This is a genomic window from Leptothrix cholodnii SP-6, from assembly GCF_000019785.1.
GTDB classification, from domain to species: Bacteria; Pseudomonadota; Gammaproteobacteria; order Burkholderiales; family Burkholderiaceae_C; genus Sphaerotilus; species Sphaerotilus cholodnii.
The window spans coordinates 779,582-836,981 of the sequence record NC_010524.1; the positions used below are offsets into that span (position 1 = coordinate 779,582).

A 57,400-nucleotide genomic window follows, 5' to 3' on the forward strand; every position below is an offset into this window, starting at 1 on the left:
CGCCATGCATGCGGTGGCCGAAGCCGGCATTGCCGCGCACTGGATGTACAAGACCCAGGCCAACGGCCCCGACGCGCCCGACGCGCAGCACCTGGGCAATATGTGGCTGCAGTCGCTGATCGACATCCAGAGCGAGACCCGCGATTCGGCCGAGTTTCTGGAGCACGTCAAGATCGACCTGTTCCCCGAGTCGGTCTACGTGTTCACGCCCAAGAGCCGGATCCTGGCGCTGCCGCGTGGCGCCACGGCGGTCGACTTCGCCTATGCGATCCACTCGCGGGTGGGCGATCACTGCGTGGCCGCGCGGGTCAACGGCGAGCCGGTGGCGCTGCGCACCGAACTGCGGTCGGGCGACGTGGTCGAGATCGTCACCGCGCCGTCGGCGCGGCCCAATCCGGCCTGGCTGAACTTCGTGCGCACCGGGCGGGCGCGTTCGAAGATCCGCCACTACCTCAAGAACATGGAAGCCGACGAGTCCTACGAACTCGGCTTCAAGCTGCTGGCCCAGGCGATGCGCGCCGAAGGCCTGCAGATGCCCGCCAGCGACGAGGACGCCACCGAAGCCGACAACGCGCTGTGGCAGGCCCTGGTGCGCTGGAGCGGCAACCGCCACCGGCGTGAACTGCTGGTCGACATCGGTCTGGGTCGCAAGATCGCCACCATCGTCGCCAAGCGGCTGGCCCGTCAGATGGCCGAGGACGGCCGGCGCCCCGATGCGCTCACGCTCAGCATGGGCCGCTACGCCACCGACAGCGACGCGCCGGCGCAAGGCACGGTGGTGATCGACGGCAGCGAGAACGCCACCGTGCAGCTGGCCACCTGCTGCCGGCCGATCCCGGGTGACGACATCGTCGGCTACCTGGGTCGCGGCGAAGGGCTGACCGTGCACACGGCCGATTGTTCGGTCGGCAAGCGCCTGTTCGAGCGCGACAGCGAACGCTGGCTGGCGGTCGAATGGTCGGAGCAGCCGCTGCGCCAGTTCCAGACCGCCGTGGCGGTGCTGGTGCTCAACGGCAAGGGCGTGCTCGGCGAGATCGCGCAGGCGGTCAGCCAGGCCGAGGCCGACATCGCCCACATCGAGATGGACCCGGTGCAGAGCGGCCAGACCTGCGAGCTGCGCCTGCTGCTGGCCGTGCGTGACCGCCAGCACCTCGCCGACGTGCTGCGCGTGGTGCGCCGGTCGCCGTCGGTCGAGCGGGTGGCGCGCATCAAGGGTTGAGCGGCGCCGGGTAGCTCACCTCGAGCACCTCGAGCCGCTCCAGGCCGCCGGGCGTCATCAGCTGCACCTCGTCGCCTTCGCGGGCCTTGATCAGCGCGCGCGCGATCGGCGACACCCAGCTCACTTCACCCTTCAGGCTGTCCGACTCGTCGATGCCCTTGATCGTGACCGTGCGCTCGTCGCCGCGCGAGTTGGCGTAGGTGACGGTGGCGCCGAAGAAGACCTGGTCGCTGCCATGGTGCAGCGACGGGTCGGCCACCTCGGCGATGTCGAGGCGCTTGGTCAGGAAACGGATGCGCCGATCGATCTCGCGCAGGCGCTTCTTGCCGTAGATGTAGTCGCCGTTCTCGGAGCGGTCGCCGTTCTTGGCGGCCCATGAAACCGCCTCGACCACCCGTGGGCGTTCCACATCCAGCAGGGTCATCAACTCCGCGCGCAGGCTCGACCAGCCCTGCGGCGTCATGTAGTTGCGTGCGCCAGCGGGCAGCGGGGGCAGGGCGCCGAGCGGGTCGTCGTCGTCTTCGTCGCCTGCGGATTCGCGGGTGAAAGCCTTGCTCATCGGGATACCGGTCAGCCCAACAGCGTTGTTGGCACGTTGAAGGAGGGGGGCAGGAGTTTCACTTCGGAACTGCAGATTTCGTGCTTCGGTTGTGGAACTTGTCACATTTTGTAAACTAGGGTCTTCAGTCCGGGGGGCTGGCTGCCGAAGACACAACAAGTCGCACAACTGAAACAAACACCGGAGGACTGCGATCTTGACTCAGCCGAGCTTGCCTGCCACCTCAACGAGGGCCCCCTATATGTCTCGACCCCATTTTGCTCCCGACCCCCTGGATCCCCTGCTCACGACCCGTGAAGCGGCGATGCGGCTGGGTGTCTCCCTGCGCACGGTCCAGCTCTGGGTAGAGGCCGGAACGCTGCCGGCCGGGCGCACGCCCGGCGGTCATCGCCGCATCCGGCTGTCCGCTGTCGAAGCCCTGGCGCAACGCAGCGGCCTGCGCGCCGCGGCCCAGTCCTCGCAGTCCCTGCAGCCGGTCATCACGCCGCTGGACGTCCTGCTGGTGGCCGCCAGCGTCGACCAGCTGCAGGTCTGGCAGGAGGCGCTGATGCCCTTGAACGGCGTGATCGCTGTCAGAGGTGCAAACAACGGTTACACCGGCTTACTTCAGTTGGGACGAAAAACGCCAGACCTGCTGATCACCGATCTCGCCATGCCTGATATCGACGGCTACGCGATGTTGTTGACCCTGGCCGGCCTGCACGACTACTCCGCCTTGCGTGTCCTGGCCATCACGGCACACACGCCGCAGCAGATTGCCGAACGGGGCGGCTTGCCCGAGCGCGTGCGGGTGCTGCATCAGCCGGTGCCGGCGATCGCGGTGCGCACCTGGGTCGAGGGCGAACTGGCTCGGCTCGGCCGCACCCCTCACCCCGCCCTGCTGGGCTGATGGCGCTCGCCCGGCGGGTTCGCCGAGCGGGCCGTGTCGCCGCCGATGTCCCTGTGGGACGGCTTTGCGCTGCAGCCGAGATACCCTTGCGGCAGACCTTTGCGCAGGAAAACCGAACATGACTCACCGCATCCTCATCGTCGAAGACCAGGTGGACATCCGGAAACTGATCCGGATGACCCTGGAGTTCGGCGATTTCGAAATCCATGAAGCGCCCGATGGCGAGAGCGGGCTGGCCCTGGCGCAAAGCGTGCGCCCGCACCTGATGCTGCTCGACGTGATGATGCCGGGCCTGCTCGACGGCTATCAGGTGTGCCGGCGCATCAAGCAGGATCCCGAGCTGCGCGGCATCCAGATCATCATGCTGACCGCACGTGGCCAGACCGCCGATGTCAGTGCCGGCGAGCAGTCCGGGGCGGACGCCTACCTGGTCAAGCCCTTCAGCCCGCTCGAACTGATCGACCGGGTCGAGGCGATGGTGTCGCAGCCGGCCGGTTCCTGAACGAGACACGCTTCTTTACGCCCGCTGCAACAATCGGCGAAGGCGCACGGGCATCATCGGCGGATCGAAACGGAGGGTGATCCGGGTGGCCGGACATGGCGATGACGACTCGTGTACTGCTGATCGACGACGATGCGCGCCTGACCCACATGGTGCGCGACTACCTGCAGGCGGCCGGCCACGTCGTCAGCGTCGCCGGGGATCTGGCGGGCGGCCGTGGGCTGCTGCAGCGCGAGAGCTTCGACGCGCTCATCCTCGACCTGATGCTGCCCGACGGCGACGGCCTCGACCTGACCCGCGAACTGCGCGCCGACAGCCGCTGGCGCAGCCTGCCGCTGCTGATGCTGACCGCGCGCGGCGAGCCGCTCGACCGCATCGTCGGTCTCGAACTCGGCGCCGACGACTACCTGCCCAAACCCTTCGAGCCGCGCGAGCTGCTGGCGCGTCTGAAGGCCCTGCTGCGCCGTGCCAGCGTGCAGGCGGACGACACCACGCTGCGCTTCGGCCGGCTCGAGGTCGATGCCAACGCGCGCCAGGTGCGCATCGACGGCGCCGTCTGCGAGCTGACGGGCTACCAGTTCGACATCCTGCTGGTGCTGGCCCAGAGCCCCGGCCGGGTGCTCACGCGCGACCAGATCATGGACGCGCTCAAGGGCCATCCGATGGATGCGTTCGACCGCAGCATCGACGTCCACATCTCGCGCATCCGCGCCGCCATCGAGGTCGATCCCAAGACGCCGCGGCGCATCCTGACGGTGCGTGGCGCGGGCTACGTGTTCGCCCGCAAGCAGGACGCCGAAGCGGCCTGATCGATCCCCTCGACCGGTCCACCGGTCGGCCGGCCATGCCCATCCGCAATCTCTATCTCAGCATCTACCTCACGGTGGTGGCCGTGCTGCTGGCGTTCGCGCTGGTGGCCGGGCTGCTGGTGCGCAGCCATGTGGGCGGCGAGCGCGAGCGCATCGAGTCGGGCATCAACCGGCGCACGCTGGCGCTGGGCGAGCTGCTGGCCAACAGCCTGCCCGAAGCCGGCACGCCGCTGGCCGAGCAGGCCGCCGCGGTGCAGGACTGGGAGCAGCGCATGCGGGTGCCGCTGGCGCTCGACGACAGCGCCGGCCGGCGCATCGCCGCCTCGCCCGTCTTCGAGCGTTTGCAGGATGACGGCGAAACGACGGTGCGGATTCCGCTCAGCGACGGCCGCACGCTGTGGCTGGCACGCCCGCCGCGGCGGTCGGACGGTTTCGGCCGTCCGCCGCGACCGATCCTCGACGAGGCCGCCTTGCTGCTGACATTGCTGGCGGCGCTGTTCGTCGCGGTGGCGGCGGGCTCCTACCCGGTGGTGCGGCGACTCACGCGGCGGCTCGAGGCGCTCAAGCAGGGCGTGCAGACCTTCGGCGGCGGCGATCTGGCGCATCGGCTGGCGGTCGACGGCAACGACGAGGTGGCGGCGGTGGCACGCAGCTTCAACCAGGCGGCCCAGCGCATCGACGACCTGGTGCGGGCCAACCGCTCGCTGCTGGCCAACGCCAGCCACGAGCTGCGCTCGCCGCTGGCGCGGCTGAAGATGGCGGTCGAGATGATCGAGGGCGCGGCACCGGATCGACGCGCCGACCTCAAGCGCGAGATCGATCGGGACATCCGCGAGCTCGACGCCCTGGTCGAGGAGGTGCTGCTCGCCAGTCGGCTCGACGCCCAGAGCGAGCTGCAGCGCGAGGCGGTCGACCTGCTCGGCCTGCTGGCCGAGGAGGGTGCACGCGTGGGGGCGCTGGTCGACGGCGCACCGCTGCGCGCCCTGGCCGATGAGCGCCTGCTGCACCGGGCGATGCGCAATCTGCTCGAGAACGCCCGGCGCTACGGCGGCGGCGAGATCGAGGCGGACGTGCAGCTCGACGCCACCGGCGCCGTGGCGATGCGGGTCCGTGACCGGGGCCCGGGTGTGCCCGAGGCGCATCGCGAGCGTGTCTTCGAGCCGTTTTTCCGCCTGCCCGGCCACGCCGAATATGCCGGTGGCGTCGGCTTGGGGCTGTCGCTGGTGCGCCAGATCGCCGCGCGCCACGGCGGCACGGTGCGCTGCGAAGCGCGCGAGGGCGGTGGCAGCTGCTTCGTGTTGACGCTGCCGGCCGACGTGGTCGTCAGGTGAGGCTGCCCGGATCCGGGTGGTCGATGCCTCGGCTCAGCTGGGCCCGTTCGGCGTAGCGATTGAAGCGCCAGGCCGTGCCCTCTTGCGTGATGCGGTGCCAGACGTGGCGCTTTTCGGCCGGGCTGAAGGTCGTCCAGTGCTGCACTTCATCGAAGCTGCGGCCGCACCCCTTGCAGACGGCGTCGCCCTGGGTGGTCGAGCAGATCGCGATGCAGGGCGCATCGGGCGTGCTGTCGTACCAAGCCAGCCAGGCCGTGCGGGCGGCCGGCGGGATGCTGCGCTCGTCGCACTCGTGGTCGCGGTGGTAGACGAGCAGGGCGTAGACCTCGGCCAGCGCGCGCAACTCGGCGCACAGGCTGACGCCGTCGGGCGAAGGCGATCGCTGGCGCCACCAGTTGATGGCCGCCTCGATGTCGGTGATGTGGATGCCGGCCATGTCGGGCGGGCCGCAGCGTCGGGTGCCCGCGGCCGTCCGTCGTTCAGCGGCCGAGCAGGCCGCCGAGGCCTTGTTGCAGCAGGCCCGACAGGTCGGTGCCTGCGCCGCTCGGCAACTGGCCGTCCGGTGTCAGTGCGTCCACCACCTTGGGCAGCAGCGACGCGATCTGGCCGGCCGCCTGTTGCGGGTCGACGCCGACCGACTGGGCAAAACGCCCGATGGTCTCGTGGTCGAACACCTGGCCGATCTGCTCGGCCGTGACCGGCAGGTTCGGCCCGGTCGAAACCCAGGAGGCCACCACCTCGCTCAAGCCGCTTTCCTGGAACTTCTGCACCAGCCCGGCCAGGCCAGCCGCGCCGCCTTCGCCACCACCGAGCAGGCCTGACAGGCCATCCATCAGGTTGCCGGACGATCCGCCCGACTGGCCCAGCACCTGGCCGAGTGCGCCGCCGGCAGCTTGCGTGGCTGCGCCCAGCATCGAATCAAACAGACCCATTGCGTGTTTCCTTCGTGTTGGTGACACCGCGGCGGGTGTCGTTTTCGGAGTGTAGGGCGCAGGGCCGTTCAGTACGCGAGTCCCATGGCCAGGCGCACGTCCTTCATGGTCTGGCGCGCCACCAGGCGGGCGCGTTCGGTGCCGGCCTCGACCAGCCAGTGGACCTTCTTCGGTTCGTCCAGGTAGGCGGCGGCGCGTTCGCGCCACGGCGCCTGCTCGGCGATCACGGCGTCGATCACCGGCTGCTTGCAGTCCAGGCAGCCGATGCCGGCGCTGGTGCAGCCCTGGACGACCCAGTCCTTGACCTCGGGCGTCGAATAGACCTGATGGAACTGCCAGACCGGGCAGCGCTCCGGGTCGCCCGGATCGGTGCGGCGGCCGCGCTGCGGGTCGGTCTTCATGCCGCGGATCTTGCGGGTGACTTCGGCCGGCTCCTCGCGCATGGCGATGGTGTTGCCGTAGCTCTTGCTCATCTTGGCGCCGTCCAGGCCGGGCAGCTTGGCGGTCTCGGTCAGCAGCACCTGCGGCTCGGGCAGCACGGTCTTGCCGCTGCCCTTGAGGTGGCCGAGCAGCAGCTCGGTCTCGTCCTCGGTCCAGTCGGCGACGTTGGCGGCGGCCTTGCGCACGATCGCCTCGCCTTTGGCGATCGCCTCGGCCGAGCCGGTCTCGCCGTAGGCCTTGCGCTGCTTCTCGTAGTAGCGCGCGTCGTCCTTGCCCAGGCGCACGATGGCCGCGGCGATCTTCTGCTCGAAGCCGGGGATGCGGCCGTACAGGTGGTTGAAGCGGCGCGCCACCTCGCGCGTGATCTCGACGTGCGGCGCCTGGTCTTCACCGACCGGCACGTAGGCGGCCTTGTAGATCAGGATGTCGGCCGCCTGCAGCAGCGGGTAGCCGAGGAAGCCGTAGGTCGCGAGGTCGCGGTCCTTCAACTTCTCCATCTGGTCCTTGTAGGTCGGCATGCGCTCCAGCCAGGCCAGCGGCGTGCCCATCGCCAGCAGCGTGAACAGCTCGGCGTGTTCGGGCAGGCGGCTCTGGATGAAGAGCGTGGCGCGCTCGGGGTCGACGCCGGCGGCGAGCCAGTCGATCACCATGTCGTAGACGTTGCGCTCGATGACCTCGCGGTCTTCATAGTGCGTGGTCAGCGCGTGCCAGTCGGCCACGAAGTAGAAGCAGTCGTAGTCGTCCTGCAGGCGCACCCAGTTCTTGAGGGCGCCGTGATAGTGACCGAGGTGCAGGGCGCCGGTGGGGCGCATGCCGGAGAGGACGCGTGATTTCATGGGGCGCTGGCCGGTTGCGAGCTGTCGAGGGGATGCTTTTGATTGTAGGCAGCCGGCCGGGCCGGCCTCGCTACACTCGCCCACCCATGAAACGCATCGTGATCCTGATCTCCGGCGGCGGCTCGAACATGAAGGCCATCCATCAGGCCTGCATGGCCGAGGGCTGGCCGGCGCGCGTGGTGGCGGTGCTGAGCAACCGGGCCGAGTCCGGCGGGATCGCGTGGGCGCGCGAGCAGGGCATCGAGACGGCCGTGCTCGACCACCGCGGCCATCCCGATCGCACCAGCTTCGACACCGCGCTGGCGGCCGAGATCGATCGCCATGCGCCCGATCTGGTGGTGCTCGCCGGCTTCATGCGCATCCTGACGCCGGCGTTCGTCTCGCATTACGCCGGGCGGCTGCTCAATGTGCATCCGTCGCTGCTGCCGGCGTTCACCGGCCTGCACACCCACCAGCGCGCCATCGACGCCGGCTGCAAGCTCGCCGGCGCCACGGTGCATTTCGTGACCGCCGAGCTCGACCACGGGCCGATCGTCGCCCAGGCGGCGGTTCCGGTGCTGGCCGGCGATGACGCGGCCTCGCTGGCGGCGCGCGTGCTGGTCCAGGAGCACCGCATCTACCCGCAGGCGGTGGCCTGGTTCGTGCGCGACGAACTGCGACTCGACAACGGTCGCGTGACCCACACCGCTGGAGCGCCGCAGTGGCGCATGAGCTGACCCATCGGCCGAGCGCAAGCCGCCAAGGAATCCTGAATGACCCCCAAAGCCCTGTTCGCGCTGTGTGACGAACTCCTGCACGAAGTGCTGCGCTTCACCCAGCCGGCCGATGCCGTGGTGTCGGCGTTCTTCCGCCGCCAGCGCGCGCTCGGTGTGCGCGAGCGCCACACGCTGGCCGAGACGGTCTATGCCGTGGTGCGTGAGCGGCTGCGCTATCAGTACCTGGCCAAGTCCGGCACCGGCTCGCTCGAGCGCCGGCTGATCCTGCTGGCCTGGCAGGGCAGCGACAGCTACATGCACGCGGTCGCCACGCCCGACGAGCTCAAGTGGGTCGCCACGGTCAAGCTGCTCAGCCTGGCCAAGCAGCCCGACAACCTGCGCCACAACCTGCCCGAATGGCTGGCCGAGGCACTCAAGCAGGAGCTGGGCGACCAGTTCTGGCCGCTGGCCGAGAGCCTGATGAAGCCGGCCGGCCTCGACCTGCGCGCCAACCTGCTGAAGTCGCGCCGCGACGAGGTTCGGGCGACGCTGGCCGAAGAAGGCATCGCGACCGAGCCGACGCCGTTTTCGCCCTGGGGCCTGCGCACCACCGGCAAGCCGACGCTCAACCGCACCGAGACCTTCACCCGCGGCGAGGTCGAGGTGCAGGACGAGGGCAGCCAGCTGCTCGCCCTGCTGACCGAAGCGCGGCGTGGCGAGATGGTGGTCGACTTCTGCGCCGGCGCCGGCGGCAAGACGCTGGCGCTGGGCGCGATGATGCGCAACACCGGCCGGCTGTACGCCTTCGACGTCTCGGCCCACCGGCTCGCGGCGCTCAAGCCGCGGCTGGCGCGCAGCGGGCTGTCGAACGTCTACCCGGCCGGCATCGCGCACGAACGCGACGACCGCATCAAGCGCCTGGGCGGCAAGATCGACCGGGTGCTGGTCGATGCGCCGTGTTCGGGCCTGGGCACGCTGCGCCGCAATCCCGATCTGAAGTGGCGTCAGAGCCCGCAGTCGGTGGCCGAACTGGTGGCCAAGCAGACGGCCATCCTGGCCAGCGCCAGCCGCCTGCTCAAGCCGGGCGGCCGGCTGGTCTACGCCACCTGCAGCCTGCTGAAGGCCGAGAACGAAGAGATCGCGGCGGCGTTCAGTGCGGCCCATCCGGATTTCGAGCCGCTCGACGCTGCCGAGGTGCTGGCGCGCCAGAACGTGCCCGACGCCGCCACGCTGACGAGCAACGGCTACCTGCGCCTGTGGCCGCACCAGCACGCCACGGACGGCTTCTTCGCAGCCGTCTGGCAGCGTCGCTGAACCCCGTCGCAGCGCCTTCGGGGCGTCGCGAGGCCCGGGCCGCTGCGGTCGGGAATGCCCCTGATCGAGCGGGGCTTCGGGTGTGGGTGCTCAGGAGGCCCCCACTACAATGCCGCGCCGGCTATCGATAAGCTGGTCGTCTGCCGCCGGTTTGCGGCAGCCTTGTAGCTACCGCGCCTTGCGCATTGAAGGTTGTCGATGACCGAACTTTCCTCGATCTGGTATTCGCTGATCAACTGGCTGTCCGACGGCCTGTTGGGTTTGGGCGGATGGCAGATCCTCGTGGTGACCCTGGTGTTCACGCACCTGACGATTGCGGCCGTCACCATCTACCTGCACCGCAGCCAGGCGCATCGCTCGCTCGACCTGCACGCGATTCCCTCGCATTTCTTCCGCTTCTGGCTCTGGATGACCACCGGCATGGTCACCAAGGAGTGGGTCGCCATCCACCGCAAGCACCACGCCAAGTGCGAGACCGTCGACGACCCGCACAGCCCGGTCGCACACGGCATCAAGACCGTGCTGCTGACCGGCAGCGAGCTCTATCGCGCCGAAGCGAAGAACCGGGAAACCCTCGCCAAGTACGGCCACGGCGCACCGAACGACTGGATCGAGCGCAACGTCTACACCCGCCACAGCGCGATGGGCGTGGCGCTGATGCTGATCATCAACGTGCTGCTGTTCGGCGCGATCGGTGTCACGGTCTGGGCGGTGCAGATGATCTGGATCCCGATCACGGCGGCCGGCATCATCAACGGCATCGGTCACTTCTGGGGCTATCGCAACTTCGAGGCGGTCGACGCGTCGACCAACGTGTCGCCCTGGGGCCTGATCATCGGCGGCGAAGAGCTGCACAACAACCACCACACCTACCCGACCTCGGCCAAGCTGTCGGTCAAGCCCTACGAGTTCGACATCGGCTGGGCCTACATCCGCGCGCTGGAGATGGTCGGCCTGGCCAAGGTGCGCAAGACGCCGCCGCAGCTCAAGCTGGGCGTGGTCAAGGCCGTGGCCGACAACCAGACGCTCGAGGCGCTGATCGCCAACCGCTACGAAGTGATGGCGAAGTACGCCGGCGGCCTCAAGCAGGCGTGTGCCGACGAGCTCGATCGCCTGCGCGCGCAGGGCAAGCAGAACACCGAAGGCTGGTCGAACATGCGCCTGGCCAAGCGCTGGCTGCACCGTGATGCAGAGAAGATTCCTGCGGCCGTCAAGGCGCAGGTCGCCAGTGCCTGCGGGCAGAGCGCCGACCTGTCCCAGCTGGTGACGATGCGCGAAGAGCTGCGTCAGCTGTGGACACGTACCAACGTTTCGGCTGAACAGCTGGTCGCCGATCTGCAGGCCTGGTGCCACCGCGCCGAGAACAGCGGCATTGCCGCCTTGCAGGATTTCGCCCGCACGCTGCGTGCCGCGCGCGCCTGACACGCTGCTTTCACGGCTGCCGCGAGCCGTGCATGTCCGTCACTCGGGTGGGCGACGTACAACAATCAACCCGGAATCGTGGATTGAACGCGGATTCTGATTGGGCTAGTCTGCCAACCGTTCTGCCGCAACGCGGCATCGAGTCGAGGTAGAAGCTGGCGCAGCTTGGACGCGACGGCCGGGCTGCTCACCAGCAACACCCAGCCGTTGTCGTCGGTCGGGCCGGGTCTGACTGACGCCAACAATCCAGAAGGGATCAACGGACGGATCACGTTCATGCGTGCATGGGCGTCGGCCAGTTTCTGCTGCAGATGCAGCAGCGGCTGACAGTGGTCCAGCGCTTGCCTGAGCGGCAATGCATCCGGAACAAGTGCACGGCGATCCGCTTTCATATCAGGAGTGTAGTGACGATGGATATTTTGATCACCCATGGCGGGCTCGCGCGTACGCGCTCTTTCCATGTCGGCCCCCTGCAGTTGGGCGTGATCGTGGCGACGTTCGTCCTGGCGATGATGATGATGTCGGGCACCATCTACCACTTCATCTTCCTCAAGGCCGCCCGCGAAGGCTGGCCGGTGGTCAGTCACCTGACGGGGCTGGTGGTGCGTGATGAAACCGAGCAGCGTGACCGGTTCCTGCGCGAGAACCTCGACGCGATGGCGCAGAAGGTCGGCGAAATGCAGGCCAAGGTCGTCAAGCTCGAGGCGATGGGCGAGCGTGTTGCCGGCCTGGCGGGCATCAAGCCCGAGGAGCTGCGGGTTGTGGAGACGCTCGGCGAGAAGCCCCTGGGGGGCGGCGAAGCCGCCACGGTCGAAGGTGGTCGTGGCGGGCCCTATGTGCCGGTGTCGTCGCCCTCGATGGTGCAGCTCAACTCGGTGGTCGACGCGCTCGAGCTTCAGGCCGCGCGCAGCGGCGACGTGTTCACCCTGACCGAATCGCGACTGCTCGAGCGCCGGCTCGAGATGATGATGGTGCCCAGCGCGCCGCCGGTCCGCGGCCCGATCGGTTCGGGCTTCGGCTTCCGCCTCGATCCGTTCACGCGGCATGCCGCGCTGCACACCGGTCTTGATTTTCCGGCCCCGCAGGGAACGCCGATCCACGCTGCGGCAGGTGGCGTCGTGCTCAATGCCGAATCCCAGGGCGCTTATGGCCAGGCCGTCGAGATCGACCACGGCAATGGCCTGGTCACCCGTTATGCCCACACATCGAAGTTCCATGTCCGCCCCGGTGAAGTGGTGCGGCGTGGCCAGTTGATCGCCAATGTCGGCAACACCGGGCGCTCGACCGGGGCGCACCTGCATTTCGAGGTGCTGCTCAACGGCGTGCAGCAGAATCCGGCGCGCTTCCTGGCGCGTGGCGAGGACCTGTCCCTGAAGGAACAGACCGCAGAAGCGTCGCCCGAGCGCCGCTCCGGCAAGCGCAAGACCCGGTGATAAACTGATTTGTCCTGTGGAAGTGCCTGGGTCGCCGTCTCGGATGGCCCGTTCACGCGAGCGTTTGACGCCAAACATTCGGGTGTGGTCCTGATCGGCCGCCGACGTGCGCCATCGGGGTCGCGCTTTCACCCCTGCTCATAACCGGCCCTGGCGGGACTGTCCCGTGCCAGGGCCTTGACGTGTGTCCCGTCCATGTTGCCCAAGCTCTTGACCTCGATTTTCGGCAGCCGCAATGAGCGTCTGCTCAAGCAATACCGGCGGGTGGTGGAGCGCATCAACGCGCTCGAAGTGCAGTTCGAGACCCTCGGCGACGACGAGTTGCGCGGCAAGACCGCCGAGTTCCGCCAGCGCATCGCCGCCGGCACCACGCTCGACGACCTGCTGCCCGAGGCCTACGCGGTGGTGCGCGAAGGTGGCAAGCGCGCCCTCAAGATGCGCCACTTCGACGTCCAGCTGATCGGCGGCATGACCCTGCACAACGGCAAGATCGCCGAGATGCGCACCGGCGAAGGCAAGACGCTGATGGCGACGCTGCCGGTTTATCTGAATGCGCTGACCGGCAAGGGCGTGCACGTGGTCACCGTCAACGACTACCTGGCCCGCCGCGACGCCGAGTGGATGGCCCGGCTCTACAACTTCCTCGGCATGACGGTGGGCATCAACCTGCCCAACATGAGCCGCGAGGAAAAGCAGGCCGCCTACGCCGCTGACATCACTTACGGCACCAACAACGAATACGGCTTCGATTACCTGCGCGACAACATGGTCTACGAGGTGGTCGACCGGGTGCAGCGCCCGCTCAACTACGCCATCGTCGACGAGGTCGACTCGATCCTGATCGACGAGGCCCGCACGCCGCTCATCATCAGCGGCCAGGCCGAGGACCAGACCGACCTCTACCTGCGCATCAACGCTGTCATTCCGCAACTCGCCAAGCAGATCGGCGAAGCCGATCCGCGTACCGGCGAGGGCGTGATCCAGGCCGGCGACTTCACCGCCGACGAGAAGACCCACCAGGTCTTCCTGACCGAGGACGGCCACGAGAAGGCCGAGTCGCTGCTGGCGCAGGCCGGCCTGCTGGCCGAAGGCGCGTCGCTCTACGATGCCGCCAACATCACGCTGGTGCACCACCTGTACGCCTCGCTGCGCGCGCACCACCTGTTCCACCGCGACCAGCATTACGTGGTGCAGAACGGCGAGGTCATCATCGTCGACGAGTTCACCGGCCGGCTGATGAGCGGGCGGCGCTGGAGCGACGGCCTGCACCAGGCGGTCGAGGCCAAGGAAGGCGTGAACATCCAGGCCGAGAACCAGACGCTGGCCTCGATCACCTTCCAGAACTACTTCCGCATGTACGCCAAGCTCGGCGGCATGACCGGCACGGCCGACACCGAGGCCTACGAGTTCCAGGAGATCTACGGCCTCGAGACCGTGGTGATCCCGCCCAACCGCCCGACCATCCGCCGCGACGAACTCGACCTGGTCTACAAGACCGACCGCGAGAAGTACGACGCCGTCACCGCCGACATCCGCGAGTGCTACGAGCGTGGCCAGCCGGTGCTGGTGGGCACGACCTCGATCGAGAACTCCGAGCGCGTTTCCGAGCTGCTGAACAAGGCCGGGCTGCCGCACCAGGTGCTCAACGCCAAGCAGCATGCCCGCGAGGCCGAGATCATCGCCCAGGCCGGACGGCCGAAGATGGTGACGATCGCCACCAACATGGCCGGCCGCGGCACCGACATCGTGCTGGGCGGCAACGTCGAGAAGCAGGTGCAGCTGCTGGAGGCCGACGCGTCGGTGCCCGAGGTCGACAAGGCCGCGCGCATCCAGACGCTCAAGGACGAGTGGCAGGGCCTGCACGAGCAGGTCGTGGCGCTGGGCGGCCTGCGCATCATCGCCACCGAACGCCACGAGAGCCGCCGCATCGACAACCAGCTGCGCGGCCGCGCCGGCCGCCAGGGCGACCCGGGCAGCTCGCGCTTCTACCTGTCGCTGGAGGATTCGCTGATGCGCATCTTCGCCGGCGACCGCGTCAAGGCGATCATGGAGCGCCTGAAGATGCCCGACGGCGAGGCGATCGAGGCCGGCATCGTCACGCGCAGCATCGAGAGCGCGCAGCGCAAGGTCGAGGCGCGCAACTTCGACGTGCGCAAGCAGCTGCTCGAATACGACGATGTCAGCAACGACCAGCGCAAGGTCATCTACTCGCAGCGCAACGAGATCCTCGAGCAGACCGACGTCGACGCCCAGATCGCCCACCTGCGCCGCGGCGCGATGACCGACGTCGTGCGCACCTACGTGCCGGCCGAGAGCGTCGAGGAACAGTGGGAACTCGCCACGCTCGAATCGACGCTGCGCGACGAATGGCAGCTCGACGTGCCGCTGCGGGCGGTGGTCGACAAGAGCGACGCGATGTCCGACGAGGACGTCGTCGAGCGCGTGGTCACCGCCGCCAACGATGCCTTCGACGCCAAGCTGGCGCAGGTCGGCCGCGAGCAGTTCGCCAGCTTCGAACGCATGATCCTGCTGCAGTCGATCGACACCCACTGGCGCGAGCACCTGGCCGCGCTCGACTACCTGCGCCAGGGCATCCACCTGCGCGGCTACGCGCAGAAGAACCCGAAGCAGGAATACAAGCGCGAGGCCTTCGAGCTCTTCAGCCAGCTGCTCGACCGCGTCAAGCTCGACGTCACGCGGGTGCTGATGACCGTGCGCATCCAGAGCCGCGAAGAGGCCGCCCAGGCCGCCGAGGCGATCGAGGTGCGTGCCGAGCAGATCAGCAACGTGACCTACACGCACCCGAACGAGGACGGCAGCGTCTCGCAGGATGCGGCGGCGGCATCGGCGGCCGAAGGCCTGCCGCTGCAGCAGGGCCTGCGTGTCGGCCGCAACGACCCGTGCCCTTGCGGCAGCGGCAAGAAATACAAGCAGTGCCACGGCAAGCTGGCTTGAGCCGGCCCGAGCCGCGCCTGACTTGCCCTCCCCACGTTCCACCATCTCCCGACGAGGTCTGCCATGCCCGTGAACCTGCGCGCTCCCCTGCCTGAAGAACTGCACCCGGTGGCCGGCGTCAAGCTCGGCATCACGATGGCCGGCGTGCGCAAGGCGAATCGCCGCGACCTGACCGTGGTCACGCTGGTGCCCGGCTCCAGCGTGGCGGGGGTGTTCACCACCAACCGCTTCTGCGCCGCGCCGGTGCAGATCTGCCGCGAGCACCTCGCCGCCGGCCCGGCCAAGCGCGCCATCGTCATCAACACCGGCAACGCCAACGCCGGCACCGGCGAAGACGGCCTGGTGCGCGCGCGCTCGGTCTGCGTCGCGCTGGCGCAGCAGCTCAACCTCGCGCCCGAGGAAGTGCTGCCGTTCTCGACCGGCGTGATCATGGAGACGCTGCCCGCCGACCGCATCCAGGCCGGCCTGCCCGCCGCGATCGCCGACGCCCGCGAGGACCACTGGGCGCAGGCCGCCGAAGCCATCATGACCACCGACACGCTGCCCAAGGCCGCGTCGCGCCAGGTGCAGATCGGCGGCAAGACCGTCACCGTGACCGGCATCAGCAAGGGCGCCGGCATGATCCGGCCCAACATGGCGACCATGCTCGGCTTCGTCGCCACCGACGCGGTGATCGAGCCGCGCCTGCTGCAGGAACTGGTGCGCGAAGCCGCCGACCGCAGCTTCAACCGCATCACGATCGACGGCGACACGTCGACCAACGACAGCTTCCTGCTGATCGCCACCCACCAGGCCGGCCACGCGCCGATCACGCAGCTCGAATCGCCCGAAGGCGCGGCATTGCGCTCCGCGGTGATCGCGGTGTCGCAGCAGCTCGCGCAGGCGATCGTGCGCGACGGCGAGGGTGCGACCAAGTTCATCACCATCCGCGTCGAGGGCGGCCGCCACAAGGAAGAGTGCCGCCAGGTGGCCTACGCGATCGCGCATTCGCCGCTGGTCAAGACCGCGTTCTTCGCCAGCGACCCGAACCTGGGCCGCATCCTGGCCGCGGTCGGTTACGCCGGCATCGACGACCTGGACCAGAACCTGATCGACCTGTTCCTCGACGACGTGCACGTGGCGCGCAACGGTGGCCGCCACCCCGACTACCGCGAGGAAGACGGCTCGCGCGTGATGAAGCAGGCCGAGATCACCGTGCGGGTGGACCTGCACCGCGGCAACCGCCGCGCCACGGTCTGGACCTGCGACCTGTCGCACGACTACGTCACCATCAACGCCGACTACCGCAGCTGAGCCACGGCGGTGCCGATCCCGTCCGCGCCCTGAACAACGCCCCGCCGAGCGGGGCGTTGTCGTTTGCGGGCCTCAGTCGGTGATCAGCTTGCCGCTTTGTAGCAGGTGCTGGATCACCTGCTGCTGATCGCCGCCGGCAGCGCCAATCAGGTCGACGCCGGTGAACTCGATCACCTGATCGACCGGCCCGGTCGCGCCCTGCGATCGCACCTCGAGGAGGGTCGACTGGCCGCTGCTGTCGAGCTTGAAGTCGAGGAAGTCCGCCAGGTTGCCGACGTCGTTGCCGAAGTGCTGCTCGCCGAGCAGCAGGTCGCGCAGGTCGAGCAGGTCGCCGCCGTTGGCGGGTGTGCCGACGTCGAAGTCCGCGATGCGGTCCCGTGCCGGGCTGGCGGCGCTGCCGGCGTCCGCCAGGTGCCACCGGAGCACATCGGCGCCCAGGCCGCCGGCCAGCACGTCGTCGCCGCTGCCGCCGCGCAGCAGGTCGGCGCCGGCGCCGCCGGCGAGGGTGTCGTCGCCATCGAGGCCGTAGAGCCGGTCGCTGCCCGTGCTGCCGTCCAGGGCATGGCCGCCGCTCGTGCTGTCGGTCGTGACCGTGGTCTGCGCCTCGGCGGCCAGCACGTCGACCGTCAGCAGGCTGCCGACATTCGCCTGCGCGGTGGCGCCGGCGCTGTCGGTGGCCGTCAGCGTGGTGGCCGACAGCAGCTTGGCGTTGACCGCATCGCCGAGCAGGCCGCCGCTGTTCTCGAGGTGCACGCTGGCCAGGAACTCGTTGATCAGCGGGTTGCTCAGCGTGCCGCCGTCGGCTGCGGTGATGGTCAGCGTCGACTCGTTGCTGCACAGCAGGCCGCCGAGCGTGCCGAGCAAGCCGCCGGTTTGCGCTGGCGTGGTGTTCTCGAGCACCTGCAGGCCCAGTTCGGCGGCCAGCCGCACGTCATAGGCGAAGTGGTGGGTGGTGGTGACGAGGCTCGTCAGCTTGCCGAGCAGGCCGCTGTCGTAATGCAGCTCGACCTGCTTCAGGTCGCCGTCGACATCGTGGGCGCCGAAGGCCTGCTGGCGGCCGAAGTCGAGGATGTCGAGCACGTTGGCATCGATCAGGCCCAGCAGGCCGCCCCCGCCGCTGGCGCGCACGGTCGGTGCGTCGTTGCTGCCGTGGATCGTGATCGTCACGGTCTGCGCGGTGCCGTCGGCGCTGTGCACGACGAAGCGGTCGGTCAGCGTCTGGCCCGGGGCGAGCGCGTCGACCTTCGGGTGGCCGTTGTCGAGCGTGTACGTCCAGCGGCCGCTGGCGTCGATGCCGTACTGGCCCAGGCCGAGGGTGCTGGCGCCGCTGCCGACCGGCTGGAACCGGGCCTGCGCGGGCCCGTCGCCGTCGTGCACGCTGAGCTGGCCGTGCGTGCTGCTGGCTGACGAACGGCTGCTGTCATGGTCGCGGTCGCAACCGTTGCTGGCGGTGAGGCTGCCCGCTTCGGTCACGTCGCCGTGGTCGACGCCGCCGATCACGGCCGCCTGGTCCGGCGGCCGCACCACGTCGAGCCCGAGCGTGCCGTCGGCGGTGTCGCCATCGCCGTCGATCAGCGTGAACCGCACGTCGGTGCGACCCGCCTCGGCGCCCGGGCTGAAGGTGTAGGCGCCGCTGTCGAGCTGCACCGCCAGGCTGCCGCCGTGCGCCAGCGCCACGCTCAGCACGCCGGTCTGCGCGTCATGGCTGCCGGCGTTCGTTCCGGTGCCCGCCTGCACGCCGACGCTGCCCGGTGGCCCGGGGTGGTAGGTGTAGGTCACGCCGTCGATCGTGATCGACGCGATGCGCGCCCCGTCGGCGCCGCCGCCGGCGATCAGCTGGCCGCTGACCGGCGCCTGCACCGGGGTGCTCAGCACTGCGTCGAGCTGGTTGAAGTCGCTCACCCGCAGCGCGTCGGTGTCGTGCCCGCTGCTGCCGTCGTAGGCGATGCCGTCCATGCTGGCCTGCGTCGTGCTGTCACCCAGGCCGATCGCGCGGCTGTCGATCGCCTGGCTGGTGACGAAGGACTCCCACTGCCGCTGCTCGGCGCTGTCGATCCCGTGGCCGCGGTTGGGCTCGCCGTCCGACAGGAAGTAGCTGACGTTCTGCGCGCCCGCCAGTCTGCCGGCGCTCAGGAAGGCGCTCTGCGCTGCCGCCAGCGCCGAGTCGTAGTGCGTGCCGCCGTCGGCCTGCAGACTGGCGAGCAGCTGCCGGGCCGTGGCCACGTCGGTCCAGACCTCGCCGATGGCCTGCGCGGTCGACGAGAACGTCACCAGCCGCACGGCCACATCGCCCATCGCCTCGTGGCGGTCGAGCAGCTGGCCGATCGCCTCGATCGCGCTGGCCAGCCGGGTCGCGCCGGCCACGCCGTCGGCGGTGTCCATGCTGCCCGACACGTCGAGGCTGATCAGCAGGTTGGTGCGCGCCGCCGTGGCACTGACGCTGTCGTTGCGGGCCAGCGGCGCGTCGTCGTCGATCTGCAGTTCGATCGTCGCGTCGCGGCCGTGCACGCCGTCGCTCAGGTGCACGCCCACGCCGAGCGAGAGTCGATCTTCGCCGGCCGCGCCGTGGTCGAGCGGGCGCGACAGCGTCACCTCGTAGGCGCCGCCGGCGTCGATGCTGACGCGCAGCGCCTCGGCGCCGTCGGCCGTGCCGACGTGGCCGACCAGCGTGGTGCTGCCGTCGCCGGTCCAGACGATCGCCTGCCCGCCCGAACTCAGCGCGTCCGGCGGGGCACTCAGCGTCACGCTCAGCTGTGCGCTGTCGGCGTCGCTGAAGCTCAGCTGGCCGCTGAAGCTGCGCGCGTCGGTGCTGTCGTCACCGGGGTGTGCGCCGACGTCATCGGCCTGGCCGCCGGCCAGGCCTTCTTCGGACACCTGCGCGCTCAGCTGGCCGCCGATCACGGGCAAGGCGCCGTCGATGATCTGCGTGCCGACCGAGCCTGCGCCCGACGCGATCACCACGTTCTCGAAGCCGCCGCCCGAGGTGCCGGCGATCGAGACGATCACCGACTCGGTGCCCTCGACCGCGTGGTCGTTCAGTGCCGACAGCGCCACGGTGGCCGAGGTCGAGCCGGCCTTGATCGTGATCTCCACGACCGCGCCCACGTAGTCGGCGCCGTCGGTGGCCGTGCCGGCGTAGCTCAGCCGCACGGTCATGTCGGTGGCGGCGGCCTTGTCGAGCGTGACCGTGTAGTCCGCCGTCACATGACCCTCGATCACCGTGCCCGGCCCCGAGATCGACAGCGTCGCGGTGTCCTCCGGGCCCGGCGCGGTGCCTGGGCCCGGACCTGGCGGGCCGGACGGCACGACGTCGTCCATCAGCATCGTCGTCACCGAGCCCGCGCTCGACGAGATCGCCACGTTCGCGAAGCCGCCGCCGTTCGAGCCGGCGATCGACACGACGAGGGTTTCCGTGCCTTCCGCGTAGGCGTCGTCGATCGTGCTCAGATCGAACGTCGCCGCACGAGCTCCCGCCTGGATGGTGACCGAAACGAACTGGTGCGCGTAGTCGACGCCACCGGTCGCCGACCCGGAAAACGCCAGCCAGACCGTCATGTCGGTGGCCGCCGGCGTGTCGAGCGTCACCGTGTAGCCCGACGCCAGCTCGCCCTCGACCACCGAGCCCGGCCCGGAAATCGACAGGATCGCCGCTTCCGCCGGAGCGGGCGAAGGCGGCGGCTCGGGCGCCGGGGACGGCGCAGGTGCCGGTTCTGGCGCCGTTGGGATGGGAGCTGGAGCTGGAGCTGGAGCGGGCTCTGCGGGAGGCTCTGGAGCGGGTGCCGGCACTGGAGCCGGTGCTGGCGCTGGAGCCGGTGCTGGCGCTGGAGCTGGAGTGGGCACTGGCGCGGGGGCCGGGGTGGGCGCAGGAGCGGGCTCTGCGGGAGGCTCTGGAGCTGGAGCTGGTGCCGGGCTGGGTTCAGGTGCCGGAGCCACGGTGCCGTCGACGATCTGCGTGGTGACGGCGTTGGCGGTGCCGTCGATGGTGATCGGGCCGGTGCCGCCGCTGACGGAGGCGAGGCTGACGGTGATGGTTTCGCTGCCTTCGACGGCCGCGTCAGCCATCACCGGCAGCTGGAAGCTCGCGCTGCTGGCGCCGGCGGGGATCGTGACGACGAGCACGGGCTGGAAGTCGGCGCCGCTGGTGGCGCTGCCGGCGTAGGCGAGCGTGACGGTGGTGTCGGCCTGCGCCGGCTGGCTCAGCGTGACGGTGTAGTCGGATGAGACCTGGCCTTCGATCACCGAGCCCGGGCCGCTGATACGGACCCGGGTTGCTGCCGCCTCGCCGGTGCCGCCGATGTGGGGCTGGGCGGTCGACGTGTCGGCCGCGGTCGGGTCGGGATCGGCTGCCGGCGCCTGGGCCGCCGGGGCGGTCGTCGCGAACGGGCCGGCATCGCCGTGCGCCATCGCCAGGTCGTAGAGGTACTGCTGCGGCGTGACCACCTCGACGATGCGCTCGACCCGCTCTGCCGCCTGCAGGCCGCCGCTGTCGCTGCCGCCCGCGAGGCCGGCGCCGGGCGCGTCGAACACCAGTTCGGCGCTGTTGTCCGCGTCCGAGGCGGGCGTGGCGGTGGGGGGCGGTGTCTCGTCGGGCGGTGGCAGTCGCACCGAGAGCTGGCGGCCGACGGTGATTTCGACGATGCCGTCCTGCGTCGTCAGGATGACGTCGCCGCTGCGCACGATGTCGCCGGGCTGCAGGGCGTGCAGCTCGCCGTCGGCGTTGCGGCGCACGGCCGCGCCCCAGACGTTGGACACCGTGCCCGCGGGCAGGCGTGCCGGGGCGTAGGCGGCCTGCAATCGGGCGCCGGCCAGCTGGTGGTCGGGGCTGGGGGGAGGGGTGACTGTTTGCTGGACAGCAGGAGCGTCGGACATGGATGCCTCTCGGCGCGGGGTGGCGCAGTGAAGGCATCGACAGGGGCAGACCGCCGTGCGCGATCTGTCGGCAGGAAAGGGCCCGGTGTCGATGCCGGTGCGCTTCCTATCGACAGCAGGCGGTCACTACTTGAATCGGCGCGGCGGCGTCAGCGCAGCGGCGTGAAACGCGGCGCGATGGCCGCGTGGATGCGGCCCTGGGCGTCTTGCCGGAAGGTGCCGCGGGCCTGGTTGTGCGGGTGGGTGACGGCTTCGTGCAGGTCGAGCACCGGCGCGTAGCAGGCGTCGCTGCCTTCGAGCCGCGCGTCCCAGTGCGCGCGCGGCTGGCTGGCGAACAGGGCGGTCAGCCGCGCCTTCAGCGCCGGCCAGGTGCGCAGGTCGTACTGGCTGTCCGGGGCGACGTCGTCGAGCCCCAGGCGCTTGAGGGCCTCGACGTAGAAGGCCGGCTCTAGCGGCGCCAGCGTCAGGTGGCGGCCGTCGGCGCAGCGGTAGACGTCGTAGAACGGCGAGTCGTGGAAGGGGCTGTCGGCCACCGGCCCGGCCAGCTGGCCGCCGCCGTGGATCCACAGCGCCAGCGTGCCGAGCATCGCCACCACGTCGACGATGGCCGCATCGACCACGCAGCCCTGGCCGCTCTGGCGCGCCGCCATCACCGCGCTGACGAGGCCCAGCGCCAGGCCGAGCGCGCCGCCGGCGTCGCCGACCAGGGTGGGGGGCACGATCGGCGGTTCATGCGGCGTGTTGCCGCCGCGCCGCGCCGCCAGCGACAGCATGCCGCTGAGCGCGACGTAGTTCAGATCGTGGCCGACCACCTGCGCCAGCGGCCCGGTCTGGCCCCAGCCGGTCATGCGGCCGTAGACCAGCCGCGGGTTGCGCTCGGCGCAGTCGGCCGGGCCCAGGCCCAGGCGCTCCATCACGCCGGGCCGGTTGCCTTCGATCAGCGCGTCGGCTTGGGCGACGAGGTCGAGCGCGGCGGCGCGGTCGGCCGCGCGCTTGAGGTCGAGCGTGACGATCTGCTTGCCGTCGAGCAGCCGATTGCCGCCGGCGCCGCCGAGCTGCTCGGCCATCGCATTGCCACCCGGGCGGCGGATCACCGTGACCTGCGCGCCCAGGCCGGCCAGCACCCAGCCGGCCAGCGGGCCGGGGCCGAGGCCCTCGAATTCGACGATGCGGACGGAATGAAGCGGGTGGTTCAGGGGCTGGGTTGGCGCTTGGGTCATGGGTGGGTGCTGTTGTGGAGGTGGTCGACCGCGTCGCTGATCAGGCCGTCGAGCCCCCAGGCGAACAGCTGGTGCGCGCGGCGGGCGTCGTTGACGGTGTAGACCAGCACGCGCAGGCCTTCGGCGTGGCGGCGGGCGATCAGGTCGGGGCCGTCGATCAGGCTGTGCTCGAGCACCACGGCGACGCAGCCCAGGCGTTGCGCGCGGGCCCAGCAATCGGTGTCGAGCGCTTCGAGCAGCAGCGCGCGTGGCAGCTCGGGCGCGGCGTCGCGCGCGGCTTCGATCGCGGCGGGCTCGAAGCTGCTGAGCAGCGGCCAGGCGCTGCGCCCGGCTCGCACCGCATCGCCCCACAGCCGCTGAGCGGCGCGGGCCACGGCGGCGCCCGTCTCGCGCGCGAGGTCGGGCGAGGGCTTGATCTCGATGTTGAGCGCGTGGCCGTTGGCCAGGCAGTGGCGCGCCACCGCCTCCAGGCGCGGCAGCGGCTCGCCGGCGTAGTCCGGGCTGTGCCAGCTGCCGGCATCGAGCCGCGACAGCGCCGCCCAGCTCTGGTCACCGCCCAGGCCGTGGCCGTCGGTGGTGCGATCGAGCGTGTCGTCGTGCAGCAGGAACAGCTCGCCGTCGGCGCTGAGCTTGACGTCGCATTCGTAGCCGGACCAGCCGAACTGGGCGCCCAGGCGCAAGGCGGCCAGCGTGTTTTCGGGCGCCAGCTTGCCGGCGCCGCGGTGGGCGATCCAGCGCGGGTAGGGCCAGGGGGTGTGGAGGTCTGTCATGACAGGGCTCGGGTTGAGGGTCGGATCTTGCCGCCTTGCGTGCGCCAAAGGCCTGATCCTCAGGGAAAACCTGCCCTGCGGTACCATTCTCGGCCCCGCCTGAGCCCTGCCGAAACGTGAAGCACGGCCTCGCGCCCTCTGCTTTTTCGCACGCCTCGCGCACGCGGCCCCCATGAACGCACCGCTCATCCTGTCGCCCCTGAACCTGCCTGAAGGCATCGTGCACGCCGAGGCTGCCGACACGCCGCGCCTGCGCGAGATCCCGTACAACTACACATCGTTCTCCGACCGCGAGATCGTGCTGCGCCTGCTCGGCGCACGCGCGTGGGAGCTGCTGCTGCAACTGCGCGCCGAGCGCCGCACCGGCCGCTCGGCACGCATGCTCTACGAGGTGCTGGGCGACATCTGGGTGGTGCAGCGCAACCCCTATCTCGAAGACGACCTGATCGACAACCCGAAGCGCCGGCAGATGCTGGTCGACGCGCTGCATCACCGCCTGAGCGAGATCGAGAAACGCCGCAAGCCGCAGGAAGACGGCGTGCGCGACGCGGCGGTCGGCGAGCTGCTGGTGGCGGCGAGCGCGGCGGTCGAGCGCTTCTCGGCGCGCTTCCGGGCGGTCTACGACCTGCGTGCGCGCACCCGCCGCGTGCTGGGCCGCCACACCGCCAAGGACAACCTCAAGTTCGACGGCCTCTCCCGCGTCTCGCACGTGACCGACGCCACCGACTGGCGCGTCGAGTACCCGTTCGTGGTGCTGACGCCCGACACCGAGGCCGAGATGGCCGCGCTGGTGGCCGGCTGCGTCGAGCTGGGGCTGACGATCATCCCGCGTGGCGGTGGCACCGGCTACACCGGCGGCGCCGTGCCGCTGACCTGGAAGAGCGCGGTCATCAACACCGAGAAGCTCGAAGCGATGACCGAGGTCGAGTGGGTCGACCTGCCCGGCCTCGACCGCAAGGTGGCAACGATCTGGACCGGCGCCGGCGTGGTCACGCAGCGGGTGGCGGACGCAGCCGAGCGCGGCGGCCACGTCTTCGCGGTCGACCCGACCTCGGCCGAAGCGAGCTGCATCGGCGGCAACATCGCGATGAACGCGGGTGGCAAGAAGGCCGTGCTGTGGGGCACCGCGCTGGACAACCTGGCGAGCTGGCGCATGGTCACGCCCGAGGCCAAGTGGCTGGAGGTGACGCGCCTGAACCACAACCTGGGCAAGATCCACGACGTCGAGACCGCCAGCTTCGAGCTGAAGTATTTCGACGCCAGCGGCAAGACGCTCGAGCGCACCGAGCGGCTCGACATCCCCGGGCGCATCTTCCGCAAGGAAGGGCTGGGCAAGGACGTCACCGACAAGTTCCTCGCCGGCCTGCCGGGCATCCAGAAGGAAGGCTGCGACGGCCTGATCACCAGCGCGCGCTGGGTGGTGCACAAGATGCCGGCGCATGTGCGCACGGTCTGCCTGGAGTTTTTCGGCAATCCGAAGGACTGCGTGCCGTCGATCGTCGACATCAAGGACTTCATGTTCGCCGAGATGAAGCGCCCCGGTGGCGCGATCCTGGCGGGCCTGGAGCATCTGGACGACCGCTACCTGAAGGCGGTCGGCTACGCGACCAAGAGCAAACGCGGCGGCCTGCCGAAGATGGTGCTGGTCGGCGACATCGTCGGCGACGACGAGAACGCGGTGGCGCGGGCCACCAGCGAGGTCATCCGCCTGGCCAACGGCCGCTCGGGTGAAGGCTTCGTGGCGGTGAGCGCCGACGCGCGCAAGAAGTTCTGGCTCGACCGCAAGCGCACCGCGGCCATCAGCAAGCACACCAACGCGTTCAAGGTGAACGAGGACGTGGTGATCCCGCTCGAACGCATGGGCGAGTACACGCTGGGCATCGAGCGCATCAACATCGAGCTGAGCCTGCGCAACAAGCTGGCGCTGGTCGACAAGCTCGAAGCCCTGTTCGCCACCGGCTCGCTGCCGCTGGGCAAGACCGACGACGCCAACGACATCCCCAGCGCCGAGCTGCTCGAAGACCGCGTGCAGCAGGCGATCGCGCTGCTGCGCGAGGTGCGTGCGCTGTGGCTGGGCTGGCTCGACGGGCTGGATCTGGCGCAGACCGACGAGGTGAGCGCCGGGCGCAGCTTCTTCGACCAGCTGCAGGATCACGGGCTGCGCGCATCGTGGAAGCTGCAGATCCTGAAACCCCTGCAGAACCTGTTCGCGGGCGACGCGTTCCTGCCGATCCTGGCCGAGTGCAAGCGCATCCACAAGGAGGTGCTGCGCGGGCGCGTCTGGGTGGCGCTGCACATGCATGCCGGCGACGGCAACGTGCACACCAACATCCCCGTCAACTCCGACAACTACGAGATGCTGCAGACCGCGCACGGCGCGGTGGCTCGCATCATGACGCTGGCGCGCAGCCTCGATGGCGTGATCTCGGGCGAACACGGCATCGGCATCACCAAGCTGGAGTTCCTGACCGACGCCGAGATGGCCAATTTCGCGGCCTACAAGGCGCGGGTCGACCCCGAAGGTCGCTTCAACAAGGGCAAGCTGCTGCGCGCGAAGGATCGCACCGCGGCGATCGGCGACGACACGCTGTCGGCCGACCTGTCCGACGCGTACACGCCGAGCTTCGGCCTGATGGGGCACGAGTCGTTGATCATGCAGCGCAGCGACATCGGCGAGATCGCCAACAGCGTCAAGGACTGCCTGCGCTGCGGCAAGTGCAAGCCGGTGTGCGCCACGCACGTGCCGCGCGCCAACCTGCTGTACAGCCCGCGCAACAAGATCCTCGCCACCTCGCTGCTGATCGAGGCTTTCCTGTACGAGGAGCAGACCCGCCGGGGCATCAGCATCCGGCACTGGGAAGAGTTCGAGGACGTGGCCGAGCACTGCACGGTCTGCCACAAGTGCCTGAGCCCGTGCCCGGTCAAGATCGACTTCGGCGACGTCTCGATGAACATGCGCAACCTGCTGCGCAAGATGGGGCAGAAGAGCTTCCGGCCTGGCAAGTCGGCGGCGATGCTGATGCTCAACGCCACCAGTCCCGAGACCATCAAGCTGATGCGCGCGGCGATGGTCGGCGTGGGCTTCAAGGCGCAACGCTTCGCGGTCGACCTGTTCAAGGTGATGGGGCGCAAGCAGACCAGCGCGCCGCCGGCCTCGGTGGGCACGGCCCCGATCAAGGAGCAGGTGATCCACTTCATCAACAAGAAGCTGCCCGGTGGCCTGCCGAAGAAGACCGCGCGAGCGCTGCTCGACATCGAGGACAAGAACTACGTCCCGATCATCCGCGACCCGAAATCGACCACGGCCGAGACCGAGGCGGTGTTCTATTTCCCGGGTTGCGGCTCGGAGCGGCTGTTCAGCCAGGTCGGCCTGGCGACACAGGCGATGCTGTGGCATGCCGGCGTGCAGACGGTGCTGCCGCCGGGCTATCTGTGCTGCGGTTATCCGCAGCGCGGCAGCGGCCAGTTCGACAAGGCCGAGAAGATGATCACCGACAACCGGGTGCTGTTCCACCGGGTGGCCAACACGCTGAACTACCTCGACATCAAGACGGTGGTGGTCAGCTGCGGCACCTGCTACGACCAGTTGCAGGGTTACGAGTTCGACAAGATCTTCCCGGGCTGCCGCATCATCGACATCCACGAGTACCTGCTGGAAAAGGGCATCAAGCTCGAAGGCCCGGGCAACTACCTGTTCCACGACCCCTGCCACAGCCCGATGAAGCTGCAGGAGCCGATGAAGACGGTCAAGGCGCTGGTGGGCGAAGGCGTCATCAAGAGCGAACGCTGCTGCGGCGAGAGCGGCACGCTGGGTGTGAGCCGGCCGGACATCTCGACCCAGATCCGCTTCCGCAAGGAAGAGGAGGTCCGCAAGGGCGAGGCCGCGCTGCGTGCCGCCGGTCACCAGGGCGACGTCAAGATGCTGACCTCGTGCCCGAGCTGCCTGCAGGGCTTGAGCCGCTACGAGGGCGACCTCGACAACGGCCTGCTCGAGGCCGACTACATCGTGGTCGAGATGGCGCGCAAGATCCTGGGCGAGAACTGGATGCCCGATTATGTGCAGCGCGCCAACGCGGGCGGCATCGAGCGCGTGCTGGTCTGACGGCACTCAGGCTGCGGCGCCCTGCGCCAGCCACGGCAAGGCGGGCAGGTCGTCCGGATCGGCGGCGGCGCTGTCCGCTGTCCGGTCTGTGCCGATCGATGCGTCCTGCAGGGTGCACATCGTGTGCAGCATCAGGGCGTCGCGGAACGCGGCCAGGTCCAGCACCTCGATGCGGGTCGGGCGTACCAGCAGTTTTTCCAGCTGCTCTGCGGCTGCTGAGGTGCCCCAGCTCAGCGTGATCGCCTGCCAGGTCCGTGCGTGCTCATCGAGGGCGCGCCCTTCCTCGGCCTGTTCGATCGACGGCACCTGCACGTTGTAGATCGCCTCGATCTCGGCGCTGACCCGCTCGTGGTTCCAGGGTTGGTGCAGCAGCCGGTAGAGGTCGAGCAGTCGCAGCAGGATGCCGGCACTCTTGCCGACTCGGCTTTGCAAGGCGTTTTCGAGCACGGCGACGCTGGCGCCGTGATAGCCGCCCGTCGTCATCGCATCGACCTTGGCGAGCAGTTCGGTGTGGCTGATCTCGTCGAGCGCGGGCTGGCCGAAGTCGGCCTGTGACCAGCGCGACGGCGGGTTGTCCGCAGGCTCGTCCCAGGCGATCGTCTCGGCTGGGTCGGCGGTGTCGGCCGGTGGTGGCTCGGCCGCAGGTGTCGACGTGGGCGTCGGAACGGGGGCCGGAAGGGCCTCGATCGGTGCCGCCGGATGGGCGCTGCTGGCGGGTGGCGCGACGGGCAGCGGCCGCGCTGCGGGCGTGTCCGGGTGAGCCGATGTCGGGGCCGGTCTCACGACTGCAACCGGCGCATCGATGCGCGTGAAGCGGCGCAGCCGGACTTCTCGGATCACGCGCCACAGCATGGCGGCCGTCGCCAGGCCCGCGGCCAGCGCAGCCAGGCCGCCCCAGAGTTGCCAGGTGTCTCGCTCCGCGCGTTCGAGCCGGGCGCTCATGCTGGCCAGTGCGGCGCGCGACTGGCGGAGGTCTTCGCGAACGGCCTGCATGTCCTGTTGCCAGAGTTGCACGAAGGCGTCCGTGAGCGGACTGGCGCTCTGTGGCGCCACCGTGGTGCGGGCGGCACGGTCGATCACCGCATGGGGTGATGCACCCGGTTCCTGCAACAAGGGCTTGATCGACCGCGAGGGCTCGGTCACGGCCATGACGGCCAGTTCATGGCCCGGATCCTGGTTCACCGCGGCGGCGGCTTTCGGGGACTGCGGGGCCGGTGGGATCGGCGCTTCCGAGTGTCTGGCGGGCCGTTTCGCCGACGCCGCTTTCTGCGCTTTCTGCGCTTTCTGTGTTTTCGGCGTCTTCGGTGCTGGCTGTGCAGGTGGCGGGGGCTCGGCCAGCAGCGTGAACTCGCGGATGAACGACGCGCCGCAGAGCAGGGCCACCTTGATGCGCAGGACCGGCTCTTCGATCGCCTGGGCGCTCGTCAGCGTCACCCAGGTGTGGCCTTCGCCGGCGCGCGCCGAACTGAACCAGCGCAGCGGCAGCGCGGGGGTTGCCGCATCGCCCTGCCGCAGGTCGGCCTGCAGGCAGTCGCGGCCCAGGGCGGCCGGTCCGGATTCGAAATCACGCACCCGCAAGGTCAGGCGAAGCGGCGAGCCCACGGTGGCGCGTGCCGCGCTGGTGTCGATGGTCTGGGCCGGTGCGGCAACGGGCATGCCGAGCACCGCGACGGCCCAACCTGCTGCGATGGCGAGGATCCTGATGGACGGCATGTCGCTCCCCGATGTGTGCGTGTCCAGACGCCATTGGGTCGCAGCGCGCGGCCCTTGTCCACGCCGGCGAGGTGTGTCACACCTTTGGGGGATACGAACGACACCCGGAAAAGACAAAACCCGCCGGGATCGGGTCCGGGCGGGTTTCGTGTCAGGAGCCGGGCTGGATCAGCGCAGCTTCACTTCCTTGTACAGCACATGCTTGCGCACCTTCGGGTCGAATTTCATGAATTCGAGCTTCTCGGGCGTGGTCTTCTTGTTCTTGTTGGTCGTGTAGAAATGACCGGTGCCCGCTGTGGACTCCAGCTTGATCTTCTCGCGTCCGCCTTTGCTTGCCATGATGTTCTACCTCAGGTTCAGAGTTCGCCGCGCGCACGCAGGTCGGCCACGACTTGCTCGATGCCGACCTTGTCGATCAGGCGCAGAGCGGCATTGCTGATGCGCAGACGCACCCAGCGGTTCTCGGTTTCGAGCCAGAAGCGACGGTAGTGCAGGTTCGGCAGAAAACGACGCTTGGTTTTGTTGTTGGCGTGGGAAACATTGTTCCCGACCATCGGGCCTTTACCCGTGACTTGACAGACGCGTGCCATGACGCTTCTCCAGACTGATGAATCGATACGGTGAACAGCGCAAGCCATGCCGCATGGCGCAAATCCGGACAACGAGTGCTGTGCGGATCTGCACTTATGAACAGTGAACCGGTTCAGGAACCGGGCCGCTGTCTGGCTTGATGGTCACCCCTCCGCCGTCGGTCGCTGCTGCTGTTGTGTCGGCAGCAGTTCATTTGAACGGCGGGTCTCATGACGGCAAAACGAAGATTATAGCCAGATCCGACCCGGCATCTTCGGGATCAGCCTGCCGCGCCACCTTGCTCGAGGAAGCGCTGGGCGTCGAGAGCGGCCATGCAGCCGGTGCCGGCGCTGGTGATCGCCTGGCGGTAGACGTGATCCTGCACGTCGCCGGCGGCGAACACGCCGGGCACGCTGGTCATCGTCGCGAAGCCGTTCAGGCCGGTGCGGGTGACGATGTAGCCGTCCTTCATCTCCAGCTGGCCCTTGAAGATGTCGGTGTTGGGCTGATGGCCGATGGCGATGAAGCAGCCCTTGACGGCCAGTTCGGTGGTGCTGTCGTCGGTGGTGCTCTTCAGGCGCACGCCGGTCACGCCGGTGCTGTCGCCGAGCACTTCGTCGAGGGTCTGGAACAGGTGCAGTTCCATCTTGCCGGCGGCGACCTTCTCGTTGAGCTTGTCGATCAGGATCGCCTCGGCGCGGAACTTGTCGCGGCGGTGGATCAGGTGCACCTTGCTGGCGATGTTCGACAGGTAGAGCGCTTCCTCGACCGCCGTGTTGCCGCCGCCGACCACGCAGACCACGTCACCGCGATAGAAAAAGCCGTCGCAGGTGGCGCAGCCGCTGACGCCGCGGCCCATGAAGGCTTCCTCGGACGGCAGGCCGAGGTACTTGGCGCTGGCGCCGGTGGCGATCACGAGCGCATCGCAGCTGTAGGTGCCCGAGTCGCCCTTGAGCCTGAACGGCCGCTGTACGAGATCGACCTCGTTGATGTGGTCGAACACCATTTTCGTGTTGAAACGTTCGGCGTGCTTCTGGAAGCGCTGCATCAGTTCCGGGCCCTGCACGCCGGCGACATCGGCGGGCCAGTTGTCGACCTCGGTGGTCGTCATCAGCTGGCCGCCCTGGGCCATGCCGGTGACCAGCATGGGCTGCAGATTGGCGCGTGCCGCGTAGATCGCCGCGGTGTATCCGGCCGGGCCGGAACCGAGAATCAGGACTTGGGCGTGTTGGTGTGTTGAGCTCATGGTGTCGGAGATGAGGGCAGGTTTGCGGGATTCAAACCGGTGCGCGGATCGGGGCACAAGCGGCTGCGCGGAGTTTCACTTCGGGTCGGGCGCGCTACTCAAATTCGTAACGCATCGGTTAGAGTGAGCGACGCATCACACTTGTCGTGAAAAAATCCGGTGCGTTTTCCGTGTTCAGCGAGCAGTTGGCTGCACACGGAAGCCCGGATGCTGTAGCCGGACCGAGGGATTGTATGGACGGTCAGGTTTGCAGTTGGAGTGTGATTACTCAATGACGACGATAGAACCAACTCAAGCAGGAGTGCCTTGATGGCAATGCTCTCGAACCTCGACTTGATCCGGCGCGTGCCGCTGTTTTCAATGCTCACCAATGAGCAGGCACAGACGATCGCGGACGGCGTGGTCAAACGCCGCTATCGCCGCGGCGAAATCATCGTTGAACAAGGCCGCAAGTCGGATGCCTTGTTCATCTTGCTCAGCGGCCGCGCACGGGTCATCACGTCGGACTCGCGTGGTCGCGAAGTGATCCTGGCGGTGCTGGAGGCCGGCGACTACCTCGGCGAGATGAGCCTGATCGACAACGAGCCGCATTCGGCCACCGTGCGCGCCGAGGTGCAGACCGATGTGCTGGTGCTGGCACGCAGCGAGTTCGGGGCCTGTCTGCCCGAGAACTCCAGCCTGTCGTACGCGATCCTGCGCGGCCTGGTCGGCCGCCTGCGCAACGCCGACCGCCAGATCGAGTCGCTCGCGCTGCTCGACGTCTACGGCCGGGTCGCGCGTGCGCTGCTCGACATGGCGCAGGACGAAGAAGGCCAGCGCATGATCCGCAGCAAGGTCTCGCGCCAGGATCTGGCCAAGGTGGTCGGCGCCTCGCGCGAGATGGTCAGCCGCGTCATGAAGGACCTCGAGGAGCGCGGCCTGATCGAGACCCAGGAAAACGGCTGGGTCGTCCTGACCGACCGCCTGACGACGCAGTAAGCGTCGCATCGCGCCGACGCGCAACCCGCCCGCCTGGCCTCGGCCGCGGGGTCCGGGCCCGACTCGTCGGCGCCGCATTCAGCCCCGGCGCGATCGTCCACAATCACGTGCATGACGTATCCGCTCGGTTCGCTGCGCTCGGCGGCTTCCGCTGAAGCTGCCGGCGCCCCCACTCCCCCGTTGCCTGCCCGACCGGTTCCGCGCTGGAAGCTGCAGATCGGCATCGCCCTGGGCGCGACGATCTGGCTGCTGTGGCTGATGGCCCTGCTCAGCCACCACCCTGGTGACTGGGCGTTCTCGACCTCCGGCGATGGCGAGCCGCTGCGCAACCGCGTGGGCGCGCTCGGCGCGTGGTGGTCCGACCTGTCCTACGTGACGCTGGGCCTGTCGGTCTGGTGGTGCCTGCTGTTCATGCTGCGTGGCTGGCTGGCGCTGGTGGCGCAGTCGTTGCGCCTGGACAGCCCGTCCGACCCGGAGGGCGCCATGGTCTGGCGGCCGCAGTGGCTGGCCTGGCTCGGTCTGCTGCTGCTGCTGATGGCCAGCTGTGCACTCGAGTGGACCCGCCTCTACCGGTTCGAGGCCGGCCTTGCGGGCTCCCACGCGGGCGGCATGCTGGGCGCCACGCTGGGGCCGGTGAGCATGAAGTGGCTCGGGTTCGCGGGCAGCGGTGTCGCCTGGATCGTCGTGCTGCTGATCGGGCTGTCGTGGGCGTTCCGCTTCTCGTGGGTGGTGATGGCCGAGCGCATCGGCGCCGCCGTCGAAGGCCTGCGCGAGCGCCGCGTCGAGCGCCTCGAGCGCGCCGAGGACGAGCGCATCGGCCAGCGCGCCCAGCGCGAACGCGAACGCGGGGTCGAGGTCGAGCGGGTGGCCGAGGCCGAGCGCCACATCGCCGAGCATCAGCTGCCGGTGCTGGTCGAGCTGCCGACGCTGACCGAGACCGCGCTCGCACCGGGCCTGCCCGCCGCACCGGCGATGCCGGCGGCGCCTGCCGTGACGGAGCGCCAGAAACCGCTGTTCGTCGAGCTCGAGAACACCCGGCTGCCGCAGGTCGACCTGCTCGATGCGGCACCCGCGACCCGGGTCGAGACCGTCACGCCCGAGTCGATCGAGATGACCAGCCGGCTGATCGAGAAGAAGCTCAAGGACTTCGGCGTCGAGGTGCGGGTGGTGATGGCCCAGCCCGGCCCGGTGATCACGCGCTACGAGATCGAGCCGGCGGTGGGCGTGAAGGGCTCGCAGGTCGTCAACCTGGCCAAGGACCTGGCGCGCTCGCTGAGCCTGGTGTCGATCCGCGTGGTCGAGATCATCCCCGGCAAGACGACGATGGCGCTCGAACTGCCCAACGCGCGGCGCCTGACGATCCGCCTGGCCGAGATCCTCGGCTCGCAGGTCTACGACGACGCCACCTCGCAGCTCACGATCGGCCTGGGCAAGGACATCGTCGGCGCACCGGTCGTCGCCGACCTGGCCAAGATGCCGCACGTGCTGGTGGCCGGCACCACCGGTTCGGGCAAGTCGGTGGGCATCAACGCGATGATCCTGAGCCTGCTCTACAAGGCCGAGGCGCGCGACGTGCGGCTGATCCTGATCGACCCGAAGATGCTCGAGATGAGCGTCTACGAAGGCATCCCGCACCTGCTGGCTCCCGTCGTCACCGACATGAAGCAGGCCGGCAACGCGCTCAACTGGTGCGTGGCCGAGATGGAGCGGCGCTACAAGCTGCTCAGCAAGATGGGCGTGCGCAACCTCGCCGGCTACAACAAGAAGATCGCCGAGGCCACCGCGCACGGCGAGCTGATCCCGAACCCCTTCAGCCTGACGCCCGAGGCCCCCGAGCCGCTCGACCGCCTGCCGCAGATCGTGGTCGTGATCGACGAGCTGGCCGACCTGATGATGGTGGTCGGCAAGAAGATCGAGGAGCTGATCGCGCGCCTGGCGCAGAAGGCGCGTGCCTCGGGCATCCACCTGATCCTGGCGACGCAGCGGCCCAGCGTGGACGTCATCACCGGCCTGATCAAGGCCAACATCCCGACGCGGATCTCGTTCCAGGTCAGCAGCAAGATCGACAGCCGCACCATCCTCGACCAGATGGGCGCCGAGGCGCTGCTCGGCCAGGGCGACATGCTGTATCTGTCGCCCGGCACCGGCCTGCCGGTGCGCGTGCACGGCGCCTTCGTCAGCGACGACGAGGTGCACCGCGTCGTCAGCTACCTCAAGACCCAGGGCGAGCCCAACTACATCGAAGGCATCCTCGAAGGCGGCGTGCTCGACGGCGAAGGTGGCGATGGCGCCGAAGGCGGAGCCGGCGCCGCCGGCGGCGAGGCCGACCCGATGTACGACCAGGCCGTGGCCGTGGTGCTGCAGCATCGTCGGGCCTCGATCTCGCTGGTGCAGCGCCACCTGCGCATCGGCTACAACCGTGCCGCGCGCCTGCTCGAGCAGATGGAGCAGTCCGGCCTGGTCTCGAGCATGGCCACCAACGGCAACCGCGACATCCTCGTGCCGCCACGCCCCACCGAATGAACCCACCCATGCCAGGCCCTCGTTTCCTCATGTCCTCCGCACGCCGCCGTGCGCTCGGTTTTTCGTTTCAGGCGCTGCTGCTGTGCGCGGCCGGCTGGCATGGCGCGGCGCAGGCCGACGGCGTGTCGGCCCTGCGCGACTTCGTGCAGAACGTGCAGTCCGGTCGTGCCACCTTCAACCAGACCGTCACATCGCCCGACGGCGCGAAGAAAAAGACCTCCACCGGCAGCTTCGAGTTCCTGCGCCCGAACCGCTTCCGCTTCGACTACACCAAGCCCTACGAGCAGCAGATCGTGGCCGACGGCGTGAAGGTCTGGCTGCATGACGTCGACCTGAACCAGGTCACCGTGCGGCCGTTCGACCAGGCGCTCGGCAGCACGCCGGCGGCGCTGCTGGCCGGTGCGTCGATCGAACGCGATTTCACGCTCGCCAACCTGCCCGAAGAGGCCGGCCTGCAATGGGTGCAGGCGCTGCCCAAGGCCCGCGAGGGCAGCATCCGCAGCCTGCGCGTGGCGTTTCGCGGCAAGGATCTGGCGGCGTTCGAGATCACCGATGCCTTCGGCCAGCGCTCGCGGCTGGACTTCAACCGCTTCGAGGGCAACGCGGCCGTGCCCGCTGCACGTTTCAAGTTCGTCGCGCCGGCCGGGGCCGATGTGCTGCAGCAGTGATGACGCCGATGGCTGCGGCTGATCCGCGCCGGCCCTGATCGCGTGGCCCCGTGAGCGACCTGTTCGACGCCCACCCCGCGCCGCCGCAGCCGGCCGGCGCAGCGGCCGCGCGCCCGGCCTACGCGCCGCTGGCCGAGCGCCTGCGTCCGCGCACGCTCGACGAGGTGATCGGCCAGTACGACCTGCTCGACGCCGGCAAGCCGCTGCGGGTGGCGTTCGAATCGCGCCAGCCGCATTCGATGATCCTGTGGGGCCCGCCGGGTGTGGGCAAGACCACGCTGGCGCGGCTGATGGCCGATGCCTTCGACGCCCAGTTCGTGCAGATCTCGGCGGTGCTGGGTGGCGTCAAGGAGATCCGCGAGGCGGTCGAGCAGGCGCGGGTGGCGCAGGCACAGGGGCGGCGCTGCATCGTCTTCGTCGACGAGGTGCACCGCTTCAACAAGTCGCAGCAGGACGCGTTTCTGCCGCATGTCGAGTCGGGCCTGTTCACCTTCATCGGCGCGACCACCGAGAACCCGTCGTTCGAGGTCAACTCGGCGCTGCTCTCGCGTGCCACCGTGCACGTGCTGCAGCCGATCGGCGAGGACGACCTGCGCCTGCTGCTCGAGCGCGCCTGCGCCACGCTGGCCGCGCTGGCGCCGCAGGCGAGCGCCGTGACGCGGCTGATCGCCTATGCCGATGGCGACGCGCGGCGCCTGCTCAACACCTACGAAAACGTCGTGCAGATGGTCGGCCCCGGCGCGGTGATCGACGAGGCCGTGCTCGAGCGCTGCCTGGGCGCCCAGCTGCGCCGCTACGACAAGGGCGGCGAGCAGTTCTACGACACCATCTCGGCGCTGCACAAGTCGGTGCGCGGCAGCGATCCGGATGCGGCGCTGTACTGGTTCGTGCGCATGCTCGATGGCGGCGTCGATGCGCGCTACATCGTGCGCCGGCTGGTCCGCATGGCCAGCGAGGACATCGGCCTGGCCGACCCGCGTGCGCTGCGCCTGTGCCTCGACGCCGCCGAGACCTACGAGCGACTGGGCTCGCCCGAGGGCGAACTGGCGCTGGCCGAGGCGGTGGTCTACCTGGCGGTGGCGCCCAAGTCGAACGCGGTCTACACGGCGTACAAGGCCGCCCGCGCCTTCGTGCAGAAGGACGGCACCCGCGCGGTGCCCCTGCACCTGCGCAATGCGCCGACCGCGCTGATGAAGCAGCTCGACTACGGCCGCGACTACCGCTACGCCCACGACGAGGCCGATGCCTATGCGGCCGGCGAGCGCTACTTCCCGGATGCGCTCGATCCGCCGCCGCGTTTTTACGAGCCGGCGCCGCGCGGGCTCGAGATCAAGATCGGCGACAAGCTGGCGCAATTGCGCGAGCGCGACGCGCAGGCGAAGAAAGCTCGCTGAAGCCCGTTTCTGACCGAACGCAAACGAGGCACATCTGAGGAAAGTACGAATCTTTCTCAGGTAGGGGCGAGCCTAGAATCCGCGGCGCTCGATGACGGCTGCGTGACCCATGTGTTGCATGGGTTGCGTCTGCCCGACCCAAGAGCAGCGACGCGGCGTGCCGACACATTGGCACGGGCGTTGCGTCAGACGGCGGAGGCCATGAGCCCACCCGCATCTCGAAAAGGGCGGGGCCCCAAGCGCCGCGACACAGGAGACTTCTGGATGGATACCTTCGTACAACAGATCATCAACGGTCTGGTGCTGGGCAGCATGTATGCGCTCGTGGCACTGGGCTACACGATGGTCTACGGCATCATCAGCCTGATCAACTTCGCCCACGGCGAGGTCCTGATGGTCGGCGCCATGGTCAGCTGGACCGTCGCCACCGCGTTTCAGGATGCCGGCATCGCCGCGCCCGGCTGGGTGATCCTGCTGATCTCGATGGTGGCCGCCATCATCGTCTGCTCGGCGCTCAACTACACGATCGAGAAGGTCGCCTACCGGCCGCTGCGCAATGCGCCGCGGCTGGCGCCGCTGATCACCGCGATGGGCATGAGCCTGCTGCTGCAGACGCTGGCGATGATCATCTGGAAGCCCAACCCCAAACCCTATCCGCAGCTGATCCCGGCCGAGATCTTCTTCCTGTGGGAAGACGGCCCGGTCATCACGCTGACGCAGGTGCTGATCCTGGTCACCACCGCCGTCGTGCTCGCCGGCCTGCTGTACCTGGTCAACAAGACCAAGCTCGGCCGCGCCATGCGCGCCACCGCCGAGAACCCGCGCGTGGCCGGCCTGATGGGCGTGCGCCCCGACCACATCATCAGCGCCACCTTCATCATCGGCGCGGCGCTCGCCGCCATCGCCGGCATCATGTGGGCGGCCAACTACGGCACGCTGCAGCACAGCATGGGCTTCATGCCGGGCCTGAAGGCCTTCACCGCCGCGGTGTTCGGCGGCATCGGCAACCTGACCGGCGCGATGGTCGGCGGCGTGCTGCTGGGCCTGATCGAGGCGATCGGCGCGGGCTACCTCGGCGACCTCACCGGCGGCCTGTTCGGCAGCCACTACGTCGAGATCTTCGCCTTCCTGGTGCTGATCCTGGTGCTCACGCTGCGCCCGAGCGGCCTGATGGGCGAACGTGTGGCCGATCGCGCCTGAGCCCGGAGACCCCGACATGAATCCGAAGAACCGACTGATCGTCATCCTGCTGGCCGCCATCGCGCTGGTCGCGCTGCCGCTGTTCGCGGCCCAGTTCGGCCAGGGCTGGGTGCGCATCATGGCGCTGGCGCTGCTGTACGTGCTGCTGGCGCTGGGCCTGAACATCGTGGTGGGCTACGCCGGCCTGCTCGACCTGGGCTATGTGGCCTTCTACGCGCTGGGCGCCTACATGTACGCGCTGGTGGCGTCGCCGCACCTGAGCCTCAACTTCGAATCGGTGCGTGCGGCCTTCCCGACCGGCATGCATTACCCGATCTGGCTCGTGATCCCCGCGGCGGCCTGCGTCGCCGCGGTGGCCGGCATGGTGCTGGGTGCGCCGACGCTCAAGCTGCGCGGCGACTACCTGGCGATCGTCACGCTGGGTTTCGGCGAAATCATCCGCGTGTTCATGAACAACCTCGAGCACCCGGTCAACATCACCAACGGGCCGCGCGGCATCAGCCAGATCGACTCGATGAACCTGTTCGGCTTCAGCTTCGGCAAGCCCTACGACCTGTTCGGTTTCGTCATCCCGTCGGTGGCGCTGTACTACTACCTGTTCCTGGTGCTGGTGGTGGGCAGCGTGGTGATCTGCCACAACCTCGAGAACTCGCGCATCGGCCGTGCCTGGATGGCGATCCGCGAGGACGAGACCGCCGCCAAGGCGATGGGCCTGAACACCCGCAACCTCAAGCTGCTGGCGTTCGGCATGGGCGCCACCTTCGGCGGTGTGTCGGGCTCGATGTTCGCGGCCTTCCAGGGCTTCATCTCGCCCGAGTCGTTCACGCTGATGGAGTCGGTGATGATCGTCGCGATGGTCGTGCTGGGTGGCATCGGCCACATCCCCGGCGTGATCCTGGGTGCGCTGCTGCTGGCGGCCCTGCCCGAGGTGCTGCGCTACGTGGCCGGCGACGTGCAGTCGATGACCGGCGGGCGGCTCGACGCCGCCATCCTGCGCCAGCTGCTGATCGCCTCGGCCATGATCGTGATCATGCTGTTGCGCCCGCGCGGCCTGTGGCCTTCGCCCGAGCATGGCAAGGCGGCCCCCGTGGCCGTGAAATGAGGAGCGCGACATGACTGACACCGTTCTCGAAGTCAAAGGCGTTTCCAAGCGCTTCGGCGGCCTGCAGGCCCTCAGCGACGTGGGCATCACGATCCGCAAGGGTCAGGTCTACGGTCTGATCGGCCCCAACGGCGCCGGCAAGACCACCTTCTTCAACGTCATCACCGGCCTCTACACGCCCGACGGCGGCAGCTTCGAACTCGGCGGCGCGCCCTACAAGCCGACCGCGGTGCACCAGGTGGCGGCGGCGGGCATCGCCCGCACCTTCCAGAACATCCGGCTGTTCCCCGAGATGACGGCGCTGGAGAACGTCATGGTCGGCCGCCACGTGCGCACGTCGTCGGGGCTGATCGGCGCGATCTTCCGCACCGCCGGCTTCAAGGCCGAAGAGGCCGCGATCGCGCAGCGCGCGCAGGAGCTGCTCGACTACGTCGGCATCGGCAAGTACGCCGACTTCAAGTCGCGCACGCTCAGCTACGGCGACCAGCGCCGGCTCGAGATCGCACGCGCACTCGCCACCGACCCGAAGCTGATCGCGCTCGACGAGCCCGCCGCCGGCATGAACGCGACCGAGAAGGTCGTGCTGCGCGAGCTGATCGACCGCATCCGCCGCGATGGCCGCACGATCCTGATCATCGAGCACGACGTCAAGCTGATCATGGGCCTGTGCGACCGCGTGACGGTGCTCGACTACGGCAAGCAGATCGCCGAAGGCACGCCGGCCGAGGTGCAGCGCAACGACAAGGTGATCGAGGCCTACCTGGGCGCCGGTCACAAAGCCCATTGAAAGCAGAGCAGACCATGGCAGAACAAGACAAGCAGGTGCTGCTGCGCATCAGTGGCCTGAAGGTCGCGTACGGTGGCATCCAGGCCGTCAAGGGCGTGACCCTGGAGGTTCGTGAGGGCGAGCTGGTGAGCCTGATCGGTGCCAACGGCGCCGGCAAGACCACCACGCTCAAGGCCGTCACCGGCATCCAGCCGATCGCCGATGGCGACGTGCAATACCTCGGCAAGAGCCTCAAGGGGCAGGGCGCCTGGGACCTGGCCAAGCAGGGCCTGGTGATGATCCCGGAAGGCCGCGGTACCTTCACGCGCATGACCATCACCGAGAACCTGCAGATGGGCGCCTACACGCGCAACGACCGCGAAATCGATGACGACATCGAGAAGGTGTTCGGCATCTTCCCGCGCCTGAAGGAGCGCCGCGCGCAGCTGGCCGGCACGATGTCGGGCGGCGAGCAGCAGATGCTGGCGATGGGCCGCGCCCTGATGGCGCGCCCCAAGGTGCTGCTGCTCGACGAGCCGTCGATGGGCCTGTCGCCGATCATGGTCGACAAGATCTTCGAGGTCGTCGCCGACATCCACAAGCAGGGCGTGACGATGCTGCTGGTCGAACAGAACGCCAGCCGGGCGCTGGCGATCGCCGACCGCGGCTACGTGATGGAGTCGGGCGAGGTGACGATGACCGGCAACGGTCGGGCGCTGCTGGATGACCCGAAGGTGCGGGCGGCGTATCTGGGCGAGTGACGAGCGAGTCACTCGCCGCAGTGACATGCGCTGAACGAAAAAACGCCGACTCGAGAGTCGGCGTTTTGCTTGGCGTGAGCGCTTCGGCGCCCGGTCAGCCAGTATTGCGCAGTCCCGCCGCCACGCCATTGATCGAGATGTGGATGCCGCGCTGCAGCCGCTCGTTGGCCGGGTCGCCTTCCTTGCGCTGGCGATAACGCCGCATCAGCTCGACCTGCAGGTGGTTCAGCGGGTCGAGGTAGGGCAGGCGGTGTTCGATCGAACGCGCCAGGCTCGGGTTGCTGGCCAGGCGGTTCTTCTCGCCGGTGATCTGGGTCAGCGCCTGATCGGTCAGCGCCCATTCGGCCTCGATCGCCGCGAAGATCTTCTTGCCGAGCTTCTTGTCCTCGCTCAGGTCGACATAACGCGCGGCGATGCGCAGGTCGGTCTTGGCCAGCACCATGTCCAGATTCGACATCAGCGTGCGGAAGAACGGCCACTGCTTGAACATGCGCTGCAGCAGCGTCAGCCGGCTCTTGCGCTTGTCTTCGCCCTGGGCGCTCAGGAAGGCCTCGATCGCCGAGCCGAAGCCGCACCAGCCCGGCAGCGCCACGCGGCACTGGCCCCAGCTGAAGCCCCAGGGGATCGCCCGCAGGTCCTCGATCGCGCGGGTGGCCTTGCGCGAGGCCGGGCGCGAGCCGATGTTGAGCTCGGCGATCTCGCGGATCGGCGTGGTGCTGAAGAAGTAGTCGGTGAAACCGTCGGTCTCGTAGACCAGCTTGCGGTAGGCCGCCATGCTGGCGTCGGAGATCTCGGCCGCCGCCGCGAGAAAGCCCTTCGGCGCGCTCTGCGTCGGGTGCAGCAGCGTCGCTTCGAGCGTGGCCGCGACCAGCGTCTCGAGGTTGCGCAGGCCGATCTCGGGGTGTGAATACTTGGACGCGATCACCTCGCCCTGTTCGGTCAGGCGGATCTGGCCGTTCACGGTGCCCGGCGGCTGCGCCAGGATGGCCTGGTAGCTCGGGCCGCCGCCGCGGCCGACGGTGCCGCCGCGGCCGTGGAACAGCCGCAGCGTGATGCCGTCGCTGCGGCCCAGGGCCTCGAACAGCTCGACCAGCGCCAGCTCGGCGTCGTAGAGCTCCCAGTTGCTGGTGAAGAAGCCGCCGTCCTTGTTGCTGTCGCTGTAGCCCAGCATGATGTCCTGCTCGCCACCCGAGCGCACGATCATCTGCTTGATGCCGGGCAGGGCGTAGAAGGCACGCATGATCGGCGCGGCATTGCGCAGGTCGCCGATGGTCTCGAACAGCGGCACCACGATCAGCGCGTTGGTCGCGTCGGCGTCGAGCGCGCCGACCAGCAGGCCGGCTTCCTTCTGCAGCAGCAGCACCTCGAGCAGGTCGGACACATCCTCGGTGTGCGAGATGATGTAGTGGCGGATCGCCGCGCGGCCGTACTGCGCCAGCATCGTGCGCGCGGTCTCGAAGATCGCCAGTTCGCCGACGGTGTGCTCCGAATACTCGGCGCCGATCACGCGCAGCGGCCGGGTCTCGTTGAGCAGGCGCATCAGCAGTTCGCGGCGTGCGCCCTCGTCGAGCGCGCTGTAGTCGGCCTCGACGCGTGCGCAGGCCAGCAGCTCGGCCACCACCGCTTCGTGCTTGTCGGAGCTCTGGCGCAGGTCGACCGTGGCGAGGTGGAAACCGAACACCTGCACCGCCCGCATCAGCGGCGCCAGGCGCGGCGCAATCAGCGCCTGCGCGTGGTGGAACTTCAGCGAGGTCTCGATCACCTGCAGGTCGGCCAGCAGCTGGCCGGCGTCGGTGTACGGGTTCTGCGGCGGCACGGCGTGGCGCAGCGCTTCGGTGCCGGTGAAGGCGTGCAGGGTCGCGGCCAGGCGCGCGTACATGCCGATCAGCACGCGCCGGTAGGGCTCGTCCTCGCGGTGCGAGCTCTGGTCCGGTGACGCCGCGGCCAGCGCCTGCATCTCGGGCGTGACGGGTGCGAGCATCTGCGACATCGACAGCTCGGCGCCGAGCGCGTGCACCTCGGTCAGGTAGTGGCGCAGCACGGTCTCGCTCTGGCGCGACAGCGCGAGCTTGAGGGTGTCGGCGGTCACGAACGGATTGCCGTCGCGGTCGCCGCCGATCCAGTTGCCCATGCGGAAGAAGTTGCCGATGTCGTGGCCCGGCAGCGCCTGCTCGACCGCGCGGTACATGCGCGGGATCTGGCGCAGGAAGGTGCTGCGGTAGTAGCTCAGCGCGTTCTCGATCTCGTCGGCCACCGTGAGCTTGGTGTAGCGCAGCATGCGCGTCTGCCACAGCTGCGTGACGCGGGCGCGCAGCAGCGCCTCGTTGTCGGCGCGCTGGCCGGCGGTGTGCAGGTCGTCGCGCTCGCCGATCAGCTCGGCCACGGCGCGCTCGGCGTCGAGGATGCTCTTGCGCTGCACCTCGGTCGGGTGCGCGGTCAGCACCGGCGAGATGTAGGCGTGGGCCAGGGACTTGGCGATGTCGGCGGCGCGGATGTCGGCTTCGGCCAGGCGGTCGAAGGTCATCGCCAGCGAGCCTTCCTGCAGGTTGCCGGCGCGCTCGTGGACCTGCCGACGGCGCACGTGGTGGCGGTCTTCGGCGATGTTGGCCAGGTGCGAGAAGTAGCTGAAGGCGCGGATCACGCTGACGGTCTGGTCGACCGTCAGGTTCTTGAGCAGCCGGTCGAAGGTCTTGCCGGCGTTGGCGTCCTGCTTGAAGCGGTAGGCCACCGAGAGCTGGCGCACCCGCTCGATCAGGTCGAAGGCGTCCTGGCCTTCCTGCTCGCGGATCACGTCGCCGAGGATGCGACCGAGCAGACGGATGTCGTCCATCAGCGGCCGGTTCTTCTCGGCCGCGTCGTCGCTGCGGCGTTGCGGGGTTTCAGGGCTGCGGCGTGCGGCGGACTTCTTGGCGGCAGGGCTGCGGGGGCGGGAGGCGGCGCTCGGCATTGAAACCTCTATGTGGTGAGATCGGTAACAAAGTTACGGGCGCGATGGTATCACTGGCCCTTCGCGGAACTCAGCAAGATCAAGGCCACGATCGGCGCCTCGCTCGCCGGCACTCGCGCATGCGGGACAATGCGGGCATGAGCACCTTGCCCCAGCCCTGCATCATCGCCACCCGCGAAAGCCGCCTCGCCCTCTGGCAGGCCGAACATGTCCGTGACCTGCTGCAACGCCGCCACGGCGCGGTGGTCGAGCTGCTCGGCATGACGACCCGCGGCGACCAGATCCTCGACCGCGCCCTGTCCAAGGTCGGCGGCAAGGGGCTGTTCGTCAAGGAGCTGGAAGTCGCGCTCGAAGAAGACCGCGCCCAGCTCGCCGTGCATTCGCTCAAGGACGTGCCGATGGAGCTGCCCGAGGGTTTCGTGCTGGCCGCCGTGCTGGAGCGCGAAGACCCGCGCGATGCCTGGGTCTCGAACCACTACGACGACGTCGCCAGCCTGCCGCAGGGCGCGCGCGTCGGCACCTCGAGCCTGCGCCGCATCGTGCAGCTGAAGGCGGTGCGCCCCGACCTCGAGATCCACGCGCTGCGCGGCAACCTCGACACCCGGCTGCGCAAGCTCGACGAAGGCCTGTACGACGGCATCGTGCTGGCCGCGGCCGGGCTCAAGCGGCTCGGCCTGGCGCAGCGCATCCGTAGCGTCATCGATCCGGCCGTGATGCTGCCGGCCGCCGGCCAGGGCGCGCTCGGCATCGAGGTGCGCGCCGATGCGTCGGCGTTGCGCGAGGCGCTGGCCGCCATGACCGACGCACCGACCTGGCTCGCGGTGCATGCCGAACGGGCGGTCTCGCGTGCACTGGGCGGCAGCTGCAGCATGCCGCTGGCGGCGTTCGCGCAGTGGCAGGGCGCGCAGCTTCATCTCGAGGCGCGTCTCGGCCATCCGGAAGACGCCAGCGTGGCGCTGATCGTGGCGAGCGCCGAGGCTGCCGTCACCGACACCGCCGGCGCCGAGGCGCTCGGCCTGGCGGTGGTGGCGCGTCTGCGTGCCGGCGGTGGCGAGGCCTTGCTGGCGGCGCTGCCGGTGGCGTCCTGATCCACAGGCTCACGACATGAGCCACCCTGGCGCGGCGCCGTTGCGGCAGCTGCTCGTCACCCGTCCGCAGCCGCAGGCCGACGAATGGGTCGAGCGCCTGCGCGGCCTGGGCCAGCCGGCCTGCGCCGCGCCGCTGATGGTGATCGAGCCGGTGGCCGCGTTTGCCGCCGCGGTGCAGGCCGCCTGGCAGCGCCTGGCCGACTGCCGGATGGTGATGTTCGTCAGCCCGAACGCGGTGCTGCAGTTCTTCGCCCAGCGCCCTGCCGGCCTGCCGTGGCCGACCGACACGCTCGCGGCTGCGACCGGGCCGGGCACCGTCGCGGCGCTGCAGTCGAAAGGTGTGGCTGCGGCGCAGATCGTCGCCCCGGCCGCCGACGCCGATCAGTTCGACGCCGAGACGCTCTGGCTGCAGCGCCTCGAATCGCAGACCTGGGCCGGCCGACAGGTGCTGATCGTGCGCGGCGAGGACGGCCGCGACTGGCTCGCCAGCACGCTGCGCCACCACGGTGCCCAGGTCGATCTGCTGGCCGCCTACCGACGCACCGCGCCGGCTTGGTCGGGTGAATTGCTCGACCTGCTGCAGCGGGTGCGGCAGCGGCCGCAGGATTACGCCTGGCTGTTCAGCAGTTCGCAGGCGATCGGGCATCTGGCGGCGTTCATGCAGACCGCACCGCAGGCCTGGCGCGCCTTGCATGACGTGCCAGCGGTGGCCACCCACCTGCGCATCGCGCAGACCGCGACATCGCTCGGCTGGCGCACGGTGCTGCCGCTGACACCCGATGCGGCACTGATTGCCGCGTCGATGCAGACGCTCGATTGAGCGGCCTTGCTGCGCCGTCCGCCCCGGCCCGGATGTGCACTCCGGCACGAAGGGCCGTCTATACAATGGCTGCGCGGCTTTTCAGTCCCGGCCCACCCCCACCGTGAACCAAGACACCACTCCTGCAGGCGACGCAGCGCCACCCCCCGTCGCAGCACCCGACTTGCCGCCTCCACCACCCGCGCCTGCCATGGCAAGCACCGCTGCAGCAGGCGCTCGCGCGCCGGCCATGCTGGTGATGGCGCTGGTGGCGGTGGTCCTGGCCGCAACGGCGGTCTGGATGACCTGGGACACCCGCACCCAGCTGCACAGCCTCGAACAGGAACTGGTGCGGCGCCAGCAGGGCAGCGCCGACCAGTCTGCCGAAGCCCTCGTGCTCGCCAGGCAGGCGCAGGAAGTCTCGCGCGACAGCGCCGCCAAGGCGGCCCTGCTCGAAGCCCGGCTGGCCGAGGTCGCCCTGCAGCGCGGCCAGCTCGACGACCTGATCCAGTCGCTGTCGCGCTCGCGTGACGAAAATGTCGTCGCCGACATCGAAGCAGCCATCCGCGTCGCCATGCAGCAGAGCGCCCTGACCGGCAGCGCCGAGCCGCTGGTGGTTGCCCTGCGTTCGGCCGACGACCGCCTGGCGCGCATCAACCAGCCGCGCCTGGAGCGCCTGCGTCGCGCCATCGCGAGCGATCTCGACCGGGTGCGCTCCGTCGGCGTGCCCGACATCGGCGCGCTGCTGATCAAGATCGACGAGGTGGTGCGGCTGGCCGACGAGCTGCCGCTGGTGTCCGAGGCGGCCATCACCGGGCGCCACGCGGGCGAGGCGCGGGCCATCCCGGCGGGCACGGCGTCGGCGCCCGTCGCAAGTGCCACCGTGCCACGCAAGGGCAGCGCAGCCAGCGCACAGGCCGCATCCGCCGGTGCCTCGTCGCCGGTCTGGATGCTGGCCTGGTCGCGTCCGTTCGACGAGATCTGGAGCGAGTTGCGCAGCCTCCTGCGTGTCACGCGCATCGAGCGTCCCGAGGCCATGCTGATCGCGCCCGAGCAGGGTTTCCTGCTGCGCGAGAACCTCAAGCTGCGCCTGCTCAACGCCCGGCTGTCGGTGCTGTCGCGCCAGCTCGATGCCGCCAGTGCCGACCTGCAGAGCGCCCAGCAGGCGATCAACCGCTACTTCGACGCCAGTTCGCGCAAGACCCAGGTGGCCGTCGAACTGCTGCGCCAGATCGCCCAGCAGAGCCGTCTGATCGGTGTACCCAAGCCCGACGAAACCCTGGTGGCCACGGCCGCCGCGGTGGCCGGGCGCTGAGGAGTGTTCGGCATGCGTTGGGTCGTCTGGCTGTTGCTGCTGTCCGTCGTCGCCGTGCTGGCGGCGAGCACCCTGGGTGCGAACGACGGCGTGGTATCGATCTACTGGTCGCCCTGGCGCGTCGACCTGTCCCTGAACTTCTTCGTGCTGCTGCTGCTGGCCAGCGGCGCGGCGGTCTACATCGCCGTCGGTTCGATCAACCGCCTCGTCGGCCTGCCCGAGCGGGCTCGCCTGTGGCGCCTGCAGCGGCGTGAACGGGCCGCCCAGATGGCGCTGCGCGAGTCGCTGGGCCTGCTGTTCTCGGGCCGCTACAGCCGCGCCCACAAGGCCGCCCAGCGCGCCCTCGAGATCCGTGCGCTGACCACCGAACTCACCGCCGATGTCGAGTTCGGCGCGCTCGCCCACCTGCTTGCCGCCAGCAGCCTGCATCGCCTGCAGGACCGCACGCGGCGCGACGAACAGCTCGGCCGCGCGCTCGGCATGCTCGGTGCGCCGGCCCTGCCGACGCCGGTGGCCGAAGGTGCGCGCCTGCTGGCCACGGAATGGGCGATCGACGACCGCGATCCCGACCGCGCTTTCGAGCAGCTCGCCCAGCTGCCGGCCGGCGTGGCGCGCCGCACCCAGGCCCTGCGCCTGCGCCTGCAGGCCGCGCGCCTGTCACGCCAGCCGCTCGAGGCCCTCAAGACCGCGCGCCTGCTGGCCAAGCACCAGGGCTTTGCCCCGGTGGCGGCACACGGCATCCTGCGCTCGCTGGCCATCGAGGTGCTCGACACCGCCCGTGACGCCGATCAGCTGCGCCGCATCTGGCTGCAGCTCGATCCGGCCGACCGGCGCGATCCGGTCGTCACCGCGCGCGCGGCCAGCCTGGCGGCCGAACTCGATGCGGTGACCGATGGCCGTGGCTGGCTGCGCCCGCACTGGGAGCACATCCACCAGCTCGGCGAACGCGAGCGTGCCGCCGTGTTGCGGGCCTTTGTCGATGTGTTGCCCGGCCTGCCGGCCGACTGGCTGCCGCTGCTCGAAGATGCCGTGGCGGCCCAGCCGCAGGATGCACCGCTCGCCTACGCTGCTGGCCGCGCGATGGCCGAACGTCAGCTCTGGGGCCGCGCGCGCCGCCTGCTGGAGGTGGCTGCCTCCAACGCTTCGGCCGAACTCGGCCTGCGTCAGGACGCCTGGCGCTGGCTTGGCCAGATCGCCGATCAGGAGGGCGACGAAGACCAGGCACAACGTTGTTATCGAAAAGCTGCGAATGCCACTTGATTGTTTGAAAACAGACATGCTATAGTAGCGTTCTGCTTTGACAGCAACGCGGCTGTAGCTCAGCTGGATAGAGTACTTGGCTACGAACCAAGGGGTCGTGGGTTCGATTCCTGCCAGCCGCACCATATAAATCAACGGGTTAGCCTTCACAAGAGGCTAACCCGTTTGGCTTTGTGGGCTCGGAATGCCGATTTCTGGCAACTCTCTGGCAAATTGGCAAACGCTTGCCGCTCAGATGGCAACTCCGCTGCCAGTACGTCCTGATTACGATCACGCCGTCGCGCGCTCGGCCTCGCCTGATACAGGTGCTGTTGGCGCCGACCGAAAACTGGCGTCCGGTCAAGACTGGGTGCGGTCGGTCAGGTTCGGCAGTTGAACGGCGGCCGAGACCGTAAGCGTTCATACGCCGGTCACTGCGGTCTATGACCGCTGCACCTTTCTGACCGGTCGCTCGTGCAATGCCGCCAGCGTGAGGGCCCTCGAACGACTCCTCCTGCCCGGGACGACCAGTCGGACCCGACCCCTATGCACATGACTCGACTATGCACAGGGGCCTCAAGATTGCAGGAGCCGGGCCCTGCAGCGACGAGGCATTCAGCCCGGCGTGTTCTGCGCATAGTTACAGTGTTTGCAGGAACCGCAGCAGCGAGTCCGGCGCCTTGTAGCGGCCCATCTTGGTGTCTGGCGCCTCCAGCCGAGCGAGCGCCTTCTCCTTCATCGCCAGGTCGGCCTCGACATATCGGTGGGTCGTTGTCGTGCTCTCGTGGCCGAGCCACAGGGCGATCACGTTGAACGGCACGCCCGACTGCAACAGATGCATGGCGCTCGTGTGTCTGAGCGTGTGCGGCGAGACGCGCTTGGTGGCCAGGCTGGGCTGCTCCGCCGTGGCGCGGGTCACCGCAAGGCTCAAGCGCTGCGTGACGTTCGATCTGCACATGGCCTGCCCATCTCGGTTCGGCAGCAAGGCAGCCTCGCCACGCAACACCGGATTCAACCGAAGCCAGGCGCGTATCTCAACCACCGTGGATTTCCACAGCGGGATCGATCGCAACTTGCGGCCCTTGCCGTGCAGGTGCACGCAGGCGCCACCGTCCAGAATGACATCAACGACGCGCACGCCGATCATCTCGGAGACCCGCGCGCCGGTGTTGTAGAGCATGGCCAGCAGCAGGTGGTCTCGCTGCGACGACCAGTTCTCGCCCGGTTGCCCGAGCACTGCCAGCATCTCTGGGCGTGTCAGGAAGCCCAGCATCGGCCGCTCGAAGCGCTTCATCGGCACCGCCAGCGCTCGCTCGATGTCGTGCAGCGCAGTGACATCACGCCGAGCTGCGAACTTCAAGAACGCTCGCAGCGCCGTGAGCCGCAAGTTGCGACTGCGAACCGTGTTCTTGCGTCCCTGCTCCAGATGGTCGAGGAATGCCAGGATCAGTTCGGGTCGTATGTCGGCAAGCTGCATCGCCGTCGGCGCCTTGCCCAGCTTGTGGCTGGCGAAGCCCAGGAACAATGACAGCGCGTCTCGGTAGCAAGCCACCGTGCGCGGACTGACCGCCCGCTGCGCAACCAGGTACTCGGTGAAGAACTGCTGGACCAGCGCCGGGAATGACGGCGGCGGCGGAGTGGGTGGCTTATTCATCGCCTGCCCCCGCTTGTGACATGTACGCTTCGAACCGCCCTGCGGCCAGCGCCATCAGTTCCGGCACCGCCGAGAGGTACCAGTAGGTGTTGGTCACCATCGCATGCCCGATGTATGTCGACAACGAGAGCATGGCCTGGTCGATATCCACGCCCTGGGCGTACCACTGCACGATGCGTCGAACGACGAAGGTGTGCCTCAGATCATGGATGCGTGCGGCGTGGTGCGATCCGCGATTGGGCCAACCCAATTGCCGGCGCAACTCACCGAAGACGCGATGCACCTGGCGGTCGCCCAGAGGCCGGCCATGCAGTCGACCCCGGCTGCCGACGAAGAACGCGGTGTCGTCGCCGTAAGACTCGCCCGCCAAGTCGCGCCGCAGGCGATATTGACGCAACGCCTCAAGGGTGCTGGGATGCACCGGCACTTGGCGCGACTTGCCGAACTTGGTCAGCTGGATGCTCAGCATGCCGGTCTTGAGATCGACGTCAGCGTTCTTCAGCGACAGCGCTTCGCTGATCCGCAGGCCGGTCGAGGCGATCAGCCCGAACAGCGTCTCGAAGACGACACCACGAAGGCTGGACGCCGGTCCAAGCCGCCTGGCGCTGGTCAGCAGGTCAATGATCTCTTGCTCGCTGTAGATGTGGGGCGCCTTGCGCTCCGGCATGCGCCCGAAGACCGTGTCATCGGGAACTTCGGTGTCGGGCTCGAACTGCTGCAGCCAGCGCACAAACGTGCGCAGCCTCTTCAGGCGTCGCGCCCACGTGACCGGGTCCGTGCTGCCATGGCTGTCGCGCCGTGCCCAGTCGGTCATCACCTCGACCGTCAATGGTCCGCAATGCCCAATCTCATGAAGATGGCGGGCAAAGCTGCGCAAGGTGCAAGCCTCTACGCGCGCTGAGAACCCCAGACCATGGCGCTCGACCAAGAAGCGCTCGACACGCGACTTGAAGGGCATGGCGGCGGCACTCATGACGCACTCCCAGGCCACGGCAGCGCCACCGCAGCAAGACTGCGGCTGTCCAACTTGGCGTAGATCATCGTGGTGTTCAGCGACCGGTGGCGCAGCACGTCGGCCACTTCCTTCAATGTCGACCCGCTGGCGAGCAAGCGGTTAGCCATCGTGTGACGCAGCAGGTGCGAACGGGTGTACGGCAGTCCGGCGCGCGCGTAGGCCTGGCGGATGGTGATGCGGATGAGGTCCGCGCCGATGGGCGCGTCGCGCGGGGCCACATTGCGCACGAAGATGGCGCGGTTGGTTGTCTTGGGGCGCTCCAGTTCCAGGTACCGGGCGATGGCCTCGCCGGTGGCCACAGGCAGCGGCAGGATGTCGACACGGCGGCCCTTGGTGTGGCGCAGCGTGATCGTGCCGGCATGCCAGTCGATGTCGTCCAGGCTGAGCTGGGCGACTTCAATGCTGCGAAGCCCGAGATCGAGGGCGCAGCGCACGATGGCGCACGCCCGCCGCATGGCACGGCAGGGGTTGTTGAGCGAGCCGACCAACTGGGCGACTTCTTCGTCGGTCAACTTCTTGGGCAGCGAAGACAGGGCCCAGTTGGCTGGGTAGGCCAGCGCGCCGATCAACCCGTGGACCAGATCTCCCAGCGAGGCGCGGTAGCGGAAGTAGCCGCGCAGCGATGACACGACAGACCCCGCGCCGGCAGGCTTGCTGTGCAGCGCGGCCTGCTCGGCAAAGAAGCGCCGAACGTGCTCGGGCGTGATGGCCTTGATATCGACGGCGTGGCCACCGAAGCGCTCCGCCAGCAGCCGCCCAACGATCCTCAGCACCATGGTCCGGCTCTTCGGTGCGAGCCCACGCACGTGATTCATGTGATCGTCGTAGCGACGCAATTCCTCATCCACGGGCGTCGTGCTGACTGGTGGCTGTGCAATGGCACCTTGCGCGCGAAGCACGGCGAGCAGGTGCCCAAGCGCCGCGCTGTGATCGGCCCGGTCGTGCCGCGTGTGTCCAGTGCAAGCGCAACTCGGCAGGTGGTCGTCAAGGAAGATGGCGACCGAGACTTCGTCGATCCTGGCCAGCGGCAGCCGCCGGGTGCAGACCCAGCGCGCAAAGTGCGTCACCTCAGCGATGTAGCTGGAAACGGTGTGCGCGGCGTACCTGCGCTCGGTCAGGTGATGCTTGAACGCGACGGCGTGAGGCCCGATGGGACTGGCGGCGAGCCAATCGACCTCGATGACGCGCGAGTGCTGAGCGGTATCCATGGTGATCTCCAGAAGTGGGATCACCAGTGCGCTCCGACGCCGAAACTATGTCCAGTTCGGCGAGTGACCCCGCCGCCGCATGCCGCGCCGATGCGGCCTCCACGTAATCAGGGCCGCGTCACCTGTGCATAGTCGAGACATGTGCATAGGGGTCGCTATGGAGAGCTCTGCATAGCGACCCTGAGCGGTCGTTCAGCACGTCGAACTTGCCGTATCAGAGCGGTCGTCAGGTACGACGTGGCAGGCGCACCAGTGGGCTTGATCGCTGTAATATGAAGCGTCCTAGGATGGAACGTGAAGGTGGTCAGAGCCACATTTGTTAGAGGTCGGCGGCAAGGGCGCCGACCACGGGCTCCTGTGGCTATGCTTTGACTTCACCTGACCCGATGGTCAAAGGCAGTCGCTACTCTTGCCGAGGTTCACTAGTTTGACCGTTCAGCGCTGACAGCGTCGCCCGCGCGGAACCCCGACTCCTGCTCCTAATTCCAACGCATGCCGATTCTACTAACGCCGATCGTCCATAAGTCTCTGCTACATGGATACACCTGGGCGGTAACGGACGAGCAGCTTCTGGCGGAACTCATCGCCCGCGTAGCGCTCGGGCAGGCACGCCACGTGAACAAGATACTGCTCAATATTGGAACCGCCCTTCCGGTCCCAGTCGATGACGCTTGGGCTGCTGCGGCGAAGATGCTGACGGTTCCCGTAGGCACAGAGCCCTGGCATCGGGACGGGTGGATGTTTCAGGTCATGTCTTGGCTGTCGGCGCACAAGGCGGGATCAAAATCGCTGATCAACACTCCGCAAATGATCTTTGCGCAAAAGGGTTTCGACGGGATTCAACTGGATTTCGATCCAGTAGGTGCCATAAGTGCCGTGGTCATATTTGAAGACAAGGCAACCGACAATCCTCGCAAAACGATTCGCGACGAGGTGTGGCCGGAATTCGAGGAATACGAAAGCGGGGGTGACGCCAATGTGTTGGTGGCTGAAGTCACTGGGCTGCTGGAGAAGCGGCAAGGCATCGATGTGGACGACGTGGTTCGCCGGGTAATTTGGAAGGATGCACGCCATTTCAGAGTCAGCATCACCGTGGGCAAACTCCATGCGACAAACGCAGGCCGTGGGCGCCTCTTCAAGGACTACGACACGAAGGTCCAAGGCAACGTCAAGCGCAGGCGTGGCGAGACGTTTTATGTTGATGATCTGCGCAGCTGGATGGACAGCATTGCGAGCAAGGTCTTGGCACACATCGCAGCGTTGAAAGCAGCACATGTTTGACGCCGACACCTCTGCCCTGATTTCAAGTGCGCCCGAACTCGAGGGTTTGGACCTTCCCGGCTTGCCCGAGCAACTGACGGACGCCTATACGTCGATCGTGACGGCGCGTGTGCGCCTGCGAGAACTCGCAGTCGGCAAGGCCCTGCCCGCCGACATCGACGCACTTGCTACGCAAATGCGAAGGATTGCGTTCACGAACGAAGCCTTTGTCTCTGCGCTTCCGAACAGAGAAAACCGGGCATCAGCCGCGTTTGTCGCCGGCGCCGCTCATCACGTTTCGCTGATGGCCGCCCGGTTGGGGCGAACCGAGCAGCCAGAAACGAGATTGACTCTCGACTCGATCGCCCCTGAGGTCTCCGCCACCTTGCTCTTCATGGTTGCGGAAGCGACGGCTGACTCCGCCGAAATGGCGAAAACGATTGTCATTCCGAGCGGCAACATCATTGAAGGTCGTCTCCTCAACGCAATCGTCAATCTGTCAAAGGGGGAACTGATCAACGTATCCAACCTTGATTTGCCGAGCGTCGACTTGCTTCGGGCTGACGACACAGGCGATCGAGGCGTTGCAGGGCTTCTGTATCTTCTTCTTCGGGGGGTGCGACAGCTTGCGCGGGAGCTACTTGGCACCCCACAAACCGACGACACGCTCGGCAGTGCAGCGTCTGTGTTCCGACGCATCAAGGATCTGTGCGTCGAACGGATGGAAATCGCCGGGGAGTCGACCGCCCAGGGCGATTGCATGAAGCAAACGCCCTGGTCGACCGCCGCCTTCAGCGCATTCCCCGGACCACATCATCTAGCGTCTCTTCTGATGTCTGTTGCGGACAACCTGGCTCCTGCTGCGGTCGTCAACGTCACTCCCCCCGGGGGAGTCGACGGGCCGCGATGGGCAACCATGATGCGAAAGATTGCAAAGCGCAGACCTTATCTGTGGCGCAATCACCGGACGGCCGTCGACTCGGGTTATCTTGAGACTGGCACTTCCTCCGCGGTGAGTTTCCCAACAGGTGCGGGCAAATCGACCCTTTCGGAGTTGAAGATCGCGGCGATGCTGTTGCAAGGAAAGAAGGTCATCTTTTTGGCCCCGACTTTGGCTTTGGTCGAGCAAACCGCTAGCGCGCTGAAGGTGACGTTTCCCGAAGCGACTGTCCAACAAGAACGGGGAGAAAACTTCGACTTTGAGGATTTCGTAGGGGACCTTCCATCGGTCTCGGTCATGACGACTGAGAGATGCCTTGCGCTTCTTGGGTATGAATCTGAAGCTTTCTCGGACGTTGGCCTACTTGTGTTCGACGAGTGCCATTTGTTGCATGCAGCTGCTATTGAAGCCAGTCACCGCGCGGTCGACGCCATGCTCTGCGTCCTCAACTTCGTGACCATCGTGCCAACGGCCGATCTTCTGTTGCTGTCCGCGATGATGAAAAACACGGGCGAGATTGCCGCCTGGATCGCCTCGATGACGGGAAGGCCCTGCCTGGCGCTTGACCTGACGTGGAAGCCTACCCGCCAGGTTCGAGGGTGCGTGGTGTACGAGGCAGACCACATCGAAACACTGAACGCAAGGCTCGGTACGGCTCGTGCCACCGCGAAGACAAAAGGAGTGCCTACCGCTGTTGCCAAAACGCTGACCGCGCAGCCCCTGGGTCTGTTCTCACTGAGGCAGACTTGGCTCTCGAAGTCTAGAGCACATTACCGGCTGCTACCCCTGCTGGAGGAAAAATTGGCCCTGGGAACCGGCAAGTCTCCCAGCGGAAAGATCTGGTACCTGACGCCCAATGGAAACAAGCTGGCCAGCGCTCTCGCCGTGGCAACAGCAAGTCAGAATCTAAAGACGCTGGTCTTCGTTCAAACCATTCCGTTGGCGAACGCGGCGACGAAAGCGGTCAATGGTGGCGCGATCGCCACCGAGATAACACTGACAAGCGCGGAGAGAGCGCTGCTCACCGAAGCCATCGAAGAGCTCGGGGACGTGTCGCATTCCTATGTTTCGACGAATGATGCAGGGCGAGTTGAGGCTGCAGGCGTTTGTCATCACAGCCTCCTTCTGCATGCCGAGCGCCAGCTCCACGAATCTTTGTTCAGGCGCTCAGACGGCGTTAAGGTCATGGTTGCAACATCGACGCTTGCGCAAGGGATGAACCTACCCAGCGAGGTTGTCATCATCGGCGGCGATAGCCGCTTCGATCGTGAGGCCAACAAGGTTCAACGGCTGGAGGCGCATGAGCTCCTGAATGCAGCTGGACGAGCCGGTCGTGCAGGTGAGTCGTCCTACGGATTCGTGCTGGTGGTTCCGAGCAAAGTAGTGCACTTTCGGGACGGAAAGAACGAGATAGGCAAGCACTGGGCGGATCTGCAAACCATATTCGCGCAAAGCGATCAGTGCGTTGCGATTGACGACCCAATGACGGCGCTTCTCGACCAGTTGGAACTCTCGAAGGAGGACCAGTCGGCGTCGCTCAGGTATCTCCTCAGCCGCCTGCCGGTTGGAGAAGATGGAGACAAGGACAGCGCAGCAAGAGCTCTTCTGCAGAAGTCCTTCGCAGCCTACCGAAAAAGGGCGGCAAATGATCTCGCATGGATCGACAGCCGCGTGAGTGCGGCGCTCGCCGCACGAAAGGTCGAAGGTGCCCCGACCAACCCAACCTGGGTCGATCGACTTGCAGCTGCCACGGGGGTGTCGGCCGAGTTAATCTCGCAGTTCGGCCAGGCCGTGAGCGACCTACAGCTTCCCAACGCTGGGTCCGTGGAGCAATGGCGAGACTCCTTTCTGGAATGGCTGAAAGCCGTGCCGCAATTCGTTCCTTACCTCATTCGCCCATCGACGCTCGATGCCGTGCTCGGCAAGCCGTATAAGGCACTGACCACTGACGCAGAGAGAGGTCGGTACATCCTTGACTATGCTACGGAGCCCCTGAAACGCTGGATGGCTGGTTCGATCATTGCAGAGATCGAACTGACGCTCGGAACGAACGCTGCCAAGCTCTGCAAGTGTGACTTGGCGCGAGACTTCGTACTGCGAATCGTCCCGGAACTCGCCTTCGTTTTCGGCCTGCCACTGCAGGTGGTGCGCGCGATCAAGAAAGGCACGGAGCAAGAGAAGGCGCTTCCAGGCCTTGGGCTCTCTACGCTCAGCGGCTGTGTCCGCGGAGGTTTCGATGTCGCCGAGAAGCTCGCCCTCCGTCAAGCGCTCAACGTACGATCTTCGCGAACAGCAGTGCATAAAAGATATGCGAGCTTGCATGCAGCCATCTCTCCCGCAACTAGTGCAGAGGACTTTGGGATGGCTGTCGGACGGCTCAGGAACGCACTTTCAACATCTCGTTGAGAGGTCTCATTGCCTTTCGTTGCGGTATTCGCCGTGGCGCTAGTACATCAACACGCAAGTGTCGAAACATAGTGACGACCAAGTTTTTGATCAGCGTCTTGACGAGTGACCTTCCATTCGATGGTTCGCACGTCGGCGTTTCGGGCCTCTTGCCAGGCATCCACCTCGGACTGCAACAACTCCCGACTGGCGATCCGTCGATCCAGGCACTGCCGGCTGAGAATGCCGATTTCGATTTCCGCCATGTTCAGCCAACTCGCATGCTTGGGCGTGTAGTGGAATTGGACTCGACGCAGGAGCTTGGCCGCCGCGCGCTTGCCCATGACATCGTCGAACGACTTGCGGAAGTGGGTGTTGAGGTTGTCCAGCACCAAGTGAACGCGGCGTGCCTTGGCATAGGCATTGGTCAGCAGATCTCTAACAAAGGCAACGAAGTCGATCTTGCCCCGCTGCGCTGTGACCTCGACGATTCGGCGGCCCGCCTTGGGCTCGACGGCCACGAACAGGTTGGTCGTGCCGTTGCGTACGTACTCGTAGTCCTGCTTGGTCGGGCTGTGTTCGACCATCGGCAGTGGTTGACGACTGTGAGCGATGAGCTGCAAGCTCTTCTCGTCGATGCAGATGACCGGTTCAGACAAGCGCAGTGGCCGTGCATACAGTTCGAGCAGGGCGTACATCCGCTGGCGGTATTCGTCGGTCAACGCGCCAATGCACCACATCAGCCTGCGCCAGGGCTTGAGGTCGTTTTTTTGAGCATGCGCCGCACGGTTTCTCGACTCACGTTGCCCAGGCCTTGCTCCTGGCGTGCGGCACGTTCGAGTTCCACCAGTGTCCAGCGCTGGCGTCCCTCTGGCGGGGCCGTGCACGCCAGCGCTGTAACCCGAGCTTGGGCATCGGTGTCGTACTGGGGTGGTCGCCCTGATCGTGCAACGTCGAACAAGGCCAGATCGACTCCACCCTGCAAATACGCAGCACGAGTGCGCCACACAGCGGTACGCCCAATCCCGAGCACAGCCA

44 protein-coding genes and 1 tRNA gene (2 of these 45 cut by a window edge) are annotated in these 57,400 nt (G+C 67.9%); 27 read left to right on the forward strand and 18 right to left on the reverse strand.

Features of this window, described 5'->3' with window-relative positions; genetic code table 11:
- On the forward strand, window positions 1–1,219 hold the 3' portion of the coding sequence (locus LCHO_RS03665) for a RelA/SpoT family protein (protein ID WP_012345766.1). It extends 1,091 nt beyond the left edge of the window; only the last 1,219 of its 2,310 coding nucleotides appear in the window; its start codon lies beyond the left edge, outside the window; the stop codon is at window positions 1,217–1,219.
- Here LCHO_RS03665 and greB read toward each other — a convergent pair.
- Entirely contained in the window at window positions 1,209–1,778 is a 570-nt protein-coding gene (gene greB, locus LCHO_RS03670; RefSeq protein WP_012345767.1) for a transcription elongation factor GreB, read from the reverse strand. The two genes, LCHO_RS03665 and greB, sit on opposite strands and share 11 nt — an antisense overlap.
- 196 nt (window positions 1,779–1,974) lie before the next feature.
- On the opposite strand from greB, the gene LCHO_RS03675 reads away from it, so the two are divergent.
- The 4 genes from LCHO_RS03675 (at window position 1,975) to LCHO_RS03690 (ending at window position 5,309) form a co-directional block, all read left to right on the forward strand.
- Window positions 1,975–2,667 (forward strand): excisionase family DNA-binding protein, encoded by a 693-nt coding sequence (locus LCHO_RS03675; RefSeq protein ID WP_150105407.1) that lies wholly within the window; start codon window positions 1,975–1,977, stop codon window positions 2,665–2,667.
- A gap of 118 nt (window positions 2,668–2,785) precedes the next feature.
- Window positions 2,786–3,169 carry a response regulator transcription factor gene (locus LCHO_RS03680; RefSeq protein ID WP_012345769.1) on the forward strand — a complete coding sequence of 128 codons (384 nt, stop codon included), beginning with the start codon at window positions 2,786–2,788 and terminating at the stop codon, window positions 3,167–3,169.
- A gap of 101 nt (window positions 3,170–3,270) precedes the next feature.
- On the forward strand, window positions 3,271–3,978 hold the full coding sequence (locus LCHO_RS03685) for a response regulator (protein WP_012345770.1): 708 nt from the start codon (window positions 3,271–3,273) through the stop codon (window positions 3,976–3,978).
- Window positions 3,979–4,013: 35 nt separating this feature from the next.
- Entirely contained in the window at window positions 4,014–5,309 is a 1,296-nt protein-coding gene (locus tag LCHO_RS03690) for a HAMP domain-containing sensor histidine kinase (protein ID WP_012345771.1), read from the forward strand.
- Here LCHO_RS03690 and LCHO_RS03695 read toward each other — a convergent pair.
- The 3 genes from LCHO_RS03695 to LCHO_RS03705 all read right to left on the reverse strand — a co-directional run bounded on the left by LCHO_RS03695 (window position 5,302) and on the right by LCHO_RS03705 (window position 7,518).
- Window positions 5,302–5,745 (reverse strand): DUF3717 domain-containing protein, encoded by a 444-nt coding sequence (locus tag LCHO_RS03695; protein WP_012345772.1) that lies wholly within the window; start codon window positions 5,743–5,745, stop codon window positions 5,302–5,304. The genes LCHO_RS03690 and LCHO_RS03695 overlap by 8 nt on opposite strands.
- Window positions 5,746–5,788: 43 nt before the next feature.
- On the reverse strand, window positions 5,789–6,241 hold the full coding sequence (locus LCHO_RS03700) for a YidB family protein (RefSeq protein ID WP_012345773.1): 453 nt from the start codon (window positions 6,239–6,241) through the stop codon (window positions 5,789–5,791).
- 68 nt (window positions 6,242–6,309) lie between these two features.
- Window positions 6,310–7,518 carry a tryptophan--tRNA ligase gene (locus LCHO_RS03705; RefSeq protein ID WP_012345774.1) on the reverse strand — a complete coding sequence of 403 codons (1,209 nt, stop codon included), beginning with the start codon at window positions 7,516–7,518 and terminating at the stop codon, window positions 6,310–6,312.
- Window positions 7,519–7,604: 86 nt separating this feature from the next.
- Between LCHO_RS03705 and purN the strand changes: the two genes are divergently transcribed.
- The 3 genes from purN (at window position 7,605) to LCHO_RS03720 (ending at window position 10,949) form a co-directional block, all read left to right on the forward strand.
- Window positions 7,605–8,234, forward strand: coding sequence for a phosphoribosylglycinamide formyltransferase (purN, locus tag LCHO_RS03710; protein ID WP_012345775.1), 630 nt, complete (start codon window positions 7,605–7,607; stop codon window positions 8,232–8,234).
- Window positions 8,235–8,270: 36 nt separating this feature from the next.
- On the forward strand, window positions 8,271–9,527 hold the full coding sequence (locus LCHO_RS03715; RefSeq protein WP_012345776.1) for an RsmB/NOP family class I SAM-dependent RNA methyltransferase: 1,257 nt from the start codon (window positions 8,271–8,273) through the stop codon (window positions 9,525–9,527).
- Between the two features lie 198 nt (window positions 9,528–9,725).
- Window positions 9,726–10,949 carry a DesA family fatty acid desaturase gene (locus LCHO_RS03720; protein WP_012345777.1) on the forward strand — a complete coding sequence of 408 codons (1,224 nt, stop codon included), beginning with the start codon at window positions 9,726–9,728 and terminating at the stop codon, window positions 10,947–10,949.
- Window positions 10,950–11,014: 65 nt separating this feature from the next.
- On the opposite strand, the gene LCHO_RS22610 is transcribed toward LCHO_RS03720, so the two are convergent.
- Window positions 11,015–11,227 carry a hypothetical protein gene (locus tag LCHO_RS22610; RefSeq protein ID WP_223210498.1) on the reverse strand — a complete coding sequence of 71 codons (213 nt, stop codon included), beginning with the start codon at window positions 11,225–11,227 and terminating at the stop codon, window positions 11,015–11,017.
- A 132-nt stretch (window positions 11,228–11,359) separates the two neighbouring features.
- Between LCHO_RS22610 and LCHO_RS03725 the strand changes: the two genes are divergently transcribed.
- The 3 genes from LCHO_RS03725 (at window position 11,360) to argJ (ending at window position 16,630) form a co-directional block, all read left to right on the forward strand.
- Window positions 11,360–12,382: a M23 family metallopeptidase gene (locus tag LCHO_RS03725; RefSeq protein ID WP_012345779.1), complete on the forward strand. Its 1,023-nt coding sequence runs from the start codon at window positions 11,360–11,362 to the stop codon at window positions 12,380–12,382.
- Window positions 12,383–12,577: 195 nt separating this feature from the next.
- Complete coding sequence (gene secA, locus LCHO_RS03730; protein ID WP_012345780.1) at window positions 12,578–15,337, forward strand: preprotein translocase subunit SecA; 2,760 nt, start codon at window positions 12,578–12,580, stop codon at window positions 15,335–15,337.
- A gap of 63 nt (window positions 15,338–15,400) precedes the next feature.
- The gene (argJ, locus tag LCHO_RS03735; RefSeq protein ID WP_012345781.1) at window positions 15,401–16,630 is read left to right on the forward strand and encodes a bifunctional glutamate N-acetyltransferase/amino-acid acetyltransferase ArgJ; all 1,230 of its coding nucleotides are present in this window, start codon (window positions 15,401–15,403) and stop codon (window positions 16,628–16,630) included.
- A 72-nt stretch (window positions 16,631–16,702) separates the two neighbouring features.
- Here the strand turns inward: argJ and LCHO_RS03740 are convergent, their stop codons facing one another.
- The 3 genes from LCHO_RS03740 to ugpQ form a co-directional block, all read right to left on the reverse strand.
- Window positions 16,703–21,499 (reverse strand): VCBS domain-containing protein, encoded by a 4,797-nt coding sequence (locus LCHO_RS03740; protein ID WP_012345782.1) that lies wholly within the window; start codon window positions 21,497–21,499, stop codon window positions 16,703–16,705.
- A 149-nt stretch (window positions 21,500–21,648) separates the two neighbouring features.
- Window positions 21,649–22,719 carry a CaiB/BaiF CoA transferase family protein gene (locus tag LCHO_RS03745; RefSeq protein WP_012345783.1) on the reverse strand — a complete coding sequence of 357 codons (1,071 nt, stop codon included), beginning with the start codon at window positions 22,717–22,719 and terminating at the stop codon, window positions 21,649–21,651.
- Window positions 22,716–23,489, reverse strand: a complete 774-nt coding sequence (ugpQ, locus tag LCHO_RS03750) for a glycerophosphodiester phosphodiesterase (protein ID WP_012345784.1) — start codon at window positions 23,487–23,489, stop codon at window positions 22,716–22,718. Before ugpQ ends, LCHO_RS03745 begins: the two co-directional genes overlap by 4 nt.
- A 172-nt stretch (window positions 23,490–23,661) precedes the next feature.
- On the opposite strand from ugpQ, the gene LCHO_RS03755 reads away from it, so the two are divergent.
- Window positions 23,662–27,591, forward strand: coding sequence for a DUF3683 domain-containing protein (locus tag LCHO_RS03755; protein ID WP_012345785.1), 3,930 nt, complete (start codon window positions 23,662–23,664; stop codon window positions 27,589–27,591).
- Between the two features lie 6 nt (window positions 27,592–27,597).
- Here LCHO_RS03755 and LCHO_RS03760 read toward each other — a convergent pair whose 3' ends face one another.
- The 4 genes from LCHO_RS03760 to trxB all read right to left on the reverse strand — a co-directional run bounded on the left by LCHO_RS03760 (window position 27,598) and on the right by trxB (window position 31,120).
- The gene (locus LCHO_RS03760) at window positions 27,598–29,304 is read right to left on the reverse strand and encodes a hypothetical protein (RefSeq protein WP_012345786.1); all 1,707 of its coding nucleotides are present in this window, start codon (window positions 29,302–29,304) and stop codon (window positions 27,598–27,600) included.
- 168 nt (window positions 29,305–29,472) lie between these two features.
- Complete coding sequence (gene rpmG / locus LCHO_RS03765) at window positions 29,473–29,643, reverse strand: 50S ribosomal protein L33 (RefSeq protein WP_012345787.1); 171 nt, start codon at window positions 29,641–29,643, stop codon at window positions 29,473–29,475.
- Between the two features lie 17 nt (window positions 29,644–29,660).
- The gene (gene rpmB / locus LCHO_RS03770) at window positions 29,661–29,894 is read right to left on the reverse strand and encodes a 50S ribosomal protein L28 (protein ID WP_012345788.1); all 234 of its coding nucleotides are present in this window, start codon (window positions 29,892–29,894) and stop codon (window positions 29,661–29,663) included.
- Between the two features lie 260 nt (window positions 29,895–30,154).
- The gene (trxB, locus tag LCHO_RS03775; protein ID WP_012345789.1) at window positions 30,155–31,120 is read right to left on the reverse strand and encodes a thioredoxin-disulfide reductase; all 966 of its coding nucleotides are present in this window, start codon (window positions 31,118–31,120) and stop codon (window positions 30,155–30,157) included.
- 309 nt (window positions 31,121–31,429) lie between these two features.
- Here trxB and LCHO_RS03780 point away from each other — a divergent pair, with 309 nt between their 5' ends.
- From LCHO_RS03780 to LCHO_RS03815, 8 genes are all read left to right on the forward strand, one after another.
- On the forward strand, window positions 31,430–32,098 hold the full coding sequence (locus LCHO_RS03780) for a Crp/Fnr family transcriptional regulator (RefSeq protein ID WP_012345790.1): 669 nt from the start codon (window positions 31,430–31,432) through the stop codon (window positions 32,096–32,098).
- Between the two features lie 111 nt (window positions 32,099–32,209).
- Window positions 32,210–34,621, forward strand: coding sequence for a DNA translocase FtsK (locus tag LCHO_RS03785; protein ID WP_012345791.1), 2,412 nt, complete (start codon window positions 32,210–32,212; stop codon window positions 34,619–34,621).
- 29 nt (window positions 34,622–34,650) lie between these two features.
- Window positions 34,651–35,289 (forward strand): outer membrane lipoprotein periplasmic chaperone LolA, encoded by a 639-nt coding sequence (lolA, locus tag LCHO_RS03790; protein ID WP_012345792.1) that lies wholly within the window; start codon window positions 34,651–34,653, stop codon window positions 35,287–35,289.
- Window positions 35,290–35,339: 50 nt separating this feature from the next.
- Window positions 35,340–36,683, forward strand: coding sequence for a replication-associated recombination protein A (locus LCHO_RS03795; RefSeq protein ID WP_012345793.1), 1,344 nt, complete (start codon window positions 35,340–35,342; stop codon window positions 36,681–36,683).
- A gap of 264 nt (window positions 36,684–36,947) precedes the next feature.
- Entirely contained in the window at window positions 36,948–37,883 is a 936-nt protein-coding gene (locus LCHO_RS03800; RefSeq protein WP_012345794.1) for a branched-chain amino acid ABC transporter permease, read from the forward strand.
- Window positions 37,884–37,899: 16 nt separating this feature from the next.
- The gene (locus LCHO_RS03805; protein ID WP_012345795.1) at window positions 37,900–38,985 is read left to right on the forward strand and encodes a branched-chain amino acid ABC transporter permease; all 1,086 of its coding nucleotides are present in this window, start codon (window positions 37,900–37,902) and stop codon (window positions 38,983–38,985) included.
- Window positions 38,986–38,995: 10 nt separating this feature from the next.
- Window positions 38,996–39,772 (forward strand): ABC transporter ATP-binding protein, encoded by a 777-nt coding sequence (locus LCHO_RS03810; RefSeq protein ID WP_012345796.1) that lies wholly within the window; start codon window positions 38,996–38,998, stop codon window positions 39,770–39,772.
- A gap of 14 nt (window positions 39,773–39,786) precedes the next feature.
- On the forward strand, window positions 39,787–40,512 hold the full coding sequence (locus LCHO_RS03815) for an ABC transporter ATP-binding protein (RefSeq protein WP_012345797.1): 726 nt from the start codon (window positions 39,787–39,789) through the stop codon (window positions 40,510–40,512).
- Between the two features lie 94 nt (window positions 40,513–40,606).
- On the opposite strand, the gene ppc is transcribed toward LCHO_RS03815, so the two are convergent.
- The gene (ppc, locus tag LCHO_RS03820; RefSeq protein ID WP_012345798.1) at window positions 40,607–43,459 is read right to left on the reverse strand and encodes a phosphoenolpyruvate carboxylase; all 2,853 of its coding nucleotides are present in this window, start codon (window positions 43,457–43,459) and stop codon (window positions 40,607–40,609) included.
- A gap of 119 nt (window positions 43,460–43,578) precedes the next feature.
- Here ppc and hemC point away from each other — a divergent pair, with 119 nt between their 5' ends.
- The 5 genes from hemC to LCHO_RS03845 all read left to right on the forward strand — a co-directional run bounded on the left by hemC (window position 43,579) and on the right by LCHO_RS03845 (window position 48,046).
- Window positions 43,579–44,547, forward strand: coding sequence for a hydroxymethylbilane synthase (hemC, locus tag LCHO_RS03825; protein WP_012345799.1), 969 nt, complete (start codon window positions 43,579–43,581; stop codon window positions 44,545–44,547).
- A 16-nt stretch (window positions 44,548–44,563) separates the two neighbouring features.
- Entirely contained in the window at window positions 44,564–45,367 is an 804-nt protein-coding gene (locus LCHO_RS03830) for a uroporphyrinogen-III synthase (protein ID WP_012345800.1), read from the forward strand.
- Window positions 45,368–45,557: 190 nt separating this feature from the next.
- Window positions 45,558–46,661: a uroporphyrinogen-III C-methyltransferase gene (locus LCHO_RS03835; protein WP_150105408.1), complete on the forward strand. Its 1,104-nt coding sequence runs from the start codon at window positions 45,558–45,560 to the stop codon at window positions 46,659–46,661.
- A gap of 12 nt (window positions 46,662–46,673) precedes the next feature.
- On the forward strand, window positions 46,674–47,921 hold the full coding sequence (locus LCHO_RS03840; RefSeq protein WP_012345802.1) for a heme biosynthesis protein HemY: 1,248 nt from the start codon (window positions 46,674–46,676) through the stop codon (window positions 47,919–47,921).
- 48 nt (window positions 47,922–47,969) lie between these two features.
- Window positions 47,970–48,046: transfer RNA gene (locus tag LCHO_RS03845), tRNA-Arg, on the forward strand.
- Window positions 48,047–48,540: 494 nt separating this feature from the next.
- On the opposite strand, the gene LCHO_RS03850 is transcribed toward LCHO_RS03845, so the two are convergent.
- Genes LCHO_RS03850 through LCHO_RS03860 form a run of 3 tightly spaced genes read right to left on the reverse strand, consistent with a single transcriptional unit; the run spans window position 48,541 to window position 51,777 of the window.
- Window positions 48,541–49,554 (reverse strand): tyrosine-type recombinase/integrase, encoded by a 1,014-nt coding sequence (locus LCHO_RS03850; protein ID WP_012345803.1) that lies wholly within the window; start codon window positions 49,552–49,554, stop codon window positions 48,541–48,543.
- Complete coding sequence (locus tag LCHO_RS03855; RefSeq protein WP_012345804.1) at window positions 49,547–50,527, reverse strand: tyrosine-type recombinase/integrase; 981 nt, start codon at window positions 50,525–50,527, stop codon at window positions 49,547–49,549. The genes LCHO_RS03850 and LCHO_RS03855 overlap by 8 nt, the downstream gene beginning before the upstream one ends.
- The gene (locus LCHO_RS03860) at window positions 50,524–51,777 is read right to left on the reverse strand and encodes a tyrosine-type recombinase/integrase (RefSeq protein ID WP_012345805.1); all 1,254 of its coding nucleotides are present in this window, start codon (window positions 51,775–51,777) and stop codon (window positions 50,524–50,526) included. Before LCHO_RS03860 ends, LCHO_RS03855 begins: the two co-directional genes overlap by 4 nt.
- Window positions 51,778–52,269: 492 nt before the next feature.
- Here LCHO_RS03860 and LCHO_RS03865 point away from each other — a divergent pair, with 492 nt between their 5' ends.
- Window positions 52,270–53,058, forward strand: a complete 789-nt coding sequence (locus LCHO_RS03865; RefSeq protein ID WP_012345806.1) for a hypothetical protein — start codon at window positions 52,270–52,272, stop codon at window positions 53,056–53,058.
- Window positions 53,051–56,383 (forward strand): DEAD/DEAH box helicase, encoded by a 3,333-nt coding sequence (locus tag LCHO_RS03870; protein WP_012345807.1) that lies wholly within the window; start codon window positions 53,051–53,053, stop codon window positions 56,381–56,383. The genes LCHO_RS03865 and LCHO_RS03870 overlap by 8 nt, the downstream gene beginning before the upstream one ends.
- A 47-nt stretch (window positions 56,384–56,430) precedes the next feature.
- On the opposite strand, the gene LCHO_RS03875 is transcribed toward LCHO_RS03870, so the two are convergent.
- Together LCHO_RS03875 and LCHO_RS22615 are read right to left on the reverse strand one after the other, a co-directional pair.
- Entirely contained in the window at window positions 56,431–57,084 is a 654-nt protein-coding gene (locus LCHO_RS03875; protein WP_223210500.1) for an IS630 family transposase, read from the reverse strand.
- Window positions 57,085–57,101: 17 nt separating this feature from the next.
- A protein-coding gene (locus LCHO_RS22615; protein ID WP_150105409.1) for a helix-turn-helix domain-containing protein crosses the window boundary here: on the reverse strand, window positions 57,102–57,400 show its 3' portion. The gene runs 145 nt beyond the window's last position; 299 of the gene's 444 nt are visible here — the last part of the coding sequence; the start codon falls outside the window, past its right edge — the gene reads right to left on this strand; its stop codon occupies window positions 57,102–57,104.

Excerpts from the sequence above, each read along its gene's own strand:
- rpmG (WP_012345787.1), bottom strand. The coding sequence starts at position 29,643 with ATGGCAAGCAAAGGCGGACGCGAGAAGATCAAGCTGGAGTCCACAGCG.
- LCHO_RS03805 (WP_012345795.1), top strand. The coding sequence starts at position 37,900 with ATGAATCCGAAGAACCGACTGATCGTCATCCTGCTGGCCGCCATCGCG.
- lolA (WP_012345792.1), top strand. The coding sequence starts at position 34,651 with ATGTCCTCCGCACGCCGCCGTGCGCTCGGTTTTTCGTTTCAGGCGCTG.
- LCHO_RS03740 (WP_012345782.1), bottom strand. The coding sequence starts at position 21,499 with ATGTCCGACGCTCCTGCTGTCCAGCAAACAGTCACCCCTCCCCCCAGC.
- LCHO_RS03810 (WP_012345796.1), top strand. The coding sequence starts at position 38,996 with ATGACTGACACCGTTCTCGAAGTCAAAGGCGTTTCCAAGCGCTTCGGC.
- LCHO_RS03835 (WP_150105408.1), top strand. The coding sequence starts at position 45,558 with ATGGCAAGCACCGCTGCAGCAGGCGCTCGCGCGCCGGCCATGCTGGTG.
- LCHO_RS03815 (WP_012345797.1), top strand. The coding sequence starts at position 39,787 with ATGGCAGAACAAGACAAGCAGGTGCTGCTGCGCATCAGTGGCCTGAAG.
- LCHO_RS03855 (WP_012345804.1), bottom strand. The coding sequence starts at position 50,527 with ATGAGTGCCGCCGCCATGCCCTTCAAGTCGCGTGTCGAGCGCTTCTTG.
- LCHO_RS03780 (WP_012345790.1), top strand. The coding sequence starts at position 31,430 with ATGGCAATGCTCTCGAACCTCGACTTGATCCGGCGCGTGCCGCTGTTT.
- LCHO_RS03705 (WP_012345774.1), bottom strand. The coding sequence starts at position 7,518 with ATGAAATCACGCGTCCTCTCCGGCATGCGCCCCACCGGCGCCCTGCAC.
- LCHO_RS03680 (WP_012345769.1), top strand. The coding sequence starts at position 2,786 with ATGACTCACCGCATCCTCATCGTCGAAGACCAGGTGGACATCCGGAAA.
- purN (WP_012345775.1), top strand. The coding sequence starts at position 7,605 with ATGAAACGCATCGTGATCCTGATCTCCGGCGGCGGCTCGAACATGAAG.
- LCHO_RS03760 (WP_012345786.1), bottom strand. The coding sequence starts at position 29,304 with ATGCCGTCCATCAGGATCCTCGCCATCGCAGCAGGTTGGGCCGTCGCG.
- LCHO_RS03840 (WP_012345802.1), top strand. The coding sequence starts at position 46,674 with ATGCGTTGGGTCGTCTGGCTGTTGCTGCTGTCCGTCGTCGCCGTGCTG.
- rpmB (WP_012345788.1), bottom strand. The coding sequence starts at position 29,894 with ATGGCACGCGTCTGTCAAGTCACGGGTAAAGGCCCGATGGTCGGGAAC.
- LCHO_RS03690 (WP_012345771.1), top strand. The coding sequence starts at position 4,014 with ATGCCCATCCGCAATCTCTATCTCAGCATCTACCTCACGGTGGTGGCC.
- LCHO_RS03865 (WP_012345806.1), top strand. The coding sequence starts at position 52,270 with ATGCCGATTCTACTAACGCCGATCGTCCATAAGTCTCTGCTACATGGA.
- LCHO_RS03850 (WP_012345803.1), bottom strand. The coding sequence starts at position 49,554 with ATGAATAAGCCACCCACTCCGCCGCCGCCGTCATTCCCGGCGCTGGTC.
- LCHO_RS03745 (WP_012345783.1), bottom strand. The coding sequence starts at position 22,719 with ATGACCCAAGCGCCAACCCAGCCCCTGAACCACCCGCTTCATTCCGTC.
- ugpQ (WP_012345784.1), bottom strand. The coding sequence starts at position 23,489 with ATGACAGACCTCCACACCCCCTGGCCCTACCCGCGCTGGATCGCCCAC.
- hemC (WP_012345799.1), top strand. The coding sequence starts at position 43,579 with ATGCGGGACAATGCGGGCATGAGCACCTTGCCCCAGCCCTGCATCATC.
- ppc (WP_012345798.1), bottom strand. The coding sequence starts at position 43,459 with ATGCCGAGCGCCGCCTCCCGCCCCCGCAGCCCTGCCGCCAAGAAGTCC.
- LCHO_RS03715 (WP_012345776.1), top strand. The coding sequence starts at position 8,271 with ATGACCCCCAAAGCCCTGTTCGCGCTGTGTGACGAACTCCTGCACGAA.
- LCHO_RS03860 (WP_012345805.1), bottom strand. The coding sequence starts at position 51,777 with ATGGATACCGCTCAGCACTCGCGCGTCATCGAGGTCGATTGGCTCGCC.
- argJ (WP_012345781.1), top strand. The coding sequence starts at position 15,401 with ATGCCCGTGAACCTGCGCGCTCCCCTGCCTGAAGAACTGCACCCGGTG.
- greB (WP_012345767.1), bottom strand. The coding sequence starts at position 1,778 with ATGAGCAAGGCTTTCACCCGCGAATCCGCAGGCGACGAAGACGACGAC.
- secA (WP_012345780.1), top strand. The coding sequence starts at position 12,578 with ATGTTGCCCAAGCTCTTGACCTCGATTTTCGGCAGCCGCAATGAGCGT.
- LCHO_RS03685 (WP_012345770.1), top strand. The coding sequence starts at position 3,271 with ATGACGACTCGTGTACTGCTGATCGACGACGATGCGCGCCTGACCCAC.
- LCHO_RS03800 (WP_012345794.1), top strand. The coding sequence starts at position 36,948 with ATGGATACCTTCGTACAACAGATCATCAACGGTCTGGTGCTGGGCAGC.
- LCHO_RS22610 (WP_223210498.1), bottom strand. The coding sequence starts at position 11,227 with ATGAACGTGATCCGTCCGTTGATCCCTTCTGGATTGTTGGCGTCAGTC.
- LCHO_RS03870 (WP_012345807.1), top strand. The coding sequence starts at position 53,051 with ATGTTTGACGCCGACACCTCTGCCCTGATTTCAAGTGCGCCCGAACTC.
- LCHO_RS03830 (WP_012345800.1), top strand. The coding sequence starts at position 44,564 with ATGAGCCACCCTGGCGCGGCGCCGTTGCGGCAGCTGCTCGTCACCCGT.
- LCHO_RS03720 (WP_012345777.1), top strand. The coding sequence starts at position 9,726 with ATGACCGAACTTTCCTCGATCTGGTATTCGCTGATCAACTGGCTGTCC.
- LCHO_RS03725 (WP_012345779.1), top strand. The coding sequence starts at position 11,360 with ATGGATATTTTGATCACCCATGGCGGGCTCGCGCGTACGCGCTCTTTC.
- LCHO_RS03695 (WP_012345772.1), bottom strand. The coding sequence starts at position 5,745 with ATGGCCGGCATCCACATCACCGACATCGAGGCGGCCATCAACTGGTGG.
- LCHO_RS03755 (WP_012345785.1), top strand. The coding sequence starts at position 23,662 with ATGAACGCACCGCTCATCCTGTCGCCCCTGAACCTGCCTGAAGGCATC.
- trxB (WP_012345789.1), bottom strand. The coding sequence starts at position 31,120 with ATGAGCTCAACACACCAACACGCCCAAGTCCTGATTCTCGGTTCCGGC.
- LCHO_RS03700 (WP_012345773.1), bottom strand. The coding sequence starts at position 6,241 with ATGGGTCTGTTTGATTCGATGCTGGGCGCAGCCACGCAAGCTGCCGGC.
- LCHO_RS03785 (WP_012345791.1), top strand. The coding sequence starts at position 32,210 with ATGACGTATCCGCTCGGTTCGCTGCGCTCGGCGGCTTCCGCTGAAGCT.